The 57,671-nt window shown below is 62.1% G+C and carries 51 protein-coding genes and 1 tRNA gene (1 of these 52 cut by a window edge); 28 read left to right on the forward strand and 24 right to left on the reverse strand.

Annotation, left to right across the window (positions count from 1 at the left end; translation table 11 throughout):
• Positions 1–23: 23 nt before the first annotated feature.
• On the reverse strand, positions 24–881 hold the full coding sequence (locus BLR35_RS14150) for a hypothetical protein (RefSeq protein ID WP_090383248.1): 858 nt from the start codon (positions 879–881) through the stop codon (positions 24–26).
• A gap of 141 nt (positions 882–1,022) precedes the next feature.
• Here BLR35_RS14150 and BLR35_RS14155 point away from each other — a divergent pair, with 141 nt between their 5' ends.
• Positions 1,023–3,152 (forward strand): PKD domain-containing protein, encoded by a 2,130-nt coding sequence (locus BLR35_RS14155; protein WP_090383250.1) that lies wholly within the window; start codon positions 1,023–1,025, stop codon positions 3,150–3,152.
• Between the two features lie 36 nt (positions 3,153–3,188).
• On the opposite strand, the gene uvrB is transcribed toward BLR35_RS14155, so the two are convergent.
• Positions 3,189–5,246: an excinuclease ABC subunit UvrB gene (gene uvrB / locus BLR35_RS14160; protein WP_090383253.1), complete on the reverse strand. Its 2,058-nt coding sequence runs from the start codon at positions 5,244–5,246 to the stop codon at positions 3,189–3,191.
• A 177-nt stretch (positions 5,247–5,423) separates the two neighbouring features.
• Positions 5,424–6,518: a DUF4397 domain-containing protein gene (locus BLR35_RS14165; RefSeq protein WP_090383256.1), complete on the reverse strand. Its 1,095-nt coding sequence runs from the start codon at positions 6,516–6,518 to the stop codon at positions 5,424–5,426.
• Between the two features lie 300 nt (positions 6,519–6,818).
• Between BLR35_RS14165 and BLR35_RS14170 the strand changes: the two genes are divergently transcribed.
• Complete coding sequence (locus BLR35_RS14170; protein WP_170831038.1) at positions 6,819–7,085, forward strand: DUF7553 family protein; 267 nt, start codon at positions 6,819–6,821, stop codon at positions 7,083–7,085.
• Between the two features lie 44 nt (positions 7,086–7,129).
• Here the strand turns inward: BLR35_RS14170 and BLR35_RS14175 are convergent, their stop codons facing one another.
• From BLR35_RS14175 to BLR35_RS14180, 3 genes are all read right to left on the reverse strand, one after another.
• Complete coding sequence (locus tag BLR35_RS14175; RefSeq protein WP_090383264.1) at positions 7,130–8,260, reverse strand: ORC1-type DNA replication protein; 1,131 nt, start codon at positions 8,258–8,260, stop codon at positions 7,130–7,132.
• 257 nt (positions 8,261–8,517) lie between these two features.
• The gene (locus BLR35_RS20355) at positions 8,518–8,685 is read right to left on the reverse strand and encodes a DUF1059 domain-containing protein (protein ID WP_139169302.1); all 168 of its coding nucleotides are present in this window, start codon (positions 8,683–8,685) and stop codon (positions 8,518–8,520) included.
• 82 nt (positions 8,686–8,767) lie between these two features.
• A complete protein-coding gene (locus tag BLR35_RS14180; RefSeq protein ID WP_090383267.1) occupies positions 8,768–10,192 on the reverse strand; it encodes an amidohydrolase family protein in 1,425 nt (474 codons plus the stop codon).
• A gap of 103 nt (positions 10,193–10,295) precedes the next feature.
• On the opposite strand from BLR35_RS14180, the gene BLR35_RS14185 reads away from it, so the two are divergent.
• Positions 10,296–10,607 carry an ASCH domain-containing protein gene (locus BLR35_RS14185; RefSeq protein ID WP_090383269.1) on the forward strand — a complete coding sequence of 104 codons (312 nt, stop codon included), beginning with the start codon at positions 10,296–10,298 and terminating at the stop codon, positions 10,605–10,607.
• Between the two features lie 196 nt (positions 10,608–10,803).
• Complete coding sequence (locus BLR35_RS14190; protein WP_090383271.1) at positions 10,804–11,136, forward strand: ArsR/SmtB family transcription factor; 333 nt, start codon at positions 10,804–10,806, stop codon at positions 11,134–11,136.
• Between the two features lie 14 nt (positions 11,137–11,150).
• On the opposite strand, the gene BLR35_RS14195 is transcribed toward BLR35_RS14190, so the two are convergent.
• Positions 11,151–11,672 (reverse strand): hypothetical protein, encoded by a 522-nt coding sequence (locus BLR35_RS14195; RefSeq protein WP_090383274.1) that lies wholly within the window; start codon positions 11,670–11,672, stop codon positions 11,151–11,153.
• A 74-nt stretch (positions 11,673–11,746) separates the two neighbouring features.
• Positions 11,747–13,780: a MutS-related protein gene (locus tag BLR35_RS14200; protein WP_090383277.1), complete on the reverse strand. Its 2,034-nt coding sequence runs from the start codon at positions 13,778–13,780 to the stop codon at positions 11,747–11,749.
• A 138-nt stretch (positions 13,781–13,918) separates the two neighbouring features.
• On the opposite strand from BLR35_RS14200, the gene BLR35_RS14205 reads away from it, so the two are divergent.
• Positions 13,919–14,149, forward strand: coding sequence for a hypothetical protein (locus BLR35_RS14205; RefSeq protein ID WP_090383279.1), 231 nt, complete (start codon positions 13,919–13,921; stop codon positions 14,147–14,149).
• Between the two features lie 69 nt (positions 14,150–14,218).
• Positions 14,219–14,947: a Yip1 family protein gene (locus tag BLR35_RS14210; protein WP_090383281.1), complete on the forward strand. Its 729-nt coding sequence runs from the start codon at positions 14,219–14,221 to the stop codon at positions 14,945–14,947.
• Positions 14,948–14,950: 3 nt separating this feature from the next.
• Here BLR35_RS14210 and BLR35_RS14215 read toward each other — a convergent pair whose 3' ends face one another.
• The 3 genes from BLR35_RS14215 to BLR35_RS14225 form a co-directional block, all read right to left on the reverse strand.
• The gene (locus tag BLR35_RS14215; protein ID WP_090383283.1) at positions 14,951–16,459 is read right to left on the reverse strand and encodes an amidase; all 1,509 of its coding nucleotides are present in this window, start codon (positions 16,457–16,459) and stop codon (positions 14,951–14,953) included.
• A 151-nt stretch (positions 16,460–16,610) separates the two neighbouring features.
• Positions 16,611–17,522 (reverse strand): ABC transporter permease, encoded by a 912-nt coding sequence (locus tag BLR35_RS14220; RefSeq protein ID WP_090383288.1) that lies wholly within the window; start codon positions 17,520–17,522, stop codon positions 16,611–16,613.
• 128 nt (positions 17,523–17,650) lie between these two features.
• Positions 17,651–18,220 (reverse strand): DUF6789 family protein, encoded by a 570-nt coding sequence (locus tag BLR35_RS14225; RefSeq protein WP_394328367.1) that lies wholly within the window; start codon positions 18,218–18,220, stop codon positions 17,651–17,653.
• A 299-nt stretch (positions 18,221–18,519) separates the two neighbouring features.
• On the opposite strand from BLR35_RS14225, the gene BLR35_RS14230 reads away from it, so the two are divergent.
• A complete protein-coding gene (locus BLR35_RS14230; protein WP_090383293.1) occupies positions 18,520–18,876 on the forward strand; it encodes a hypothetical protein in 357 nt (118 codons plus the stop codon).
• Between the two features lie 38 nt (positions 18,877–18,914).
• Here the strand turns inward: BLR35_RS14230 and BLR35_RS14235 are convergent, their stop codons facing one another.
• Both BLR35_RS14235 and tatC read right to left on the reverse strand, forming a co-directional pair.
• Positions 18,915–19,361 carry a hypothetical protein gene (locus BLR35_RS14235; RefSeq protein WP_090383295.1) on the reverse strand — a complete coding sequence of 149 codons (447 nt, stop codon included), beginning with the start codon at positions 19,359–19,361 and terminating at the stop codon, positions 18,915–18,917.
• A 60-nt stretch (positions 19,362–19,421) separates the two neighbouring features.
• A complete protein-coding gene (gene tatC / locus BLR35_RS14240) occupies positions 19,422–20,447 on the reverse strand; it encodes a twin-arginine translocase subunit TatC (protein ID WP_090383298.1) in 1,026 nt (341 codons plus the stop codon).
• A gap of 142 nt (positions 20,448–20,589) precedes the next feature.
• Between tatC and BLR35_RS14245 the strand changes: the two genes are divergently transcribed.
• The 3 genes from BLR35_RS14245 to BLR35_RS14255 all read left to right on the forward strand — a co-directional run bounded on the left by BLR35_RS14245 (position 20,590) and on the right by BLR35_RS14255 (position 23,668).
• Positions 20,590–22,926: a twin-arginine translocase subunit TatC gene (locus BLR35_RS14245; protein ID WP_090383300.1), complete on the forward strand. Its 2,337-nt coding sequence runs from the start codon at positions 20,590–20,592 to the stop codon at positions 22,924–22,926.
• A 66-nt stretch (positions 22,927–22,992) separates the two neighbouring features.
• Complete coding sequence (locus BLR35_RS14250; RefSeq protein ID WP_090383303.1) at positions 22,993–23,421, forward strand: hypothetical protein; 429 nt, start codon at positions 22,993–22,995, stop codon at positions 23,419–23,421.
• A gap of 70 nt (positions 23,422–23,491) precedes the next feature.
• Positions 23,492–23,668, forward strand: coding sequence for a ribbon-helix-helix domain-containing protein (locus tag BLR35_RS14255; protein WP_090383305.1), 177 nt, complete (start codon positions 23,492–23,494; stop codon positions 23,666–23,668).
• A 60-nt stretch (positions 23,669–23,728) separates the two neighbouring features.
• On the opposite strand, the gene BLR35_RS14260 is transcribed toward BLR35_RS14255, so the two are convergent.
• A complete protein-coding gene (locus tag BLR35_RS14260) occupies positions 23,729–24,505 on the reverse strand; it encodes a 23S rRNA (uridine(2552)-2'-O)-methyltransferase (protein ID WP_090383308.1) in 777 nt (258 codons plus the stop codon).
• A 146-nt stretch (positions 24,506–24,651) separates the two neighbouring features.
• Between BLR35_RS14260 and BLR35_RS14265 the strand changes: the two genes are divergently transcribed.
• The 3 genes from BLR35_RS14265 to BLR35_RS14275 all read left to right on the forward strand — a co-directional run bounded on the left by BLR35_RS14265 (position 24,652) and on the right by BLR35_RS14275 (position 25,824).
• Positions 24,652–24,945, forward strand: a complete 294-nt coding sequence (locus BLR35_RS14265) for a UPF0175 family protein (protein WP_090383310.1) — start codon at positions 24,652–24,654, stop codon at positions 24,943–24,945.
• A complete protein-coding gene (locus BLR35_RS14270) occupies positions 24,945–25,433 on the forward strand; it encodes a PIN domain-containing protein (RefSeq protein ID WP_090383312.1) in 489 nt (162 codons plus the stop codon). The genes BLR35_RS14265 and BLR35_RS14270 overlap by 1 nt, the downstream gene beginning before the upstream one ends.
• Before the next feature lie 139 nt (positions 25,434–25,572).
• Complete coding sequence (locus tag BLR35_RS14275) at positions 25,573–25,824, forward strand: DUF7127 family protein (protein ID WP_090383315.1); 252 nt, start codon at positions 25,573–25,575, stop codon at positions 25,822–25,824.
• A 22-nt stretch (positions 25,825–25,846) separates the two neighbouring features.
• Here BLR35_RS14275 and BLR35_RS14280 read toward each other — a convergent pair whose 3' ends face one another.
• Positions 25,847–26,647: a hypothetical protein gene (locus BLR35_RS14280; protein ID WP_090383317.1), complete on the reverse strand. Its 801-nt coding sequence runs from the start codon at positions 26,645–26,647 to the stop codon at positions 25,847–25,849.
• A 189-nt stretch (positions 26,648–26,836) separates the two neighbouring features.
• Between BLR35_RS14280 and BLR35_RS14285 the strand changes: the two genes are divergently transcribed.
• The 6 genes from BLR35_RS14285 to BLR35_RS14310 all read left to right on the forward strand — a co-directional run bounded on the left by BLR35_RS14285 (position 26,837) and on the right by BLR35_RS14310 (position 39,899).
• Positions 26,837–28,129, forward strand: coding sequence for a S8 family peptidase (locus BLR35_RS14285; protein ID WP_090383320.1), 1,293 nt, complete (start codon positions 26,837–26,839; stop codon positions 28,127–28,129).
• Positions 28,130–28,385: 256 nt separating this feature from the next.
• Positions 28,386–29,129 (forward strand): DNA polymerase sliding clamp, encoded by a 744-nt coding sequence (locus tag BLR35_RS14290; RefSeq protein ID WP_090383322.1) that lies wholly within the window; start codon positions 28,386–28,388, stop codon positions 29,127–29,129.
• A 747-nt stretch (positions 29,130–29,876) separates the two neighbouring features.
• Entirely contained in the window at positions 29,877–36,800 is a 6,924-nt protein-coding gene (locus BLR35_RS14295) for a S8 family serine peptidase (RefSeq protein ID WP_170831039.1), read from the forward strand.
• Between the two features lie 71 nt (positions 36,801–36,871).
• Positions 36,872–38,287 (forward strand): CARDB domain-containing protein, encoded by a 1,416-nt coding sequence (locus BLR35_RS14300; protein WP_090383328.1) that lies wholly within the window; start codon positions 36,872–36,874, stop codon positions 38,285–38,287.
• Positions 38,288–38,804: 517 nt separating this feature from the next.
• Positions 38,805–39,497 carry a helix-turn-helix domain-containing protein gene (locus tag BLR35_RS14305; protein ID WP_090383331.1) on the forward strand — a complete coding sequence of 231 codons (693 nt, stop codon included), beginning with the start codon at positions 38,805–38,807 and terminating at the stop codon, positions 39,495–39,497.
• Positions 39,498–39,578: 81 nt separating this feature from the next.
• Complete coding sequence (locus tag BLR35_RS14310) at positions 39,579–39,899, forward strand: DdfA family disk-determining factor (protein WP_090383333.1); 321 nt, start codon at positions 39,579–39,581, stop codon at positions 39,897–39,899.
• A gap of 7 nt (positions 39,900–39,906) precedes the next feature.
• Here BLR35_RS14310 and BLR35_RS14315 read toward each other — a convergent pair whose 3' ends face one another.
• Positions 39,907–40,764: an alpha/beta fold hydrolase gene (locus BLR35_RS14315; RefSeq protein WP_090383335.1), complete on the reverse strand. Its 858-nt coding sequence runs from the start codon at positions 40,762–40,764 to the stop codon at positions 39,907–39,909.
• A gap of 137 nt (positions 40,765–40,901) precedes the next feature.
• Between BLR35_RS14315 and priL the strand changes: the two genes are divergently transcribed.
• The gene (gene priL / locus BLR35_RS14320; protein ID WP_090383337.1) at positions 40,902–41,984 is read left to right on the forward strand and encodes a DNA primase regulatory subunit PriL; all 1,083 of its coding nucleotides are present in this window, start codon (positions 40,902–40,904) and stop codon (positions 41,982–41,984) included.
• Positions 41,985–41,987: 3 nt separating this feature from the next.
• On the opposite strand, the gene BLR35_RS14325 is transcribed toward priL, so the two are convergent.
• The 4 genes from BLR35_RS14325 to htpX form a co-directional block, all read right to left on the reverse strand.
• Positions 41,988–42,215 carry a hypothetical protein gene (locus BLR35_RS14325; protein WP_170831032.1) on the reverse strand — a complete coding sequence of 76 codons (228 nt, stop codon included), beginning with the start codon at positions 42,213–42,215 and terminating at the stop codon, positions 41,988–41,990.
• Positions 42,216–42,282: 67 nt separating this feature from the next.
• Positions 42,283–42,435: a hypothetical protein gene (locus BLR35_RS20745; RefSeq protein ID WP_170831040.1), complete on the reverse strand. Its 153-nt coding sequence runs from the start codon at positions 42,433–42,435 to the stop codon at positions 42,283–42,285.
• A gap of 48 nt (positions 42,436–42,483) precedes the next feature.
• Complete coding sequence (locus tag BLR35_RS14330) at positions 42,484–42,744, reverse strand: DUF7472 family protein (RefSeq protein ID WP_090383342.1); 261 nt, start codon at positions 42,742–42,744, stop codon at positions 42,484–42,486.
• Between the two features lie 47 nt (positions 42,745–42,791).
• Positions 42,792–43,685, reverse strand: a complete 894-nt coding sequence (gene htpX / locus BLR35_RS14335) for a zinc metalloprotease HtpX (RefSeq protein ID WP_090383344.1) — start codon at positions 43,683–43,685, stop codon at positions 42,792–42,794.
• Positions 43,686–44,046: 361 nt separating this feature from the next.
• Between htpX and BLR35_RS14340 the strand changes: the two genes are divergently transcribed.
• The 4 genes from BLR35_RS14340 (at position 44,047) to BLR35_RS14355 (ending at position 50,798) form a co-directional block, all read left to right on the forward strand.
• Complete coding sequence (locus tag BLR35_RS14340) at positions 44,047–45,225, forward strand: 60S ribosomal export protein NMD3 (protein ID WP_090383346.1); 1,179 nt, start codon at positions 44,047–44,049, stop codon at positions 45,223–45,225.
• Positions 45,218–46,336, forward strand: a complete 1,119-nt coding sequence (locus tag BLR35_RS14345) for a class I SAM-dependent methyltransferase (protein WP_090383348.1) — start codon at positions 45,218–45,220, stop codon at positions 46,334–46,336. Before BLR35_RS14340 ends, BLR35_RS14345 begins: the two co-directional genes overlap by 8 nt.
• A gap of 275 nt (positions 46,337–46,611) precedes the next feature.
• Positions 46,612–49,911: a S8 family serine peptidase gene (locus tag BLR35_RS14350; RefSeq protein WP_090384123.1), complete on the forward strand. Its 3,300-nt coding sequence runs from the start codon at positions 46,612–46,614 to the stop codon at positions 49,909–49,911.
• Between the two features lie 89 nt (positions 49,912–50,000).
• Complete coding sequence (locus tag BLR35_RS14355; RefSeq protein WP_090383350.1) at positions 50,001–50,798, forward strand: cohesin domain-containing protein; 798 nt, start codon at positions 50,001–50,003, stop codon at positions 50,796–50,798.
• A gap of 198 nt (positions 50,799–50,996) precedes the next feature.
• Here the strand turns inward: BLR35_RS14355 and BLR35_RS14360 are convergent, their stop codons facing one another.
• Positions 50,997–52,796 (reverse strand): helicase C-terminal domain-containing protein, encoded by a 1,800-nt coding sequence (locus tag BLR35_RS14360; RefSeq protein ID WP_090383353.1) that lies wholly within the window; start codon positions 52,794–52,796, stop codon positions 50,997–50,999.
• 70 nt (positions 52,797–52,866) lie between these two features.
• Positions 52,867–53,313, reverse strand: a complete 447-nt coding sequence (locus BLR35_RS14365; RefSeq protein ID WP_090383355.1) for a GNAT family N-acetyltransferase — start codon at positions 53,311–53,313, stop codon at positions 52,867–52,869.
• A 121-nt stretch (positions 53,314–53,434) separates the two neighbouring features.
• Between BLR35_RS14365 and BLR35_RS14370 the strand changes: the two genes are divergently transcribed.
• Positions 53,435–53,521: transfer RNA gene (locus BLR35_RS14370), tRNA-OTHER, on the forward strand.
• 129 nt (positions 53,522–53,650) lie between these two features.
• On the opposite strand, the gene BLR35_RS14375 is transcribed toward BLR35_RS14370, so the two are convergent.
• A complete protein-coding gene (locus BLR35_RS14375) occupies positions 53,651–53,896 on the reverse strand; it encodes a DUF7561 family protein (protein ID WP_090383358.1) in 246 nt (81 codons plus the stop codon).
• Between the two features lie 83 nt (positions 53,897–53,979).
• Between BLR35_RS14375 and BLR35_RS14380 the strand changes: the two genes are divergently transcribed.
• Positions 53,980–54,945: a YkgJ family cysteine cluster protein gene (locus BLR35_RS14380; RefSeq protein WP_090384125.1), complete on the forward strand. Its 966-nt coding sequence runs from the start codon at positions 53,980–53,982 to the stop codon at positions 54,943–54,945.
• 111 nt (positions 54,946–55,056) lie between these two features.
• On the opposite strand, the gene BLR35_RS20750 is transcribed toward BLR35_RS14380, so the two are convergent.
• Complete coding sequence (locus tag BLR35_RS20750) at positions 55,057–55,230, reverse strand: DUF5786 family protein (RefSeq protein ID WP_170831041.1); 174 nt, start codon at positions 55,228–55,230, stop codon at positions 55,057–55,059.
• A gap of 100 nt (positions 55,231–55,330) precedes the next feature.
• Here BLR35_RS20750 and BLR35_RS14385 point away from each other — a divergent pair, with 100 nt between their 5' ends.
• Together BLR35_RS14385 and BLR35_RS14390 are read left to right on the forward strand one after the other, a co-directional pair.
• Positions 55,331–56,338: a DUF5784 family protein gene (locus BLR35_RS14385; protein WP_090383360.1), complete on the forward strand. Its 1,008-nt coding sequence runs from the start codon at positions 55,331–55,333 to the stop codon at positions 56,336–56,338.
• Positions 56,339–56,604: 266 nt separating this feature from the next.
• A protein-coding gene (locus BLR35_RS14390; protein WP_090383362.1) for a chemotaxis protein CheC crosses the window boundary here: on the forward strand, positions 56,605–57,671 show its 5' portion. The gene runs 130 nt beyond the window's last position; only the first 1,067 of its 1,197 coding nucleotides appear in the window; the start codon lies at positions 56,605–56,607; its stop codon lies beyond the right edge, outside the window.

Raw genomic sequence — 57,671 nt, forward strand, 5'->3', positions numbered from 1 at the left:
AACTGTCTACGAACAGCAAGAGCTCAAGAATCGTCGGCTGATTCCTCGAGATCGATTTCGATCACCGCTTCGCCATCGTCGCGTGACGGAACCAACGCTTCGTCGATCGTCTCTTCGTCGGTGCGGGCTTCGACCGTCGTCTCGTTCTCGAGGAGCGAGTAGCCGTGTAGCTCGAGCGTATCGGCACGGTAGAACGCTTCGTGATCGAGAAAGAGGAGGTCGGTCCGTCGATCGTCGGTGCCGAGCCAGCGACCTCGCTCCCCGTCGAACTCCTCGAGTCGGTCGTCCTCGATCGACTGTGCCGGATACGCGCCGGCGTCGAATTCGACGTCCTCGTCGGAGCCAACGTCGTACGTCGCAATGACGTCGTCCCCGTCTCGCAATCGCAGTTCGAAACAGGCAAAGGCAAGGTTTCGGGTGTCGGCCGACGTATCGGCGTGGTCGGCGGGCACGAACGTCTCTTCCCACTCGAGGGTCAGTGGCTGGCCAACGACGGCGAACGTCCCGGCCCACTCGTCGAACGATTCGTGATATCGGAGTTCGACGGAGAGCCGTCGTTCGCCCGGTTCGAACAGCGTTATCGCGGTCTCGAACTGCCTCGTCGAGCCCGGCTCGAGCGTCACTTCTTCGATACTGGCGAGTCGGTCGTCGACGTCGACGGCAACCCGAACGTCCTGCTCTTCGTCACCTTCGTAGGCGATCTGCATGTCGACGGGAACCGGTTCGCGAGCACGCGTCTCTTCGGGGACCGTGACGTCTTCGATCGTCGGCACGAGCGGGCCATCGTCCGCGGCGAATCGCATACAGCCACCCGTTCCGACCGCGAGCAGCGGGGCACCGACGACGAAACGCCGTCTGGACCAGGCGTCTCGATCGTCCATACGAGAAGGTTAGATTCCCAACACATATATCCGACGGCTTTCAGGACAGTATGGCGATCGAGCGATCGGCGCTCGATCGCGCGAAATCCTGTACCGCGCGTCGAAAACATTCTTCATGTCCGTAATCTAACTACTGAGTGAATGTACGGGTCCCCAACACCGACGAGGTGGTGTCTCGTCGTTGCCCTCCTCACAGTCATCGCCGTACCGCTACTCGCGGGAACAGGCCTCGCCTCGGCGACAACCGACGCAGAGCAACGAGTAGACGCCGGCCAGGAGCAACAGGCGTCCGTCCTCGCGAACGAGGGGAACGAATCGTCGGAGAACGAAACCGCGGTCGACCCGACCGCCTCGTTCGATGCACCCTCCTCGATCGAAGCCGGGACGTCCGCGACGTTCGACGCCTCGAGTTCCGATCCCGGAGACGACGAGATAGCGGGATACGTCTGGCGGGTCGACGAGGGCGACGGCGAACACATGGAGATCACCTCGAGTCCGACCTACGAGTACACGTTCGAGGAACCCGGATCGACGGAGGTTCACCTCGAAGTGATAACTGACGACGACCGACGCGACGAAACCACCGAGACGGTTCGCGTCGCCGTACCGACCGTCGAAGGGACGGTCGTCCACGCCGGCGACGAGGTCGGCGACCACGACGTCGTCCAGTTGCTGGACGGTGACGAAGAGGTCGCCACGACCGAAACCGGCGACGACGGCTCGTTCACCCTGTCTCCGGACGATCCCGGAACGTACGACCTCGTCTACGTCGACGAACGCGTGCTCGAGGGCGACGAACTCGTGCGAAACGACCTGGTCGACTTCTACGCGATCGAGTCGGTCACCATCGAGGACGCTGAAACACCCGTCGACGTCGGGACGGTCACCCTCCCGGAGTCGAACCGGCTCCACTGGTACGTCCGCGATTCGGAGTCGGAAACCGGAATCGAGAACGCGACGGTAACCTACACGCACAGCAACGGCGGTGCAACGGTCAGCCACACGACGACGACCGGTCCGGACGGTAACGCGGGGCTGATCGGGATCGGCGACGAAATCGAAGTCGAGACGCACGGTCCGGAGGGATACCACGACGTGGAGTCGCCCGAGCGAGTAGACCTCGACAGAAACGAAAGGAAGACCGTCTACCTCGACGGGGCGATCACCGGATCGTTCGACGTCGATCCAGAACCGGTTCCGATCGGCGAAAACGCGAGCGTGACCCTCGAAGCGGAGACGGGGACCGCCGAATCGATAACCTGGTTCGTCGACGGAGCGCAAGTGGCGACGGACAACCAGTCGATCGAAGTCTCGGCGACGGATCCGGATCCGATCGACGTTTCCGCGAGTCTCGAGGGCGAAAACGACGGTACAACCACCGTCACGAGGTCGATTCCTGTAGACACACTGGACCGAGAACTACGCCTCGAGGTGCCAGACCGGACCAACACGCACGAACCGTTCGCCGCGACCGCGATCCACGAGGTCGAACAGCGAAACGTCAGCGTCGAATCCTACAACTGGCAACTGCACGACGAGAGTGGGGAACGACTCGAGATAACACGGTCCTCCTCGCCGACCACGGAGTTTGCAGTCGAATCGCTGGGCGACTACACCGTCTCGGTCGTGGTTCGAGACGAGTTCGACGTCACGAAATCGACGAACGCGACGATCGAAGCCGACGCGATACCCTCCTGGGCCGAATCCGGCGCGTCGCACGTCGAGATCGGCGACGTCGAGATGCCACTCTCGCTCGAGGGAGGTTCGACGACCTCGATCGACGTTACGGCGACGAACACCGGCGATGTACCGGATCTGGTCGACGTCACCGCCGAAAACGAGACCTCGACCGTCGACCGGACGACCCTCGAACTCGGCAGCAACGAGACGGGGTCGGTCACACTCGAGTACACGCCACCGAACCGACCCGGGAACTACACGCTAACCGTCTCGACGGCTCACGATCGGGTCCAGGAGTCCTACACCGTCACCGCGAGTTCGAACGAAACGGACGACGGCCAGGCTGCGAACGCGACCGACGGCGATCCACAGGAACTCGACCTGTTGCCGACGCCGTCCGTCGGTGCTGACATCAGCGCGGTTTCGGTCTCGCGGGATCGACTGGGGAGTGTCGTACTCGGGACTGCGACGACAACTGTTCTCGGCGGGTTCGGTCTCCTTGGATACGTCGTCTACACACGACCGAAGGAGAGCGGAGTGGATTGGTTGGCGTCGAAGAGAGAGCCTCCGAAGGCGGACGAGTCACAGTGACTACACCAGAAGCGTCGATACCGAACGCTACGACGCTCAGAACTCCTCGGTCGGCGGCGCGATCCCTTCGTCTTCCTCACTCTCGAGGTCGAACTCCTCACGCACTTCCCGAATTCGATCCCGAATATCGGCCGCGAGTTCGAACTCGAGGTTGCTCGCGGCTTCTTCCATCCGGTCCTCGAGTTCGGCGATGTAACGGGCAGCTTCCTCCTCGTCGTCGATCGAGCGGCCGGAGACCTGCGTGGTTTCGGTCTTGCTGCCGGGGAGGTTCGTCTCGCCGACTTCCTTCTCGATCGTGGTTGGTTCGAAGCCGTGTTCTTCGTTGTACTCCTGCTGAATGGTCCGGCGACGCCGGGTTTCCTCGATCGCGGATTCCATCGCGTTCGAGGGGTCGTCGGCGTAGAGGACGACCTTCCCGTTGACGTTTCGTGCGGCCCGACCCATCGTCTGGATCAGGGTCGTCTCCGAGCGCAGGAACCCTTCCTGGTCGGCGTCGAGAATCCCCACGAGCGAGACCTCGGGGATGTCCAGTCCCTCCCGCAGGAGGTTGATCCCCACGAGGACGTCGATCTCGCCGAGTCGCAGCGAGCGGATGATCTCGTGGCGCTCCAAGGTGTCGGTCTCGTCGTGCATGTACTCGACGTCGACGCCGGCCTCCTCGAGGTATTCCGTGAGGTCCTCGGCCATCCGTTTGGTGAGCGTCGTCACCAGCGTGCGCTCGTCGCGCTCGATGCGCTCGTCGATGCGGTCCATCAGGTCGTCGATCTGGCCGCTGGCCGGCGACACCTCGACCTCGGGGTCGACGAGGTGGGTGGGCCGAACGATCTGTTCGACGACCTGGTCGCTGTGCTCGGTCTCGTAGTCGGCTGGCGTCGCGCTGACGTAGAGGGTCTGGTTCGTCTTCTCCTGGAACTCCTCGAACGTGAGCGGTCGGTTGTCGTACGCAGTGGGGAGTCGAAACCCGTTCTCGACCAGCGAGTCCTTGCGGGACTTGTCGCCGGCGTACTGGCCACGAACCTGCGGAAGGGTCACGTGGGACTCGTCGACGACGGTGAGAAAGTCGTCCGGGAAGTAGTCCAGCAGAGTGTACGGCGCTTCTCCCGATTCCCGATCCGAGAGGTAGACGGAGTAGTTCTCGATCCCCGAACAGTAGCCCGTCTCCTGCATCATCTCGAGGTCGAACGTCGTCCGCTCCTCGATGCGCTGGGCGGCGATCATGTCACCCTTGCGCTCGAAGTACGAAATTCGCTTGTCGAGGTCCTCGCGAATCTCCTCCATCGCACGCTCGAGTTTCGTCTCCGGAATCGAGTAGTGCTCCGCCGGGTGGATGAGGACGGCCTGCTGGTCGCCCTGGGTGGTCCCCTCGAGGGGATCGACCTTCACCATGCGGTCGATCTCGTCGCCCCACAGTTCGACGCGTACCGCGTAGCGGCCGTACATCGGGTAGATCTCGATGGTATCGCCGCGCACTCTGAAGGTACCCTGCGTGAAGTCGACGTCGTTGCGCTCGTAGTTCAGGTCCACCAGCCGCGCCAGCAGTTCGTCGCGGCCAACCTCTTCGCCGACCTCGAGGCGCATCGACATGTCGACGTAGTTGCGCGGGTCACCGAGGCCGTAGATGGCGGAGACGGAGGCGACGACGATCACGTCCTCGCGCGTCAGGAGCGAGCGGGTCGCGCTGTGCCGCAGGCGGTCGATTTCGTCGTTGATCGAGGCGTCCTTGTCGATGTAGGTGTCGGTCTGTTCGACGTAGGCCTCGGGCTGGTAGTAGTCGTAGTAGGAGACGAAGTACTCGACGGCGTTCTCGGGGAAGAGGTTCCGGAACTCCTCGTACAACTGCGCCGCGAGCGTCTTGTTGTGGGCGATCACCAGCGTCGGCTTCTGTATCTCCTCGATCGTCCACGAGACGGTGTTGGTCTTGCCCGAGCCAGTCACGCCCAGCAGGGTTTGCTTGTCCATCCCCTGCCGGAAGCCCTCGGCCAACTGTTCGATCGCCTCGGGCTGGTCGCCCGCCGGTTCGAACGGTGCATCGACCTCGAACGGACGGTCGACGTCGGGACGGTCCGGCTGTAGCGGCCCTCGAGAGTCACTCATTATCGGGTTCAGGGACTCGAGACACTTGACGCGCTCGCATGACGAACGTGGCCGACTTGCCGATTCGCTCCGTTCTTCGGAGACCTCATTCACCGTCTGCTGGTGACCGGCGTTGGACTCCGAAAAGAGGATTCGTCGAGTGGCGTTCACTCCGGTGACAATCCGACGCTACCGCGACTAATACTGCTTCTCGGTCGGTGCTGCCTTCTCTTTGCCGTCGGCAACCTGCTTCTCGTCCGCTTTCGGCTCGGCTTCCTTCTTCGCTACCGGTTCGTCACGTTTCTTCTCGTCCGGTTCGACGTCTTTCGGTTCGTCAGCTGGTTCCTTCTTTTCGTCGACAGGCTCGTCTTTCTTCGGTTCGTCGGCTGGTTCCTCCTTTTCGTCGACAGGCTCGTCTTTCTTCGGTTCGTCGGCTGGTTCCTCCTTCTCGTCGACAGGCTCGTCCTTCTTCGGTTCGTCCGCTGGTTCCTCCTTCTCGTCCGTCGGGTTGTCGCCCCCTTCGGCATCCAGCGGGCCGTCGACCGCCAGTTCGACCGTGAAGTCCCGATCGGTCACGTCTTCGGGCGGCTCGAGGTACCCAATCGCGTAGCCGGTGTAGACACCGCCGGCATCGAGGTCGACGTCGAACGTCGCCACGTCGGTCTCGGGGTCACCGGCGGGTCGAATCGAGAGGGTGTAGGAACCGGCGGGAACCGCGAGGTACTCCGAGACGTCCTCGAACGAGACGTTCTCGACCAGCGGCGCGTCGTCGGCCCAGATGTCGACCGCGGGGGCATCGGGCGAGAAGTGTGCGGCCCGGACGAACGCCGCATCCTCGCCATCCTCGGGGAGCGGATCGGCGTCGACGAGAATCTCCGGTCGGAACGTCTCGGCCTCGAGTTCGCCGATCGCCGCGACCGTGTAGTAAGCCGCCTCAACTGCGACCTCGTCCTCGAAGACGACGGCGTCGGGATCGCCAGCGGCCGTGATTGCAACCGTGTACGTCCCGGGTTCGAGCTCGAGGTACGGCGAAATCTCACCGTACGCGAAGTCCTCGAGCACCGGCGCGCCGTCGACGTAGACGTCCACGTTCGGCGCGTCCGGCGAGAAGTGTGCGACCCGGACGAACGCCGCGTCGACGGGTGCTACCGGCTTCTCGTCGTCTTCAACTGGTTCCTTCGGCTCCTCTTTCGGACCGTCGTCGTGTTCTTTGGCGAACGCAGTGCCACTGGCGACCGTGAGGCCACCCGCGAAACCGATCGTCTTGAGCGCCGAACGTCGTGATACGGGCATGATACGTGAGAGTAGGAGGACCGTGTTCTGAAAAAGCCGGTAGTCAGTATCAGGAGTTGTTTCACCGTTTCCGGCGATATCGGATCGGAAATGTCGGAATGAAACGCTGTACCGGCCCATTGACACGATACCAACAGCGTCCAGAATTCGGGCTCGGAGACATCCGTCGGTCGTCGACGACCGGTAACTCCTGCGTACACCGGTGTAGGATGACGTTTCTCCGGCCTCGAGTACGTACGCCGACGGTACGTGGCCCGTGCTCGGCCAACGATTATGGGACCGGTCGTGGAAGCGGCGTCCATGTCCGAACAACTGAAACGAGCCCGCGACGACCTCGAGCAGGCGGCGAAATCGGCCGACGACGACGTTCGAGGGGAGATCCACGAAACCGCGGACGCGTTCCGCGACTACGTCGTCGGCGACCACAAACCGGACCACGCAGTTCTCGACCAACACCTAAACGACATTCGACAGCTCAGCGAGCGGGCGGACGGGAACACCGAGGATCAGCTCGAGAGCGCGCTCGAGGCGGCCGAAGAGTACCGGGAAGGAGTGGATCAAGCGTAACTGGCTCTCACCTTTCGGGCGGCAACTGACGGGCCCACGGCCTCTTACTCGAGTCGGTCCAATACGGCGTCTTTTTCGTAGGCCAAGGACAGCGACCGGGAACGTCCGCGACCGTCGACCTCCGTGTACTCGGCCTCGATCAGCCCGAGCTGGTCGAGTTTGTTGACGATTTCGGAGTATCTGGTGTAGCCGAGGTTGGTGCGTTCGTGGAACGCCTCGTAGACGTCGCCGGCCTGGTCGCCGTCGTTGTGGGCGATCACCTCGAGCAGCGCTCGTTCGTTGTCGGTCAGCCCCGAGAGGCTTCGCGAGAGGTTGACGTACTTCGAGGTCTGGTAGGCATCCTCGACGTCTTCGCGTTCGACGGTTCGGCTGGCGCGCATCTCGGCGTTCAGCCCCGCCCGCCGCAGGAGGTCGATCCCAACCCGCAGGTCGCCGCTCTCGGCGGTGAGTTCAGCGACGTACTCGAGGGTCTGGCGGCCGATGACGCCGTCGTTGAAGCCGCGTTCGACTCGTTCGTCGAGGATGTCGACGATCTCGGGAGCGTCGTAGACCGGGAAGTAGACGTCTTCGGGCCGGAAGACGCTCTGGACGCGGGAGTCGAGTTCGTCGATGACGTCCAGGGCGGGGTCGGAGGAGACGACGATGACGCCGATCTTCGCGCCGGGGTGTTCCTCGTGGGCCCGCAATAGCGAGTACAGCGCGTCACTGGCTTCGTTTTCGTAGAACAGGTAGTTGACGTCGTCCAGCGCGACGACGAGGGTTCGGTCTTCCTCGACGAGTTTCTCCGCGATCTGGCCGAACAGTTTCTTGAACGAGATGCCCGACGACGGTGGTTCGTAGTCGAAGGTTCCCTCGAACAGCCGGGAGAACACCGAGTACCGCGTCGAGTTGACCTGACAGTTGACGCGGATGGTCCAGACGTCGCTGGTCTGGGTGCCGATCTCGTCGAACAGCTTCTGGATGGCCGTCGTCTTCCCCGTCCCGGGCGGGCCACGGACCATCACGTTCAGCGGACGTGATCCCCGAACCGCCGGGCGCAGGGCGTACGTGAGCGTCTCCATCTGGCCCTCGCGGTGTTTGAACGTCTCGGGGACGTAGTCGATTTCGAAGACGTGCTCGTCTCTAAAGACGGATTCGTCCCACGACAACATCCCCTCTTCGGGGTCGTCTGCCATTACTTTCACCACGCTCACGAAACCACTTAGTTGTTCGTAGAGCGACGGAAGATCGACCACAGCCCGAACGCAGCGAACACACGAACGAGGGCGTCGAGGAGCGTGGTCTCCACGTGAGAGACGTCCTCCTCGAGAGCGATTGCGACCGTTCGGCGTCGCTCCCACAGGGACCAGACATACGGTTTACTGTAAGTCATTTCCGGCGCAGCCGCCGCATGGGTCGCGGTTGCGCCGGTAAACCGTTACAGCAATCCGTATCAGGCCAGTTCGATCCGCTCCACGTCTCGCTCGAGGTCCGCCGTCTCGATCCGGCCCCTGTGGACCATGCGGGCGTGTGCTCGTGCCAGTCGTTTCACCTCGTCGGCACTGCCCGAGCGGATCAGGAACTCACAGCGCCCCTCCGAACACTCGAATTGGTACACCATACCATAGAGGAATTTTCGCCAGCAGGAAGGGCTACGCCTTGCAGACGACGGGCACTACGCACCCGAGGAATCGTCGGCGACCTCAGAGCCAGCCGTTCTCGGCGCGGTCGACGAGCACCGAATCGGCACTTTGCCAGTCGTCGCTCGCCCGCTCGAAGACGACCGTCGCTCGCTCGGTAGCGGTCTCGAGAATCTCGTCTTCGTCGGCTGTCTGGAGTCGTCCGTCCTCGAGAACCACCTCGCCGTCGACGACGACCGTCTCGACGACGCTTCCCGAACCGCCGTAGACGAGGTTCGGTACCGCGGTGTGTAGCGGCTCCGAGACGGTCGGCGCGACCGAGGGATGCTCGAGGTCACAGACCACGAGATCCGCGCGTTTGCCCTCCTCGAGGGAACCGACGCGGTCGACGATGCCGAGCGTGCGAGCGCCCTCGATCGTCCCGACGCGAAGCGCCGCCCACGCGGGGAACGCGGTCGGATCGGTGCGTTTCGTCTTCGCGAGCAAGGCCATCGTCCGGAGTTCTCGCAGGAAGTCGTGTCCGCCCGGCCCTGGTGCCTGATCGGTCCCGATGCCCGCGACGCCGCCGCGGTTGCGGTAGTCGACTATCGGCGGCGTAATTCCGTCGATGGCGGCGATCGAACTCGGGTTCGCGGCCATCCGAACGCCCGCCTCCGCGAGTCGACGGCGCTCCTCCTGGGTCGCCCCGTGGAGGTGGGCCGCGAGCAGCCGGTCGGAGACCAGCCCGAGGTCCTCGAGGACGCTCACGGTCGTCTCGTCCTCGCCGTAGCGGGCCTCTATCTGGCGCTGTTCGCGCTCGCCCTGTGCGACGTGCATGTGGATGCCGCGGTCGCGGTCCTCGGCGCGGTCGCGGATCTCCTCTAACAGTTCCGGCGGCACCATATCGAGCGCCTGCGGCCCGTACAGACAGGAGACCCGGTCGTGGTCGACGTAGGCGTCGAACAGGTCCTCGTTGCGCTCGAGTCCCGCTCGTCCCTGTGTCTCGTCCAGCGGATACGGGTCGTCGGGTCCGAGGTCAGCAGCTGCGTCGTCGACGGCGTTGATCGTCTCCGCGGCGACGACACGAGCGCCGAGGGGGTCGTGGGCCGCGTCGACGATCCGGCGTGCATCCTGCGTGTACTCGCCGACCGTCGTCACGCCCGACCGGAGCGCCTCGAGGACGCCCAGCCGTGCGCCGGCGATGCGGTCCTCGTGTTCCATCGCTTCCGAGAGCGGGCCGAGCGCGCGGTTCATCCACTCGATTTCGGGGACGTCCTGTGCGCCGCCGCGCAGCAGCGTCAGGTCGGTGTGGGCGTGGACGTTCACCAGTCCGGGCATCGTCACCCGACCCGAGCCGTCGATCGTCCGGTCGGCGTCGCCCTCGAACTCATTCGCCGGTCCGACGAACGCGATTTCGCCGTCCTCGATTGCAATCGTCGCGTCCTCGAGAATACCGAGTCGGTCGTCGGCCATCGTGAGCGCGAGCGTGTCGGTGATCGCGAGGTCCATACCGACCCGTCGGCAGAGGGATACGTAAAGTCACCTCGAGCGTGCAGCAGCCATTGTTAATCCAACCAGTAGAGTTACTAACCCCGGTCCGTTCGTCTCGAGTATGGAAACGATCGATGCGAGCGACCTGCTTCCCGCCGAACGGCTCCGAGATAGCGTCCTCGAGGGCGAAATCACGCAGATCCATCGCGGTGATCCACACGCCGAGGAAGGCGACACGTTCGAAATCGACGGAACGACGTTCGAGGTCCTCGAGGTGACCGAACGTCGACTCGGTGATCTCACCGACGAGGACGCCCAGGCCGAAGGATCGGACGACCTCGAAGCGTACAAACGGCGGATCGAACGAACTCACGACACCGAGTGGGACGACGAGAGTACCGCGTTCCTGCACCGATTCGAACCCGTGGCGTAGCTCGAGTTGCCAATGTGAGAGAATCAAGGCTGAATCGTCGGTTCGGGAGTTACTTGGAGTCGATGCTGTTCCGGTTCGACTCGACGAGAGTGAGCAGATAGAGCTCTGTACCGATAGTATCTGTAGTATCGATAGTATCGTTAGTTACGTTATTATCATCACAGTACTGACAATAGGTCGGAAAGTACGGGAAGATATGCCACGACACATGGTTCCTCCAGTGGAGCAGTCGCTCGATACAGAAACCGTGCTCTCGCTGCTCAGTGACGAATACGTCAGCGAAATTCTCGAGGCGCTTACCGACGGTCCAGCCACGGCAACAGAGCTGACGGAACACTGCAGTGGCTCGAAAGTGACGGTCTACCGGCGATTGAACAGTCTCGAGGAGAACGACCTGGTCGAGGTAACGACCGACATCAAGTGCGACGGCCACCACTGCAAGGTGTATCGCAACGCAATCAACGAGATAACGGTCGCAGTAACGGACGATGGGCCCGAGTTAGAGGTCGTACGGACGAGTGCTCGGTAGTTGTCGCGTCGGTACTACTCCTCGACGTACTCTCCGATGTCGGTGAACTCCTGAATCACGACGACCTCGATCGGGCCGTTTGCACCGTCCGCCCCGAGCAGGACCGCGATGTGATCCTCCTCCGTGTCGGTAATCTCGACCGTCGCCTCTGCGGTCGTTTCCCCATCAATCGCACTGTCCTCGTCGAGCGTGATCGAAACGACGTACTCCCCGTCGTCGGTGAACACGTCCGCGTAGACCTGACCGGAGTCCTCGTCGACGTCGTCGTCCTCCTCGTCCTCTTCGGGGACGACCTCGAACTCCTCGTCCAGGACGAGCGTCTCGCTTGGGTCGGTCACCTCGATCGAGCCGGACAGCTCCTGATCCGTGCCGTTGAATACGTTTACGTCGTCGAGAACAAGGTCTCCAAGGAAGTTAGCGACCGAAGCACAGCCGGCGAGTGCGACTGTCCCGGCCCCGGCTCCGAGGGCCAGAACGGTTCGACGAGTGTACGATCGATCGGCAGATGCGGGGGTGACATTCGGGGTGTTCGTCATCGACCAGGAGTTGGCGGACGATCCATATAGCCCCCGCAGTGCAGTTTCTGAGTCGGAAAACAGACCGGACCAGGTCACTCGAACTTCTCGAGCAACCGATCGTAGAAGGCGGGGGCGGCAACCGTCTCGGAACCGCCGTTTGTCGCCGCCTCGCCGGCGTCCGTCGCCAGTTTCTCCACGATCAGTTCCGGCGTCGACCGCGCGAGATGGTCTTTGACCGGCGAGCGGTTCACCTCGAGTTCGCCGTCGACCAGTCCGACCGCTTCGATCCCGTCGACGGTGACGTCGAAGTCGGCCATCTCCTGAATCTCACCCGCGAGGTGGGAAACGAACACCGCAGTCGCGTCGTTCTCGGAGAGCGCCTCCAGGATGCCGGCGATGATCTTCGCGCTCGCACCGGGTTCGGTGATACTCTCGAGTTCGTCGACGAGGACGAGTGATCCCTCGCCGCTCTGGGCGAGGTCAGCGAACTCCCGGACGGTCGACTCGAACGCGCCGGCGTCCAGCGTCCCCTGGGTTTTGGCGTGATAGTGGAGGTCGTCGAACCGCCGCAGGCGGGCGTCGTCAGCCGGCACCGGTAGCCCCATGTGTGCCAGCACGACGACGCTCGCGACGAGATCCAGCAGCGAGGTCTTCCCACCGCTGTTGACCCCCGACAGTAGAGTGACGCCCGAAACTCCGTAGTCGACGGGGTCGATCTCCTCGAGTGGTTCCTCCAGTACTGGGGACTGTCCGTTCTCGATCTCAAATCCGGTGTCGGCGTCCCACTCGAACTCGGGCATCGTACACGCGAAGTCCGCGGCGAACCGGGCGATCGCGAGTTCGACGTCGAGTTCGAGTGCTTCCCGGACGAGCGTGCGAGCGGTCTCGCGCTGATCGGCGAGGTCGGCCGCGAGGTCACGTTTGAGCCGGCCGGCGCGTCGTTCCTTCGCTGCAGTGAGTTCCTCCCGCAGTCTACTCACGACGTTCTCGTCGCGCTCGACCGGGAACGTCGGCTCGTCGACGAACGCGCGGCGAGCGATCTCGGCCTCGCCAGGGCCGAGGTCGAGCGCCTCGACCAGGTGATCGCGGGCGTCCTCGACTGCTGCAGCGTACTCGTCGGCGAGTTCCCGCGAGAGCAGGGAGTCGACGCCCGCGCCGCGTTCGACCAGCGAGAGCAGGTCCGCGCCCTCGATAGTGACGTCCTCCTCGCGAATCGCCTCGCGGAGCCGATCGTTGGCGATGCTCTCTGCCGTGCTCGCGGCCGTCTCGAGGTCGTCGATCGCGATCGTCAGGCGGTCGAGTTCCTCGTCGCCCGCGACGGCGCCGTCCTCGCCGAGTTGCTCGAGTCCCTCCTCGAGCGCATCGAGATCGGCGTCAGCGTCGGCGTCGATCTCGAGGTCGGCGGCGCGGTGGACCTCGATCGCCGCCCGGATGCGATCCCGGTTGCGCGCGAAGAAGGCGAGCGGGCGCTCGGGGACGATCTCCGCGGGGTTTTCGAGGGCGTCGGGCCTGACCTGGACGTCGCCTTCGATCGTGACGCCCGAGAACGACTCGTCGATCGCGACCACCGTCGAGTAGCCACGGGCGAGTTCCGCGAGTCCCTGGGCGTCGTCGACGATTTCGACGGAGAGTTCCGGGATCGCCTCTCGAGCCTCGCTGTAGCGTTCGGCGTCGGCCGTCGCCAGACACCGCTCGCGGACCCGGACGTCGCCGGGCTGGACGAGCGGGGAGACGCCGTCCAGAGCCTCGAGAAGGGCAGGGTCGGGATCACGTTCGACGGCGTCGCTCGTGAACTCCCGGACCTCCTCGATGCGCGAGCGGCGCGGACTCGGGTAGAACGTCTCGACGCGCTGGGCGGCGTAGTCGGTGACCGTTCGTTCCTTGAGTAGTCCGAGGACCTCCCGGTAGATCTCGCGCGCGCGGTCGGTCGCGAGAAAGCCACCCGGATCGTCGTGTTTGGCTCGAATCGCTCCGCGGGCGACGCGGACGGCCCGCCCCTGGTTGATACCGGGCGCAGTCGCGATCGTCGCGACGTCCCCCTCCCGGAGCGCGCGCTCGGGTTCGTCGAGTTCCGACAGTGCCCTGGCGGTCTTCTCGCCGACGCCCGGGATCGACTCGAGATCCATAGTTCTCGAGGATCGTATCAAACCGAAGCGAGAAAAAGTTCCCGCCCTGCTCCCGTATTCGTGACACTTATCCCCACACTTCGGCCCCCTTGCGCGATCCGGGTCCGTCGTTATCCCGTCGCCGCGATAAGGACGAATATGCCACTCAAACGACTCCTCGGCTCGAGAGCGACCCGGTCGCTGACGGTCGTCTCGGTACTCAAGGAAGCCAAACGAGCGTTCGATCGGAACAAGCGGACCCGCGCACTCCTGTTGCTCGGCGTCGCCGTCCTCGCCTGGAAGTGGACGGTCGTCGGACTCGCCGCGCAGGGCGTCGTCAAACTGCTCCGCAGCGGGCGTTCGTCGACTTCGGGATCACAGCCCGCGTAACGAGACGATTCGGCGACCGCTAACCGTCGTGTCAACAAAGTATTTATTCTGACAGTCTGATGGTCGGGTATGCTCGACGCCGCCCGCCAGTCCCTCCCCGACTTGCTGGTCCGCCCCTCGGCGTTCTTCGAGGAGAACCGCCCCGCCGAGACGCTCCCGATAGCGATCGGACTCGTGGTCGTCCTGGCGATCGTCCTCGTCGTCGCCGTCTTTCTGCTCGGATCGATGCTCGCTGGTGCCGTCGAAGGGACGGTAACGGTCGACAACCCCGACCGTCCGCCGGAACCGTTCTGTAACGGAGTCGGAGCGGCAATGGAGACCGTCGACGGCTGTGACGAACCCGAAACGATCGAACGCGACGCCGGCGAACTCGTCCAGGACGCGGTGACGGATTACGTCGGATACGCGCTCCTCTCGCCGTTTTTCATGTGGGTGCTCGGCGGAATCGTCCTCTTCGGCGTGTCCCGACTGGCGAACGGAGACCCGTCGCTCTCGGGCACGTTCGCGCTCGCTGGCTGGGCGGCCCTGCCGGAACTCGTCAGGGTCCTCGTCGGTCTTGCGACCCTGCAGTACGTTCTCTCCGACCTGACGATCACCGACCACGAGAACGCGCCCGCCGTCCTCGAGTCGGCACTCGCGCCGGCCGAACCGATTCTCGTAGGCGCGACGCTTCTCGTCACCCTCTGGCAGTGGCACCTGCTCACCGGCGGCCTCGAGGTCGATGCCGATCTCTCGAGAGCCGCGGCAGCGGTCGCGACGGGCGTTCCGCTGGGGCTACTGCTCGTCTTCTCGCTGTAGAGATCACTTCGCCACGGCCGCCTCGAGCGCGGACGCCGCGTCGAGCACGGTCGCGTCGTCGAACCGCGAGCCCACCAGCATGAGACCGACCGGGAGGCCGTCGACCTCACCGACCGGGACGCTGATCGCGGGGTGGCCGGTTCGGTTGAACGGTGCGGTGTTAGCCGCGACCAGATCCTGCCGCATCCGGTCGTACTGGTCACGGTCGGAATCGTGCTCCGGCGCGGTCCGCAACGTCGTCGGCATCGCAAGCAAGTCGTGCTCCTCGAGCAGCGCGTCGTACCGCTCCGTGAGTTCGACCGCGAGGTTCATGCCCGCGGCGTAGTACCGCGAGTGGTAGGCGTCGTTGGCGTAGGCACCTACGAGCAAGGAGAGTTTCAACTGTGGCGGGAAGTCGTCGGCCTGCGCTCGGCGGAACTTTCCGAACGCGTCGACCCAGGAGGTGTTGTACCAGGCCTTCCAGCCGTGGCCCAGCCCTTCGCCGATCATCGCATCGAGGAGCCCTTCGGCCGTACAGACGGTGTGAATGGCGTCCGCGTCCAGGTGCATCGGCTCCGAGACCGTCTCGAGGACAGCACCCTCGTCCTCGAGTTCCTCGAGTCCGCTCCGGACCCGTTCGAGCACGCCCTCGTCCGCTCCGGGTCGGTCGAATCCCTCCTCGAGAACGCCGATAGAGAGGTCGTCGACGTCGCCTGCGAGAGTCTCGTGGTACTGTTCGACTGGGACCGGTGACGGCTTGCGGAGATCTCGCTCGTTGCTCCCCGCGATAGCCGAGAGGACGCGGGCGACGGTCTCGACGTCCGGTCCCATCGGTCCCGGGTGGTCGATCGCGTGCTCGAGGCCGATACACCCTGTGTACGGGACGAGTCCGTACGTCGGTTTGTGGCCGACGATCCCACAGAGTGCAGCGGGGATGCGGACGCTTCCACCCTGATCTGAGCCGATCGCGGCGTCGGCTTCACCGGTCGCGACGACGACCGCGCTGCCGCCGCTGGACCCGCCCGCGAGGTAGTCGTCGTCGCGGGGGTTGGTGATCACGCCGAAGGTGCTGTGGCCCGTGCGGGTGATAGCCATGTCGTCCATGTTCGTCTTCCCGACAACCGTCGCGCCGGCCTCGAGCAGCCGCGTGACGACCGTCGCGTCGACGTCGGGGACGTACCCCTCGACGACCTGGGAACCACAGGTGAGTTCGACGCCTGCAACGCAGACGTTGTCCTTGATCGCGACGTCCAGATCGGCGAGAAGACCGTCGTCGTCGCCAGCGACGTGACAGCGGGTCACCCAGGCGTTGTGAGGGTCCTCCTCGTCCGGCGGCCGCCTGCCTGCCGTCCGTTCGCGACGCTCGCGGCCGGCGAGTCGCGGCTCCGGGTCGTACGAACGGACCGTCTCGTAGGCCGCGAGTCGCTGCTCGGCCATCTCCCGAAAGAACTCGAGTTCCTCGTCGGTCAACTCGAGGTATAGATCGCTCCCGAGTTCGCGAAGGTCGTTCTTCGTCGGCGGTCGAATCGGCATGTCCGGACAGTCACGACGGCGGGAAAAGTCGCTATTCGACGGGATCGTGACTGTTCCTCGCAGACGAATGTCGCTCGTGGAGACGAGGTCGGCAGTCAGAGCAGGTCGTCGATCCCGACGCAATCCCTGGACTCGAACGAGGAACGGACGATCAGACGAGTCCCACGATGAAGGCGAGTCCCATCGCAATCAGGACGACAGCCGTGATCGTCGGCAGGTACGGCGTGAGTTTCTCGACCCGCTCGCGGTGGTGTTCGTAGCCCGCGATCAAAAGCAGCGTCGGGAGCACGATCGCGACGATCACCGCCAGCGAGTAGATCAACATCAACTCGAGACAGGCCTCCGTTCCGACACAGATCGCCAGGATCTGGATCGGTTCCTCGTGGGCAAAGCCGAGCAGGAGTGCCGTCGTTCCGAGTGCGGCCAGTCCGCGTTCGGCGTGTTCCTCGCTCAGGTGCTGGTGCCCACCGCCGCCGGGGAGGAAAGCGCGGATCCGCTCGAGGAGACCGTCTTCGCCGTCGTCGGAGTGGTCGTGTCCGTGGTGGACGTCGGCATCATTGGGGTGGCCGTGTTCGTGGCTGTGATCGGTGTGTTCGTGACCGGAGTGTCCGTGACTGTCGTGGCCGTGTTCGTGACCGGCGTGTCCGTGACCGTCGTGGCCGTGTTCGTGACCGGCGTGTCCGTGACCGTCGTGGCCGTGTTCGTGACCGGCGTGTCCGTGACCGTCGTGGCCGTGTTCGTGATCGTCGTGCTCGTGAACGTGTCCGTGACCCCCGTTCCGGTACTCGTGAATGCCGAGCAAAATCAACAGCGCACCCGCGACGTACCGCATCCACGGCCCCTCCGCGAACTCGGCGAACGCGCTGAACCAGAAGTACGCGAGCACGAGGACGACGCTGCTTATCAGATGCCCGACACCGAGGATCAGCGCCGCAAGCAGGCCGTACAGCAGCCGCCGATTCCGGTTCAGCGCGTACATCGCCGCGATCGGCCAGCCATGATCCGGCAACACGCCGTGGACAAACCCGATGACGATCACACCGACGACGACGCCGAGTTCCATACGTGCTCGAGACCGCTGGCGCAGTAAACAGGTTGTTATGTTCGAGGCGGGGGATCCGTAATACCGCTGTTAAGCGCTAGTAACAGGAACGGCTCTCGTACTAGAGCGAGTCGAACACTGACGGTCAGTCAGTTCCCGTCACTGTACTCGTACTCCGTCTCTGGATCTTCGACGCCTTCCGTCCGCGAGCCGACCCAGGCCCCGAGTGCGATCCCGTAGACGAGATGACCGGCGTGAAACAGCGCCAGTTCGTCGTTCTCGAGTCGAATGTCGAGCAATTCGCGGAGCATGATCTGCGAGCCGAACGCCGACAGCGCCATCCCGTACACCGATCCCCAGACGAGCCCACGCTGTTCGGGTTCGATGGATCGCTCGGCGTCTTGCAACGCGAACAGCCCACCGAAGACGGCTCCGGCCTGCATCCCGTAGACGAAGTGCAAGACGAGGCCGGCGACCGGATGCTCCTCGGGATCGTCACCGGAGACGTACTGCGCCCAGAAGTTTGCCGACGGCGGCAGCGACCGCAGGATCGGGAGCCGAAACGCCGTCATAATCAGCGTCGCGACGAACCCCGCCTGGAGCCCGCGAGCCGAAGCGTAGGCCGCGTGCTCGAGTCGGGATCGTTCGTCGGTCTCTTCGGTTCGATCGTCGGGGTCGCCGGCGGGTCGAAGCTGTCGTAACCGGTCAGGAACGGACACAGAAAGCGATGTGGACATGGATTCTCGAGGTCGTGGATACCACGGCGTCGGCCTTAACGGACGGGCACGCTGGTGACTGCAGTTCGAGTGTTACGAAAGTGCGATCGTTCGTCGACTCGAAACGGGGTTGCTCGAGCGGCCTTCGAAAGCAAAAATAATACTGCATTTATCGGACTATATCCAGTATGGGAGCCCATACAACCCCGTGAAACCAAATAATGTGGAAGAACGACCGCCCCACCACGGAGATATTGCACAATCCGATACGGACGTACTGGTGGTGGGAGTACCAGTGGCCGATGGACGCCGCCCTGCCGACGGACTGGACCGAAAAAACCCGCCGGAGCTACACGCCAGCCGACAGCGACCGGGAGATGGAGTACTGTACCTACCGCCACGAGTCGGGCGATCTCCGGGTGAAAGTCGCTCCGGCGTCGCTCGACGGCGACGATCACCCCGGCTACGCACTGACCACGACGAGCTATCCCGGCCTCGAGTTCGCGGAGACGACACAGGTCAGGACGGTCCTGACCTTCGATCGCTGCGAACGGATCGCCCGCAGGTTCATGGACCTCTTTTCGGCACGCTACGACGGACCGGGATCGCTCGAGGACGCACTCGAGTACGCAAGCGAGCGGACGCGGGATCACCAGTAACGCCGCATCCAGTTCGAAGAACGGTCGTGCCGATCAGGTCAGGACAGCCACGTCGATGGCGAGGATCGGCCGATCAGGAACAGTACCAGAAAGAGCACGATACCGGCGAGGTTCGAGTCGATCCTGCGCCTGAACTGTGGGGTGAGACAGACGGCAGAACCGACGACTACGACACCGCCGAGCCAGTAGCTCGCACCGATTCCGGCGAGACCGTAGCCGACGACCGCCAGGACGACGCCGTACGAGAGCAGGTCCAAGAGACTCGGAGACGAGAGCAGTCCGAGACCGCCCGCCACCGAAAACAGGAATATCGATCCATCGTCGGACTGGTCGACCGATTTCGGTTCGTCTCGAGCCTGCTCTCGAAGCTGAAGATAGGTGCGATAGGAGTCGATCTCACTGAAGGAGGTCAGTCGGGTGTTACAGTCGGGACACTGCGTTTGGTCGCCGTCGAACTCCGTTCCACAGGACTCACACAGTTTCATAGAAACCAGTGGTCGCTCGTTCGAGCCACTGTTTCGTCGCCGCTTAAATTACCTGGCCGCTCACTCCCGCCCGACCCACTTCAGGATCGCCAGCGTTCCCTCGAACAGCAGGATCATCGTGATAGCCACGAGGACGGGTGCCATCATCGTCGGGTCCATGGTGAACATGAAGGCAAGCCCGGCGAAGGCGGCCCAGAAGTAGAGTCGCTTCTGGGCGAGCCAGCGTCTGGTCGTCACGCCCATCATGATCGCGAGCATAATAAAGAGCGGAATCTGGAAGACGATCGCGAGGAAGCCGATCAACGTGATGATCAGGTCGAACGTATCGCCGAGAGCGTAGGCGATGTCCGCACTTCCCTCCGCGTAGAAGGTGAAGTACTCGAAGAGGATCGGGAGCACGAGCACGTAGGAAAACAGCATTCCCACGGCCGCGAGCACGACGCTCGTCGGAACCGCCGCGAGGTAGTACTTGCGTTCGTTGGGGTACAGCCCCGGTTTCATGAACAGGTAACACTCGTAGACGAACGCCGGCAACGCGACCATGATCCCAAGCAGTGCCGAGACCTTGATCCGGGTCAACCACAGCTCGAGCGGGTGGTAGACGTGCGGCGGCGGCACCTGCTCGATGTCGTAGGGGAAGATGTTGAACCAGATGTGCTCGATCGCCTGTGACGCCCAGAGCAGGCCGATCGCGGTCCCGGCCGCGCCGAACAGGAGGACGACCGCGAGCCGGAGCACCATCTCTTCGATGTGATCGGCCAGCGGCATCTCCTCGTCGTCCGGCGGCGTCGAGATACCGCCGACGTCGTCGTCGGGATCGGGATAGTCCGGATACTCCTCCGGACCGGCCCCCGGTTCGTGTCGGTCGCCGACGGCTCCCTCTCCGTCGGTTTCGACTGGAGGATCGTCCGCCGTATCGACGGACTCGTCGTCGGTCGTAGTGTCCGATTCGGGCGCTGACTCCGGTTCGGACTCGAGGTCGTCGTCGGCGTTCGAGTCCGCGTCGGCGTCTGACTCGTCGGACGGGCGAAGTCGCGACTCCTCGGACTCCCGAACCGCTTCGTCGTCTCCCGGCTCGTCCGCCATCTATCGAGATATAGATAGGCCGCCAGTTATAGGCCTTTTTCTTACGTCCACCGACCGAAACCGAGCCGCCGGAAATCCCGGCCAGAAATCGACACCCACTCGAAAGGTTGATAACCGGATGTAAGTTAGCCAAACCCAGCAAATGAGTTCTGCCGTCGACGAGGACACCGTCCAGGCAATCAACTCCGGACGCGAAACCCTCGGTGCGATGCTCTCGAGCGCTCAGACGCATCTTCAGAAGGTATTTATTGTCTTCGTCGTCGGCTTCATGGGCGCGTTCTGGGCCCTGCGGGTCTACATCTGGGACTTCCTGGAGGAGACCGCTAAAGCCGAGATGAGTCAGTTCGTCGCCGGTTCGACGGACATCATTACCCGGACGCCGTTCGAGGTGATCCTGTTACAGGCGAAGATCGGGATGCTGGTCGGGGTCCTCGTCGCGATTCCCGCCTTGCTCTACTTCGCCCGGGAGAAGCTCAAGGAACGCGGCTACGACAGCGTCGTTCCGATCTCGCGGCTCTACATCGCCGGTTTCGTCGTGAGTTCGTTCGCCCTGTTCTGGGGCGGCGTCGTCTACGCCTACGGCATCTTCTTCCCGTACGCGTTCGACTTCCTCGCGAGCAACGCCGTCCACACCGGCGTCAAACCCAGTTTCGGGATCACCGAGTTCACCGAGTTCATGGCGCTGCTGACGCTATCGTTCGGGCTCGCCGCCCAGCTCCCGCTCTTTATGGGCGTCCTCTCGTACACCGAGATCGTCCCCTACGAGACGTTCCGGGACAAGTGGCGCCACGCAATCGTCGGCGTCACCGTCTTCGGTGCCCTGTTCTCCCCGCCGGACCCCTTCACCCTGATCATGTGGGCGATGCCGATGGTCGTCCTCTACGTCTTCAGTCTCGGTCTCGCGAAGGTCGTCTCGAACACGCGTCGCCGCGGTGCGGCCGAAGCACCCGGCTCCGGGACCGAACACATCAAGCGACTCGTCCTGAAATTCCTCGGGGCGCTGGCGATCGTCGCCACCGCCACCGCCGCCGCCGTCAACCAGGGCGCATTCGACTACCTCCGGGAGCACGTCTACCCGGCACTTCCGGATTACCTCCAGCCCTCTGGTGACGACCCCGCCGGTCTCGAGTCGCTCGCCCTCGAGTACGGCCTGCTGGGTGAGGTCGCAGTCGGCCTGACCGCCGCCGTCCTCGTCGGCTTCCTCGTTCTCCTGGCGTACACGCTGAAAGTACTCCAGGGGCCGATCTACCCGCGCGAAGGCGACATCCGAAACGCCGACGACCCCGAAGACGTCGACTTCGAGACCCTCGCAGCCGAGGACATCGAGGACGTCCCGGCACAGGTCTTCCTCGCGATGTCCGAAGACGACGCCCTCGAGTACTCCCGGAAAGCGATGTACGACGACAACCGGGAGAAAGCCGAGGCGATCCTGAACCGGTTCGACTCGCTCGAGAAGGCAGAAAAGGAAGCCGCCGAGGGAGACGCGTCGGGTACCGAAAGCACCAGCAAGAGCGCCGTGAGTGCCGCCGACGAAGCGGAAGAGAGTGGCGGTGTCTTCTCGAGTACTGCCGCCGGCATGCTCGATCCGTTTACCGAGGAGGAGACGACCGAAGACGACATCGGTGGCTACGCCTACGACATCGCGTTCGTCTTCAACAGCCTCACGTCGAAGATGTTCCGGATCGTCGGCCTCCTGATGGTGGTCATGGGCGGGACTTTCTTCTGGCTCTACCAGGGCGGACTCCGGCAGGTCCTGACGACATTCCTCGGTCAAGTTCCGGAAGCGATCCTCCAGGAGGTCGCCGTCCGCAACGGCGTCGATCCGAGCGGGATGCCACTGGACGAACTCATCATGCAGATGGACATCGTCATCGCCCTACATCCCGTCGAGGTGCTGATCTTCAACGTGAAGGTGAGCGTGATCGCCTCGGTCATCGCGGTCCTTCCGCTGATCCTGTACTACGCCTGGCCCGCACTGAAAGAGCGCGGCATGGTGTACGGCGACCGACGCATCTTCATCGTCTGGGGTGGCTCGCTGCTGGGTGGGTTCGCCGCCGGTACCTACCTCGGGTTCTTCTGGATCGCACCCGCGGTCATCTCCTATCTGGTCTCGGACGCGATCACCAACCAGATGGTCGTCTCCTACCGGATCAGCAGCTTCTTCTGGCTGGTGATCTTCACGACCGTCGGCATCGGCTTCCTCTTCAACATCATCGTTACGATGGCGCTGTTCCACGTCGGCGGCATCGTCAGCTACCGGACGATGCTTCGCGGCTGGCGGCCTGTCGTCGTCGGTATCTTCGCGATCGCTGCGATCGCCAGCCCGAAGGGAATCCTCACGATGTTGCTCTTTGCGATCCCGATCGCCCTGACCTACGTGCTCGGACTCGGCGTCCTCTACCTGCTGACCGGCGGCGGACGACTGTTCGGCGGCGAAGGTGGCGGACCCGACCTCGAGACTGGACTGCTCGGTCGATAACGACCGTGGTGCCCGCGGCGTCAGTTGGCCAGTAGCGTTTTTCCGGTGTTGTCTAAACGCTCACATATGCGGAGACGAACGCTCATCGCCACTGGTGCCGTAGCGCTCGCAACACCGCTCGCTGGCTGTGAGGAGCCACCGGACGAGGACGTCCCCGATCCGGACACGTCCACCAGCGAACTCCTGACGAACAGCGAGGACTGGCCGCTCGACGAAGAGATCACACAGGACGAAGCGAGTATCGGGGCGAACGACGGCATCATGGGCCGATGGGACGGTCCCGACGGCGAGCATCGCTACACGATGGTGATCATGCGATTCGACGACGAGGAGGTCGCAGGGCGAATCGCCGACGACGAGTACGGTAACTGGGACCTCAGCCTCCAGCACGGCGTGTTCACGTTCGCCGTCAACGGCGAGAACGAAGAGCACGCTCGGGACCTGCTCTCGGACTCACCGGCTCTCGACGAAGATATCGTCGACGAGAAGTCCTGAGCCAAATCCCGGCGAATCGATCGGCGGCCAGTGCCAGAGTTAAGGGGAACCCGACGAAACAGCAAGCCAGATGCCAAAGATCAGCGTCGAAATTCCGGAAGAACTGCTCGAGGACCTCGACGATCACGTCGGCGACGACGGGAAGTTCGTCAACCGCAGCGACGCGATCCGCGCGTCGATCCGGAAAACACTCGACATTTTAGACGAGATCGACGAGCGACACGACCGACTCGAGACCGAAGAGTAGGGAGACGGATATCGAACGTCGTCGTCCGGTCGATGGCGGCCTCACTGTGGGTGATCCGTATCAGTCGCGCTCGAGCGGCTGTGCGAACCCGAAGTTCGGCTTCACGTCGTCGACTCGGACGGTGAGGACGTCGCCTTCCTCCGTCGACGGGACGAAGAGGCGATAGCCCTCGACGGAGGCGATACCGTCACCTTCGTTGCCGACGTCTTCGATCTCGACCTCGAGTTCGTCGCCCGGCCGGACTGGTGCAGTGAGCCGTCCCTTTCCGATGAAGTAGATCTCGGAGGACTCGTCGCGGGAGGCCTTCGGACTCGTCGCGCGGACGTACTGGAACTCCTCCTCGACGTCGGCACGGAAGTCGTCGACGTCGGGCCCCTCGAAGATCTTCACGACGAAGTCGCCGTCGGTATCGAGCAACTCGAGGGCCGTTTCGAACGCCTGTCGAGCGAGGTGCAGCGATCGGGCCTGATCGAGCGAGTACTCGCCGGACATGTTGGGAGCCATGTCCGAGACGACTGCATCGACTTTGCCGCCGGCGGCGTCGACGACTCGCTCTCGCGTTCGCTCTTCGGTCATGTCGCCACGGACCGTCTCGACGTTGTCGTGATCCTCGAGCGATTTGATCCGCTGGAGGTCGACGCCGATGACCTGCCCGTCGGGACCGACCCTCTCGGCGGCGACCTGCAGCCATCCGCCCGGTGCTGCGCCGAGGTCGACGACCGTATCGCCACGGTCGATCACGTTCTCGAGTTCGTCGAGCTGTTTGAGTTTGTACGCGGCTCTGCTGCGGTAGCCTTCCTGTTTCGCCTTGTTGTAGTAGTGGTCTTTTCGGGCCATCGAATTCGTCAGTTAACTGTCGTAGGGGATCGAGACGGTTAGGTGTCGCGACTCGTACGAGACGATATCGAACTAGCCTTCGGTTATTGGCGGAGGACCACTCCCCGTTACATCTATTGCGTATCGTAACGTAATGAATCGTAACGATGAAAACGGTCACCACACGCATCCCGGAGGACGACGAGGAGGCCCTCGCCGAACTCGAGGAAGCGATGAGCGCCGATCGGTCGGAGGTGCTTCGACGCCTGATCCGACAGGGTCTCTCCGACTGGCGGACGGAGCAGGCACTCGACCAGCTTCGTGATGACCGCATCACGCTACGGAAGGCAGCAGAGCTGGCGGACGTCCCGTACGTCGAGATGTTGACTCTCGCCTCCGAAGAAGGGATCGACGTCGGGTACACGACGGACGACCTCGAACGCGATCTCGATCGCATCTAATGGTCGTCGTCGATTCTTCCGCGCTGATTCCGCTCGCGTGGGTCGGACGACTCGACCTCGTCTCGGTCGTCTTCGACGATATTCGGACGACAGAAGACGTTCGGGAGGAAGTTCTCACCGAGGGGAAGCGTGGGACCGCGACGCTCGAGGAGTTTCTGGCGGACGTAGCCGTTCACGAAACGCCGGACGCAGCCGACGAAGTGGCGTCGATGGAAGGGATTGCGGTGGCCGACGCGTCGGTGATTCTGCTGGCAGACGCTGACGAGGAGATTCTTCTCGCTAACGACAAAGGGTTGATCGAGGTTGCCCGGAGTCACGCCGTCGAGTGCTGGTGGGTGACGACGCTGTTGCTCAGTTGTACGAAAGAAGGAGACGTGACGGCCGATGAAGCAACCGACGTCCTGTACGACCTCGTGAACGAGGGAATGAACCTGCACCCGAAAGTCTACACGCAGGTGCAAAAGAAGCTCCGAGAATTGGGAGATTGATACGTACTGCTGTAACTGAAGTGGTGGACCCATCCACCACGATAGCGTCCCTACCGAAATCGGGCCAGCGATCGGACGAACTCGACGGGCGGCAATTTCGTGCACACCCCTTACGGACAGTGCCCGCGACCAACCAAGCATGGAAACGCCACCCGAACTCGAGGACGCGGCCGGCGATCGAACGGACATAACGGTCACGAACCGCGAGTACGACGAAGAACAGGTCATCGCCGTCGACTTCGGCCGGGACGTCGGAGAGATATCGCTCGACGTGGTCGACGAGACGGCGATCGTCGTCGCCGGCGACGACCAGTTCGAGTTCGATATCCCTGGAGACGCGACCGACGTCACGGCCAACGACGGGATTCTGACGATTCGAAAAGAGCAGTAGACGGGTCGCCGTCTCGAGGCCGTTATCGACCTTCGTCGAGTTCGTGATCCTCGCTGCCCTCGGTCTCCGACGCCTCGTCGAGTTCCTGTTCGCGTTCGGACGCTGCCGGCATCTCGGAATCAATACTTCCCGCGTCCTCCGTCGTCTCTCCCGTCTCTTCGTCCGCCTTCTCGTCGGCTCGAGTGCTGCTCGCGTCCGACGTCGTTCGATTACCGACGTCCTCCGCGGGTGTGATCTCGGATTCGGGCTCCTGTTCGGTCAGTTCCGTCGGATCGACCTCGAGTTCCTGGCTCGCCTCGCTCTCGATCTCTTCTCGGTCCACGTCGATGGGTTCGTCCCGTTCCTCTATCCGGTCCGACGGGTCCACGCGAGCGCCCTCGGCCGGGTCGTCGTAAAATTCGTCGTCCGCCATCATCGGTTCCGACTCGTCGAATCCGCCCGTTCCGACGTCGCTTTCCGAGGGATCGACGCCGGTCTCAGTCTCCGTGACGGTCGTCTCTACCGGTTCGCCCGGTGAGTGGCTGGCTGGCTCGCCGTCGCGTTCCTCGCTTCTCTCGCCTTCGTCTCCCGTATCGAGACTCTCCTCGGGGAACTCGGCCTCGAGTCGGATCGCGTCGTCGGTGATCTTCCGGACGGCGTCGTCGGCCAGCGGGATGGCCTCTCCGCTGCCCTCCCAGTCGAGGGTGGCCTTGAGCGAGTCGGTGACGCCCGGATCGGGTTCGACGTACGCGGTTTCGTCATCGACGTCGACGACGGCGCCGAGGGGGTCGCCGGCCGCGCTCTCGACGGTCTTGTCCACGTCGTCGGGGGAGAAAGTCGTCATATCCCGGCGTAGCGTCGTCGCCGGGAAGCGCTCCGTGCCTGCAAAGCCCGGGTTTCCGTTCCCGTTCGAAACCGTCCGGAGCCGCCACCTTCCGGCCGATCGATTCGCTCGAAATGTAAACAGATATTGTTTTTCCAGTGACTTTCAGGCGAAGATTAATATTGTGGTATGTGATTTCATCCCGTTGTAATGCGCCACGATACCACTTCTCGACGGAGCGTGCTGAAGACGATCGGTGCTGCAGGCGTCGGAATCGCCTGCGTCGGAACGGTAAGCGGTGCCGACAGGGACCGATATCTGGTGACTGGGGACAACGACCGGAACCGACTCGAGACGTCGGAGTTTACCGTCCATACGGAGTTTTCGGACGCGAACGTCTATCTCGTCGAGGGACCGGAAGGGAGCAGCGAGGAGCTTCGATCAATCGACGGCGTACAGGGCGTGACACCGGACCTCTCGTACTCGGTCGACGTGCCGGATCTCGGCCCGGCCGACGACGAGTCCGGATCCGAGGCCGACCAGTGGGACAACGAACTCGTCGATTCGTTCGCGGCCAACGAGTACGCGACCGGCGAGGGAACGCAGGTCGGAATTATCGACACTGGGGTCGCGTACGGCCATCCCGATCTCGGGAACCTGAACACCGATCTCAGCCGTGCGTTCGTCGACGGCGAGGAACTGGACGACGCCGACGACGTCCACTACCACGGCACCCACGTCGCCGGCATCGCCGGTGCGACCGGCGAGGAGTACGTCGCCGGCATCGCACCCGAAACCGAACTCGTCTCACTTCGCGTGTTCCCCTCGGAAGGACCGCTGCTCGCGAGCGTCAGCGACACCTTCCTCGCACTCGAGTACGCCGCCGAGAACGGACTCGATGTCGTCAACATGAGCATCGGGAGCCCACCGTACCCGGCCTGGGAAAACGCCGACGCTGCCCGCGACGGGTTCCGCGTCGCCCGCGAACAGATGCTGCGAAGCGTCGTCCAGCGCGGGACGACTGTCGTCGTCGCCGCGGGCAACGAGGCGACGAACATCCAGCGAGGCAACGAGTGTCGGACCGTCGAGAACGAGGACGGCGAAGAAGAGGAGGTCTGTGCGCGTTGGTTCCAGCTATGGGGCAGCCTGCAACACTCGATCAGCGTGAGCGCGACGACCGCCGAAGACGAACTGGCATCGTTCTCGAACTACGGCGTCCCGCACGTCGACGTCGGTGCGCCGGGCGCGAACGTCCTGTCGACGCTCGATCCGGACAACGAGGCGCTTCCCGGCGCGGAGTACGCGAACCTGTCCGGAACCTCGATGGCGTCGCCGCAGGTCGCCGGCCTCACGGCGCTCGTCGCCGAACTCGCTCCGGACCAGCACCCGAACCAGGACGAGCGGGCGATCAAACACGGTGCCGATCTCGTCGAGGGGGAGAGCGACCCCGAGTTCGGTGCCGGTCGGATCAACGCACTCGAGACGGTCGAACGGCTCCGATAGCAGTCGCCGGACGCAGGTCGCGGTCCGAACGCAAACTCGCGTTTTTTGGGTTCCGTCGTCAGGTCCGCCTGAGACGCCCAGAGCAAATACCCACCTTCGCAACGACGCGATCGGAGAGATCACCGACGAGGAGATCCGACTTCGCGAGGAGTACTGATTCGACGCGGCCGAAACCGACCTGCTACCCTCTCCCTACCCCTCACCGCCCGCGCGTAAAGGGTGGCTTTTTATGTCGACCGTCCGTACCACGGCGTATATGTTCAAGGCCATCGTGAGCGCGGAAACGCTCACCAGCGCGCTCGACTCGGTGAGTGTGCTGGTCGACGAGTGCAAAATCCACCTCGAGGAAGACGGGCTCGAAATTCGGGCCGTCGACCCCGCTAACGTCGGGATGGTCGACCTCTCGCTCGACGCAGCCGCGTTCGAATCCTACGAGGCCGACGGCGGGCTGATCGGCGTCGACCTCACCCGCCTCGAGGACATCGCTGGCATGGCCGAATCCGGCCAGCTCATCCAGTTCGAACTCGACGAAGAGACCCGCAAACTCCAGATCCAGATCGACGGACTCGAGTACACACTCGCGCTGATCGACCCCGACAGCATCCGACAGGAGCCGGACATTCCGGACCTGGACCTGCCCGCCGAGGTCATTCTCGAGGGCAAGGACGTCAACCGCTCGGTGACCGCTGCCGACATGGTCTCCGACCACATCGCACTCGGCGTCGAGGAAGGCGACGAGTACTTCTACGTCGACGCGGAGGGCGACACCGACGACGTCCACCTCGAACTCACCGAGGAAGACCTCATCGACCTGCAGGTCGGTCCGGCCCACTCGCTGTTCTCGCTGGACTACCTCAAAGACATGAACAAGGCGATTCCCTCCGACACCGAGGTCACGCTGCACCTCGGCGAGGAGTTCCCCGTCAAGATGTACTTCGGCTTCGCCGAGGGACAGGGACAGGTCACCTACATGCTCGCGCCGCGGATCCAGAGCGAGTAGCCCGGTTCTCTTTCCTACCCTATCGAAAACAGGATAGTTGCTGCTCGAGCAGTAGAGGTAGGTTTTAGGTTCATCACGTAGAGCCGAACGTTTCACCAGTGGTTCGGAGCCCTATTCATAGCCATATCTGCTCCGAACACGTGGTAAATTACTCATTCTCCGTCTGTAATACCTAGTTGACTTTCGAAATGCATTCTTGTAGATTAGACATACTTTTTTGTTAGATCTTCCTTCAGTACGAAATATTCTAGTTAGAATAATTATAAGTAGGGGGCGCATCTGCCGATGGATGGAGTTGCATCAATGATAGACTCGCGCAGTCTTGTCGCTGTACTCGCGGTGTTCATGGCACTGATGATGGTGACATCACCAGTCGCGATGGCCGCGGGACCAGCGGTAAGTAATGGGACAGCACAATCCGTCGACGATATCGATATCGATGTCGACGAAATAGAAGCGCAATCAGGCGAGGACGTCGAGGTAGTGTCCGAGCTTGAAAAACAAGCAGCTGAGGGGGATACTGTTGAAGTATTTGTCAGGTTAGATGCCGCGAAGTCAGAGACCTTCGCGCAAGCAACTGGCAGTGTCCAACCGACGAGTAACTCCGAGGCTGCACTGAAACAGGAGGCTGAACTCTCACAGTATCATCTGACGGAGTTTGCCGAAACGAGCGAGGGACTCGAAGTACTCAACGACTTCTGGATTACGAACGCCGTACTTCTAGAGGTCGACACTCAACAGGTCGATGTGGATGACTTGACCCGGTTCGATGGCGTAACCGAACTTCACCCGAACTACGAGGTGGAACACGTCAACCCGGAGCCTGACTCGCTCGAGGACGAATACGGTGAGAGCACGTACGGCCTCGAACAGGTTAATGCGCCGAACGTGTGGGAAGACTTCGACACGAAGGGTGGCGGAGCGTCCGTCGCCGTTCTGGACACTGGTCTCGATGCTGATCATCCGGAGTTCGATGACTTCGATGCCGACGAGAACTGGAAACAGTTCGATGAAGACGGGAACGTAATGGATGTCGCTCCCAACGACCCCAACGGGCACGGAACGCACGTAGCCGGAACGGTCGTTGGAAGCGATGAATCCGGAACGAACATCGGTGTTGCGCCAGAAGCGGAACTCTACGCAGGAAAGGTGCTCGACAACGGGGGGACGTTAGCTCAAATCGTGGCCGGCGTCGAATGGGCTGTTGAGGAAGACGTCGACGTTGTCAACATGAGCCTCGGTGGTGGCGGATACGCTGCTGTCTACGCCGAGGTAATCGATAACGCGATGGACGAAGGGACACTCGTAGTCTCTTCGTCCGGTAACGACGGACCTGGAGCGGAAGGCACACCCGCGAACGTCTACAGCGCACTTGCAGTCGGGGCAAGTGATGTGAATGAAGACATCGCTGATTTCTCGACCGGGACCGAAATTGACACGGAAGAGGAATGGGGCTACATTGGCACCCAATACGACTGGCCGGAAGAGTTCACGACGCCCGACGTCGCTGCGCCAGGCGTGGGTATTTACAGTTCGGTTCCCGGTGACGGGTATAGTGACACCTACAGTGGAACCAGTATGGCCGCGCCGCATGCGAGCGGGGTTGCTGCCCTCCTGTACGCCCAGGGCGCTGACGACGCATGGGACGTGAAAGACTACATGCAGGATTCAGCTGAGAAACCAGACGAGCCTGGTTTCCAGGCATCCCACGATGCGAATGTGTACGATCAGGAGTACGACTCCAACCAAACCGCTCTCCTGACCGACGACGAAGAGCGAGACATCCGGTATGGATACGGGCTCGTCGATGCATACGCCGCTTCGCTCGAAATGAAAGAGTCGGGTACGGTCGAAGGGACCGTTACTGACGCAGATGGAGAACCCGCCGGGGTCGACGTCTGGGTTGGTGCAGCAGAGGCGGTAACCGACGGAGATGGCGAGTTCTCCATTGAGGTCGAAGCAGGCGTAGAACACGATATCGTCGCCAGCGAGTTCGGTGAACGCGCCGAAGAGACCGTTGAAGTCGATGACGGAGAAAAGGAAACTGTCGATCTCACGCTCGAGCCGGCGCTGGACGCCGATCTGATCGACGACCAGGCCGAAGAGATCGTAAAAGGCGATGAAACCGATATCAGTGTAAACGTTTCCGAGCTTGAAACTCTAACAGTCGAACTCGGGAGTGTCGCTGAAAACGCTGACGTTGAAGAAGACAATATCGCCGTCGAATACGAGGGTGAAGAGCTATCTCTCGGTGAAGAAACAGATATCACCGAAGGTGGCGAGCCGATCTCGAATGAGATCGATCTTACGGTCGAAATCGATGCAGCCGTCGGTGCAGCTGTCGATCTCGACCTCACGTTCGACAACGAAGGCGACGACCCGATTACGGTAACGACCGGTCCGACGGCAGTTTTGGAAGAGGATGCTGAATCCGAGGACATCCAGGTCACCGAGTTCGATCCGCCGGAGGAAGCCGAATACGGTGACACCGACGAAGTAGTTGCGACGTTCGAAAACCCCGGTGACTTCACCGAAACGGAAGAGGTGTATCTGTTCGTTGACGACGAACACGATACACTGCTCCCGACAGGGGTCGAAATCGATTCAGGTGAAGAAGAGACCGTCCCACTCGGACTGATGGGATGGTGGTCCGACCTGCGTGGGGATGCAGTCCCTGGTGATCTCGACATGCAGGTGTCGGTCCAAGAACCACCGACACTCCAGGACGAATCGAACGATCCCGTCGACGAAAGTGACGTAGAAACGATTACTGTCAAAGAAACTGAGGAAGCCGAGGAAGAAAGCATTATTACCGGTCAAGTCACCGACAGCGAAAGCGACGACCCAGTGTCCGGAGCCCAGGTAACGGTTACTGGCCCTGACGAGGCTGAGACGAGAACCGATATCGACGGTGAGTTCACCGCCTCCATCGCTGGAGAGGGTAATTACACCGTTGCGGTTCATGCGCCACAGTACGGCGTCACGCAGGAACACATCAGCGTTGATGCAGGTGGGGAAACCGAAGTCGACGTTGCGATCACCCAGAATCCGAACTACCACTTCGCGATGCAGGAGGATAGAGTGTACTCGTTCGGGTTCCCCGGTCCAGTCGAAGGTGAGACGCTCGGAGACGTACTGAGTGGCACTAACGAAGAAGAACCGATAGGTACGGTCTGGACGTTCGACAACGAGGAGAACGAGTGGAGTACTGGATCGCTTGACACCGAAATCGGTGCCCTCGACGCAGTAGTAGTCGTTCCCGAAGAAGAGATAGTGGGAGAAGTGACGTTCGAAGGTGATCCGACAGCAGGCACACCTGGAAGCCCCGTCAGCAGTGACGTTGACGAGGGTTGGAACTTCGTCGCACCGGCACAGTTCAACGATCCGGAAGAGGCCTTCACGACGACCAGCGAAGAACTCCAGGTTCAGGAAGCAGGTGACGAGCCACACTCGAACGTGCTTCCAGACGGTGGCTTCGGTGGCGTTGGCGTCCTCGACGAGGGCGATAACGACCTCAACCCGTTCGCTGGATACTTCCTCGCTGTCGACGATGACGGCGAACAGCTCGGTACCACGACGGACGGTCTCAACCTCGAAGAGGCAAACGACCGGCTGAACGTCGACGCAGACGACCTCGAGCTGACGGTCGTGAAGGCGGGAAGTGACGGTGAACCGATCGAAGGTGCAGATGTAACTATCGAAGCGGACGGAACTGGCTGGGACCTCGTGACCGCAGAAGATGGCTCGGTCTCGGTTCCGCAACTTCCGGCTGAAGTCGAACAGGACGTCGTAGTCGAAGCGAACGGCTTCGAGACGAAGGAAACCCAACTCACGCCCGGTGACAAGACGCTCGAACTCACAGCCGATGAGACGATGTTCCTCGTCGATGACCTCGAAGTCGACGGTGACGAAGGAAACATCGGTGACGCGGATCAGAACGAATTCGCTCCGGGTGACGAGATCCAGATCGACTACGAAGTGACCAATATCGGTCCGGAAGCGGACGAACTGCAGGTGCAGACCGAAATCGGTCCGAACCCAGGCGAAGCGCGTATGGATTCGGACACTAACGTCGTCCATACGGAAAGCCTGACAATTGAGAACGGGACAACTGAACGGATCTCGGTGACCGAGGACATCCTCGATTCACAGGTCGCTGGTGATCAGTACGCAGCCGGTCTCTCCATGGATATGGCGACGGTCCCCATGGACATAGAGACCGAAGAGATCACCGTCCTTGCTGACGAGGAATACCAGCTCTCGAACCTCAACCCCGAAACTACGACGGTCCATCAAGAGGATGATCCGTTCGACGTTTCAGTTGACGTCGAAAACGTCGGCGATATCGCCGAAGAACCACAGAATATCGAACTTGAAATCCTCGATTCGAACGAAGAGATCGCATACAATGAGACCGCAGAAGCGGTCGAAGTCGACGCCGGTGAGAGCACCACGGTCGAGTTCGAAGCTATCGATCCATCCGAATTCGATGGTGGAGAGTACACGCTCGTCGTGTCCTCTGGAGACGACGAAATCACCGGCGAGCTAACGGTCGAGACGCCGGCGATGTCGGAACTCGATACCCTCGATATCGCTGACGAAGATGAGAACGCAACGATCGTCGAAGGAGATGACGAAAACATCTCGGTCGCAGTCGAAAACGTTGGTGACGAAGCCGGCGAGTTCGACGTCGACCTCGAAATCAACGAGAGCGACGTCGAAGAGGAAACCACGACCGGAGAACTCGAGCCCGGTGAGACCGAAACCGTCACGTTCGAGGCAGTCACTGGTAATCTCAGTAATGGCTCCTACGACATCGATGTCTCGACGGAAGACGACAGCGTCGAAGGTGACCTTACTGTTCAGGAACTCACTGACGATTTCCAGGTCGAGATCAACGACACCCACGATCCGATAACCGAAGGTGAGAACCTCGACGTAAACGTCACCGTCGAGAACCTCGGTACTGACGACGGCGAACAGACCATCGAACTCGAAGACTTCGGTGGAGAAAACGTCGATGAGGAAAACGTCAGCCTCAGTGCTAGCGATGAAACGGATATCTCCCTAACCTGGGAAACTGAAGAGGGTGACGCTGGTGTCGACAACATTACTGTCACCAGTGATAATGACTCCGTCAGCACGGAAGTCGAGATCGAACAAGTTGCTACGGGTACTCTCTCCGAACTCGACATCGCCGAAGAGGGCACTGACGCGATGATCGTCGAAGGCGATAACGAAAACATCTCGGTCGCAGTCGAAAACGTGGGTGACGAAGCCGGCGAGTTCGACGTCAACCTCGAAATCAACGAGAGCGATGTCGAAGAAGAAACCACGACCGACGAACTCGAGCCCGATGAGAACGAAACCGTCACGTTCGAAGCAGTCACTGGTAACCTCAGTGATGGCTCCTACGACGTCGACGTCTCGACGGAAGACGACAGCGTCGAAGGTGACCTTACTGTCCAGGAACTCACTGACGACTTCCAGGTCGAGATCAGCGACACCTCCGACCCGGTAACCGAAGGTGAGAACCTCGACGTAAACGTCACCGTCGAGAACCTCGGTACTGACGACGGCGAACAGACCATCGAACTCGAAGACTTCGGTGGCGAAAAGGTCGATGAGGAAAACGTCAGCCTCGATACTGGCGACGAAACGAATATTACCCTAACTTGGGAGACCGAGGAGGGTGACGCTGGTGTCGACGACATTACTGTCACCAGTGATAATGACTCCGTCAGCGCGGGAGTCGAGATCGAACAAGTTGCTACGGGTACTCTCTCCGACCTCAACATCGCCGAAAAGAGCGATAACGCAACGATCGTCGAGGGAGATGACGAAAACATCTCGGTCGTAGTCGAAAACGTTGGTGACGAAGCCGGCGAGTTCGACGTCACCCTCGAAATCAACGAGAGTGACATTGAAGAAGAGAGTTCGATCGACGAACTCGAGCCCGATGAGAACGAAACCATCACGTTCGAAGCAGTCACTGGTAACCTCAGTGATGGCTCCTACGACGTCGACGTCTCGACGGAAGATGACACCGTCGAAGGTTACCTTACTGTCCAGGAACTCACTGACGACTTCCAGATCGAGATCAGCGACACCCACGATCCGGTAACCGAAGGTGAGAACCTCGACGTAGATGCCACCGTCGAGAACGTCGGTACTGACGACGGCGAACAGACCATCGAACTCGAAGACTTCGGTGGAGAAAACGTCGATGAGGAAACCGTCAGCCTCGATACTGGCGACGAAACGAATATTACCCTAACCTGGGAGACCGAAGAAGGTGACGCTGGTGCCGACGATATTACGGTCACCAGTGATGATGACTCCGTCAGCACGGAAATCGAGATCGAACAAGTTGCTACGGCTGCGCTCTCCAACCTCGACATCGCCGGAGAGGGCGCTGATGCAACGATCGTTGAGGACGATAACGAAAATGTCTCGGTCGTAGTCGAAAACGTGGGTGACGAAGCCGGCGAGTTCGATGTAGACCTCGAGATCGGTAACGCTGACGTCGAAGAGGACGCTAAAACTGACGAACTCGAGCCCGGTGAGACAGAAACTGTCACATTCGAGGCTGTCACTGGGAACCTCAGTAATGGCTCCTACGACGTCGATGTCTCGACGGAAGACGACAGCATCGAAGGCACCCTCATTGTCGAACAGCCAGCAGTCGAGTCGGTCGAAATTGAACCAGCCGAAGATCAGATCGTCGAAGCTGGTGAAACCGTTGACTTCGACGCTACTGCCTTCGATGAAGATGGAGACGAACTCGAAACCGACGACAGTGAATTCGACTGGAACAATGCTGACGATAGCGGCGTATTCGACGAAACCGACGCCGGTAACTACGAGGTCACCGCCGAACTCGGTGGTGTGATCTCTGAAACGACGACGGTCACCGTCGAATCCAATGATATCAGTTCAGTCGAAATCGACCCAGCTGAAAACCAGACAGTCGCTCCTGACGAAGAACTCGAGTTCGACGCTACCGCTCTCGACGAATTCGATAACGTCGTCGAAGACAACGACACCGAGTTCACCTGGACTAACGCTGACGAGAGTGGTACGTTCCAGGAGTCTGACAAAGACGACTACACGGTCACCGCCGAACTCGGCGGCGTGACCTCTGAAGTGACGACGGTCACCGTCGAAGAGCCAGCAGTCGAGTCGGTCGAAATTGAACCAGCCGAAGAACGGACCGTCGAAGCCGGTGAAACCATTGACTTCGACGCCACTGCCTTCGACGAAGATGGAGACGAACTCGAAACTGACGACAGCGAATTCGACTGGAACAATGCTGACGAGAGCGGTGTATTCGACGAAACCGACGCCGGTAGCTACGATGTCACCGCCGAATTCGGTGGTGTGACCTCTGAGTCGACGACGGTCACTGTCGAAGCCAGTGATGTCGATTCAGTCGAAATCGACCCCGCTAATGACCGGACTGTCGCTCCTGACGAAGAACTCGAGTTCGGCGCTACCGCCCTCGACGAATTCGATAACGTCGTCGAAGACGACGACAGCGCGTTCACCTGGACCAACGCTGACGAGAGTGGTACGTTCCAGGAATCTGATGAAGGTGACTACGCGGTCAGTGCCGAACTCGGTGGTGTGGCCTCTGAGTCAACGACGGTCACCGTCGACTCTGGTGAATAATTACTGAATAAATAATCTCCCAATATTATCTTACAACCAATGAAGCAGAATACAACGGAGGTAACTGCGAGATGACCGGGGCACGTAGTCGCCTCGTTGCGCTCGCGCTCGCAGCGGTCATGCTGCTGTCGGCCGTCGCACTCGGTGTCGGGGCGGCTCCCGTCCTCGCGGACGACGATCCACCCGAGATCCCGGCAGGCTACTACGGCGACGTCGAAATCGACGGCGAGCCAGCACCCGAAGGAACAGTTATCGCAGCCGAAATCGACGGTGAGAAACGCGGGCTGATCACAGTCGAAAACGAAGGTGAATTCGGTGGCCCGTCGGTTGACGACGAGAAACTTGAGGTCCGCGGTAGTTCGACCGATACCGGGAAGGACGTCACCTTCCTCGTCAACGGGGAGGAAGTCGACGCCGAACCCGACGTCGAATGGGAGTCCGGTGACATCGAAGAAGTCTCCCTCGAGGGCGAAGACGTCGGCGATCCGCCGTACTTCGCCGTCGACATCATCGACGAATCGACGACGACGGTCGACGTCGGTGACGAGGCAACCGTCGTTGCCGACATCGAAAACACCGGCGACGTCTCGGGTCAGTCAGATATCGAGTTCGCGGTCGACGGTACCCTCGAAGAGAAGATCGAAGACCTCGAACTCGACGTCGGTGAAAGCAAAGCGCTCGAGTTCGACTACGAACTCGACGAAGAAGGCGAAGTCGACGCGACGGTCAGTACCGTCAACGACGAGGATACGGTGACGCTAGTTGCCGAAGACGACGATGATCCATCACCAGGCCCGTCGCCGTCACCAGGCCCGTCTCCGGACCCGGACCCAGACCCTGACCCCGACCCAATCGAGTTCGAAGTCACCGACGGCGAACTCGAGGTCAGCGTGATCGGTGTCGGCGAAACGGTGACCGTTACGGCCACGATCGAGCATATCGGTAGCGAGACTGGCGAAGCGTCCGTCAAGTTCGTCGTCGACGGAGACGTCGTCGACGAGAAGACGGTCGGTCTCGATCCCGACGAAGCCACCGACGTGACGTTCACAGAGGCGTTCGACGAACCGGGAGACTACGACGTTGCGGTCGGCGAATTCGACGTCGGAACGGTCGAAGTGACCGAACCCGAACCCGCCGCGTTCGACGTCTTCGACGTCGAGGTGTCCGACGATAAGATCGAGGCCGGCGACGAGATCGACGTCTCCGCCACGGTCGAGAACATCGGCGATGAAACCGGCACGTTTACTGCCGAGTTGCTCGTCGACGGCGAGGTCGTCGACGGACAGGATGTCACCGCCGACGGCGGCGATGCCGCGACCGTGACGTTCACAGAGGCGTTCGACGAACCGGGAGACTACGACGTTACCGTCAGCGATGCCGACGGCGTGACGATCACCGTCACGGAAGACGACGGCATCCCCGGCTTCGGCGCCACGGCAGCAGTCATCACGCTACTGGCGGTCGCGCTTCTCGCGCGTCGCCTGTAATACGAGGACAAATACCGGTCGGAGCGGGACGATACCCGTTCCCCTGATCCCGAATTTTGCCTTTTTTCATCCAACACCAGCCAGCGGAGCCGACACGCTCGTCTTGTGATCGATCACAACTATGACTACCATCGAGACGAACCTGTGCCGGCATCGACACCGTTCAGGATTCGGTTACGTTCCCACCGAATCGACGTTCGAACCATATTCAACTGGCCCGCACACGGTGGAGGGGGACGTATCAGTAAACTCTGCCTGCTTCGGACGGATCCCATCGCTCGTGTATCCACACTTCGGAAACCGCCGACTCGTGTTATTTCACACAGAAACCTTCCGCGTTGGCCTTGTACGCTACGAGGTCAACCTCACGGATTGCCGTGACTCCCGGCCGCTTATCTGCTGGATAGTGCGGTAAGTGGACTGCGAACCTGTAGTATACCGTCGTTATCGTCGAACGTTCGCCTGCAATGACGCGTACCCTCGAATTTATGCGACCGGCTCTCGTCACCGCGTGTCGATGGCAACGCTCGTCGAGTTTTCCGTCGAGGGGAACGCATTTCCGCTGGGAGAGCTGTTCGCGACGCTGCCGGGAGTCTCGGTCGAACTCGAGCGAATCGTGCCGACCAGCGACTCGCTGTTTCCCTACGTCTGGATCCAGGGAGCGAGTCGAGCGGCGGTAACGAACGCCCTCGAGACTGCGTGTGAACGAAGCGAGTTCACGCTGGTCGACGAACTGGAGAGTCGCGGGTTGCTCTATCGGGTAAACTGGGATCCCAATATCGATGGCATCGTCAGTGCTATCGTCGACTCCGACGTCACGCTGCTCTCTGCGACCGGAAAACGAAACGAGTGGACGTTTCGACTCCGCGTCGCGGACCACGACGAACTCGGGGCGTTCCAGGATCGGTGTCGAAACGTCGGCGTCAGAATCGACCTCTCCCGGCTACTGCCACTCGAGTACGACGACGGGAACGGTGACGAACGAATCACGCCGCCACAGCTCGAGGCACTCGAACTGGCCTTCCAGCGAGGATACTTCGACGATCCGCGGCGGGCGACCCTCGACGACCTCGCGACGGAGCTCGAGATTACGCGCCAGTCACTCGCCGGGCGACTCCGTCGCGGGCACCGAAATCTGCTGGCAGGGCTGTTCGGCTCCAGCGGGGGGCAGATCGAACGCGAGCGAGCGACGTCGCTCAGCGATCGGTGATGACCGACGTACGTAAACGCTCACTTAAAAGTACTACATAGTAAGGATAGTGCCTACTAGCGAGACGAGCGTAGGGGAGGTATGCCCTCCACAGACGATTCCGAACGGTCCTCGGACTCAGACGACGCTAAATTCGTGGCGACGTTCGACCCGAACGGCGGCGACAAACCGAGCGAGACGGTCGTCGACGCCGTCTCCTCGGTCACCGACGAGGATCCGCTCGAGATCACGCCGCTGTACGAGGCCATCGATCCGGACGCACTCGACGCGCTATTCGACGACTCACGGTCCGGCGACGAGAACCACGAACTGTGGTTTACCTACGAGGGGTTCGACGTCGGCGTCCGCAGCGATGGCGAGGTCCGGATCCGGACGGCGACGGACGCAGCCTCGAGCGCCTGACCGAGCCCTAGTCTCGGTCCGCGAGAAAGGACAGCAACGCCTCGTTTACCTGTGTCGCGTTCTCGACGAACGCGAAGTGTGATCCTCCGTCGACGAGTTCGAGTCGGCTATCGGCGATCTTCTCGGCCAGCAGTCGCCCGTTCTGGACCGGCACCACGCGGTCGTCGGTCCCGTGGACGACCAGCGTCGGGACGCGAATCTCGTCCAGTCGGTCGCCGACGTCGAACGCGAGGAAGGCCGCGGCCTGTGCTTCGCGGGCAGGATCGTTCGCATCCTGTTCGCGTCGCCACTCGACGATACGGTCCATCAGGTGTGGGTTGCGGTTCGTGAACCGTTCGGTGAAGAGGGGACGCATCCGCTTTCGAATCCGTTCGCGGTCGGTTCCGGCGCTCGCAACGAGGTGTTCTCTCCCCTCGTCGGGGATCGGAACCGCGTCGCCGCCGCCGTGAGTCGTCCCACACAGCGTCAGCGTTTTCGCCCGCGAGAAGTCGATCGCGTACTGCTGGGCGACCATCCCGCCGAGGCCCGCGCCGACCAGATGCACCCTCGAGAGTCCGGCGTCCTCGAGGACGGCCTCGAGGTCGGCGGCCAGTCCCGCAACCGAGTAGCCAGCGGCGTTCAGAACGAGGGGTGTGCGCAGTTTTCCCGGGAGCCGGGACACGAGCGGCGGTAACCCGGCGTCGGACCGGCCGGTGCCGCGGCTGTCGGGGGCGAGCACCTCGTACTCGTCGGCGACGGCTTCGCGTTGCCAGCGCCACGTCCAGCGGCCGGCCCCCACGTCCTGGAGGAAAACTACTGGATCGCTGTCGTCGTTCTCGTCGCGTTCGTAGTAGATCGACACGCCGTCCCGCATCGCCCGTGGCATACCCGGAGTGACGTGTCGGATCCTCTTGAAATCGATCCTCTCGTTCGAGTAACGAAACCGACGACGACGGTAATACGGTGTTACCCTCGAGTCGTGGATCACGACGTTTATGCCGCCGCAGTAATATCCTCTTACCGATGCAGACGCTCCACGCCCGGTATCCGTTTCTCGAGGCCGCTCGCGAGACGGTCGCGACGGAGGCGGTCGATCTCGCCACCGTCGTCGAGCAGGACCGGGCGGTCGTCGAGCGCGCCGCCCAACGCGTGATTACTGCGATCGAGGACGGCGAAGTCGGCGACTCGCACCGCGATACCCGCACCGAATTGCTCTCCTACCCGGTCGCACGCGTCCTGGTCTCGATGGTCGAAGAACGCGTCCTCGTGCGCAAGTACGCCCGCGCCGAGGCCGCGACCGCCTACGAACGGTTCACCGAGGACATGGCCGACACGACCGAACTGAAAAGCGTCGAGTCGACCGGCCTCGACCTCGAGGAACTGCTGGCCGAGTTCGACCTCGCGGACGACGTCCGGGAGACGCCGGGCGGCTACCGGATGGACGTCGGGAGCTACGTCCCCCTGGCCGAGGACCTCTGGACCGACGAGTGGCGACTGGTCAACCGGCCCCTCTCGGCCGGCGAGGTCCCGCTTTCGGAGGAAGAACTGCTCACGCTCGTCCGCGAGGCGATCCGCACCCGTATCGACGAGGGACTCCCCTTCGACGTGCCGGACGCGATCGCGGGCGAACTCGAGGCGGAAGCCGCCGAGATCCGGGACGTGCTCGCGGACCTCGATCTCACGCGCGAGATCGACACCGTCGTGCCGGACCTGTTCCCGCCGTGTATGAAGGCCTTGCTCGACGACGTCCAGAAGGGCGAACACCTACCACATCACTCTCGGTTCGCGATCACTGCCTTCCTGACGAGCATCGGGATGAAAACCGACGAGATCGTCGATCTCTACCGCGTGAACTCCTCCTTTGGCGAGGAGATGACTCGCTACCAGACCGACCACATCCGCGGGGACACCTCGCCGACGGAGTACTCGCCACCCTCGTGTGCGACGATGCAGTCCTACGGCGACTGCGTGAACAAGGACGACCTCTGCGAGCGGATTCCACACCCGATGGCCTACTACGAAGAGCGGATCGACGACGCCGACGACGACGAAATCGAGGACTGGCGGGAAGCGCAGGGTGAAGAAGAAGCGGCGAGTGCCGAGTGACGATCACTCGTTTTCGGATTGCTTCGATAGCTCGTCTGCCTGTTCCTGGATGTCCGCGAGCGCTCGTTCCTGTTCGCCGCGTGCGAGCCCGCCGGACTCGACGTGACGACCGTCGTACTGGCGGGATGGAATGGCGTTCCAGACGCTCGAGTCCGAGTCGTCGTCACCGCTGTCGGATCGTCGCCACAGGAGGGCGATCGCGAGCACAGCGAGAACGGCTATAGTAGCCACTGCAAGTCAGTGCACACCTGATCGCACGACAGCTGTGCGATCAGTGTGTAAATAGTTGCAGTTGTTACTATAGTACGGCGACGGCGCTGGTCGACTCGAGGATCGACGACCGGACGAACAGCGACGAACCGAGCAGTACGAGCCCGATAGCCACGGCGACGAGCCACAGGGAGGACGATCGAGAGGAATCCTCGTCGGAAGGGGAGCGGGAACCGACCATGCGTCGTGTAAGTCGGCCAACTACAAAGAACTGATGACGAAACGGACGTCAGACCGCACTCTGTGCGTCCGTGTTCTCGTCCTCGAGTCCCTCGCCCGGCTCGTTCAGGAGGAATGCCAGTCCGATGCCGACGATGGTAAGCAGGAGGACGAAGCCGACGATGGCCCAGACGAGCAGTTCCGCACCCTCTGGGGTGAGGATGCTGTCGTCTCCGCCGTGCATCATCCCGATGCCGATCATGGCGCCGATCATCAGCAGGACCGAGGAGACGGCGACGGCGATTTCGATTATTTGCTTGCGCTCGAGCATTATACGACGGGTTTCGTCGGACGGATGAAAAGCGCTTCGAAGCCCTCTTAGACGGTCATCTCGCGCTCGAGTTCCCGGAGCTGTTCGATCCGGTCGTCGGTCGGTGGGTGGGTGCTGAACAGACGGCCGACGACGCCGGACTTGATCGGGATAATGAAGAAGGCGTTCATCTCGGCCTCCTCGCGCATGTCGTCTTTGGGCACCTTGTCCATCCGTCCCGAGATCTTCATCAGCGCGGAGGCGAGCGCCGAGGGGTTTCCGGTGATGGCCGCCGCACCGCGGTCGGCGGCGTACTCGCGGTATCGCGAGAGCGCCCGGATCAGCAGGTAGCTAATGATCCAGACGAGCAGCGAGACGAGGATGGCGACCATGACCCCACCGCCGCCGCGACCGCCACCACGACCGCGACCGCCCCCGAAGAACGCGCCCCAGCGGACGATCATGAACGCGATCGTCGAGAGGAACGAGGCGATCGTCATCACCATCATGTCCCGGTTCTTGACGTGGGCGAGTTCGTGAGCGAGAACGCCGTCGAGTTCCTCGCGGTCGAGCGTGCTCATGAGGCCCGTCGTCACCGCGACGGCCGCGTTCTTCTGGTTGCGGCCGGTCGCGAAAGCATTGGGTACCTGCGAGTCGATCACTGCGACTTTCGGTTTGGGGAGGTCGGCCTGCTGGGAGAGCCGTTCGATAGAGCTGTGGAGCTGTGGGTACTCGTCGGCCGAGACCGTCTTCGCACCCATGCTCTTGAGCGTGAGCGTATCGCTGTAGTAGTATTGGACGAGGGACATCCCGCCGAACAGCATCCCGAAGATGAAGAGGCTCCCCGCCCCGTCTGTAAGATACAATGTGAGCACGCCCGCGAAGACGATGTACAGCGCAAACAGCAGGAACATCGTCAGGAACATTCGGAATCGAAGACCCCAGTCCGCCTGCCAGTTCATACTCGTATGTAGGGCTCAGGACGAATAAGTGTCACCGCCCGGACGTGCCGCCAAGTCCAGTAATTTTACACACATCAGACAGGTAGCAACCCCTTCGTTTCGCATGGAGATAGCACACCATGACGACGTCTGACGTGTCAGTTGCCAGCAGTGTCTGACGTGCGGCCGACATTGTTTGTTGGGAATTTAACTCGACCCATAGTAACGATAGAACGGCTGTATCGATACCCGACGATCCCGAACCCCCTCGTTTCGGGTGGAATTGTCAACTTCTGAAATTGGAACCGCACGACTCGAGGGTTGGACTCGAGACCACATCCGGAGCGCGTTCCTTAACATCGTCAGTACGCAAGTACGAGTAATGAGTAAGTCACGTGCGTTCTGTCCTCGCTGTGGGGATCCGGTACCCGATCGATCCGATCGTGAGGGGGAGGCGGCCGATCCCCTTCGACCGGGCACAGAGGTCGACCTCTGCGATTCGTGTTACTTCGACGACTTCGACTTCGTCGACGCCCCCGACCGGATCGACGTCATGGTCTGTTCGCAGTGTGGGGCGGTCCATCGTGGCAACCGGTGGGTCGACGTCGGCGCGAGGGACTACACCGACATCGCGATCGAGGAGGTAAGCGAGGCGCTGGCCGTCCACGTCGACGTCGAAGACGTCGCCTGGCAGGTCGAACCCGAACAGGTCGACCAGAACACGATCCGGATGCACGCCTACTTCACGGGCGTGGTCCGGGGAACGCCGGTCGACGAAGAGGTGATGGTGCCGGTCAAGATCTCCCGACAGACCTGTGAACGGTGCGGACGGATCGCCGGCGACTACTACGCTAGCATCGTCCAAATCCGTGCCGAGCGACGAACTCCGACGAGCGAGGAGACCGACCGCGCAGAGGAGATCGCCCATCAGGTCGTCGCCGACATGGAGGCGACTGGCGACCGCAACGCCTTCGTCACCGAGATCGGCGAGGTCGACGACGGACTGAACATGAAAGTCTCGACCAACAAGATCGGCAAGAAGATCGCGAACAAGATGGTCGAGGAGTTCGGCGGCACGGTCAACGATGCCGAGACGCTCGTCACGGAGGACGAAGATGGTAACGAGGTCTACCGGGTCACCTTCGCAGTCCGCCTGCCACCCTACACCCCCGGCGACGTTATCGACCTGAAAGACGACGACGAGGGACCGGTGCTGGTCCGCAGCGCCCACGGCAATCTCAAGGGCACGCGCCTGACGACCGGCGAACGGTACGAAGCCAGCCACGAAGAAGGTGCCTCCCCCGAGGCGCGCAAACTCGGCGAAGCGGAGGACGCCGAACGGACGACGGTTGTCGCCGTCGAGGACGAGAACGCCGTCCAGGTTCTCGATCCCGAGACCTACCAGGCCAAGACCGTCGCGCGGCCGGACTACTTCGATCCCGACGCCGAGACGGTGCCGGTGCTGAAGAGCCGTGCCGGACTGCACGTCCTCCCCGATCCGGATCCGGACGCCGACGAGGACGACGAGGGGTACTACGATCCCTACGAGGACGATGGCTGAGGAGCCCGACGCCGAGGGAGAACGGAGCGCCGCCGACGCCATCGCCCGCGCGGACGCGCCGCTGGCCGCAATCGTCGAGAAACCGCGAACCGAAACCGCGATCGAATCCCTGCGAGCGGAAGGCGTCTACGACGACTCCCGACAGGTACTCGAGGACGGCCCCGACAGAGTCGCACTTCCCGTCACCGAAGCGCCGACCGAAACGCGCGTCCTCGAGGTCGTCCGCCAGCTCGAGCCCGAGTTCCGGACGACGGATCTCGCCGGCTTGCTCGCCGAACGCGGCTGGAGCGACGCGGACCTCGAGTCGGCACCGGGGTCGTGGGCCGTGATCGGCTCGATCGTCCTCGTCTCCATCCCCGACGACTGTCCCGACGAGAAAGCGGTTGCCGACGCCCTGCTCGAGTTACACGGCGAAGCCGACAGCGTGCTGGCGGACGAAGGGATCGAAAACGACGGCGAGGCGGGCACCTACAGGGAGCCGAAGACGCGACTGCTCGCGGGCGAGTCGGACACGGAGACGATCCACACCGAGCACGGCACCCGGTACGGACTCGACCCTGCGAGCGTGATGTTCTCGCCCGGCAATCAGGCCGAACGCGCACGCATGGGCGATGTCTGTTCTGAGGGCGAGCGCGTCTTCGACATGTTCGCCGGAATCGGCTACTTCACGCTCCCAATGGCCAGAAGCGGCGCGCAGGTGACCGCGACCGAGATCAACCCGACCGCGTTTCGCTATCTGCTCGAGAACGCCGTTCTCAACGACGTCTCGGACCGCGTCGACGCCTACATGACCGACTGTCGGGACCTCGCAGACGGCCTCGAGGCCGATCGCGTAGTGATGGGCTACTACGGTACCAGCGAGGACGACTCGAGCCAGCGCAGCGACGAAGCCCACGAGTTTCTCCCCGACGCACTCGAGGCGCTCGTCCCCGGCGGCGTCGTCCACTACCACGAGGCGACGCCGGAGTCGCGGCTCTGGGAGCGACCGGAACGCCGACTCGAGGACGCAGTCGACGAGGCCGGTCGCTCGCTCGAGTATCTCGACCGTCGTCGAGTGAAAAGTCACAGTGCGGGCGTCGAACACATCGTCGTAGACGTTCGAGTCGACTGATCGCGGGCGGTATTCTGGAAGAGTTCGATACTGAAATCGCCCTTTCAATATCCATGATTGTTAAACGTTGTGGCCAATTTCTTCCGTGAATAACGCTCGTAGTAACTAATCAATATAAGCATTGGATCAAGCTCCGGGTGCAATAGACGAATCCGTTGCACCTGAGTTGAGACATGAGCAGACAGACAACGAGGACACAATCGAAATCGAGAGCAGTATTCGTTCGGAGTATAGCTATCGTATTCACGCTTCTTATGATCACGTCGCTCCCCGCGATGGCAGCCGTGGGAGCAAGCGGGGGTCAGGCGGAAGCGACGACGAGCGACGAGCAAGTCGACGCGTCGTTGGCCGACGTCGACGGAGAAACGAAAGAGATAGTCCTTCGCTTCGGAAGCGCTGACGGCCTCTCCTCGATGAGCGAAGATGAAGCCATCGCGGAGATGCAACGACACGCCGAGGTGACGCAAGCAGAGGCGATCCAGCGAGCCGAGCAAACGGACGGAATCGAAGTCAAGAACGACTTCTGGATCGCGAACGCAGTTCTTCTCGAGGTCGACCCCGGCGAAGTCGATCTGAAGGCGTTCGTCGAGGGAACAGGTGCCGTAGACGTCCACGAGAACTTCGAGGTCGAACTAGTCGACGACACGAACGGTACCGAGACGACCAACTCGTCGGACGATGAGTCCGTAACGAACGAGTCGACCGACGAAACGGCGAACGAATCGGCCGACGAACCCGTATCGAACGAATCAGCCGACGAAACCACGAACGAAACAGTCGACTCCTCGGACGACGAGTCCGTATCGAACGAGTCAACCAGCGAAACGGCGAACGAAACCGCTGACGTCGGTGACGAACCCGCTGACGCGGACGAAGCGGCGACTGTCACCGCCGAGAACGTGACCTACGGACTCGAGATGATAAACGCCACCGACGTCTGGGACGAACACGGTACCCAGGGGACCGGAGCCGGCGTTGCAGTCCTCGACACAGGAATCGAAGACGCTCATCCGGACCTCGAGATTGCTCCGGACAACTGGCAGGAGTTCGACGCGTCGGGTGATCCGGTCGAAACCGAACCGAACGACGGGAACGGCCACGGAACCCACGTGAGCGGTACTGTCGTCGGACCGGACGACCCTGATGGCGACGTTCCTGCCTACGGTGTCGCCCCCGAAGCCGAACTCTATCACGGCAAAGTACTGGACGACGCCGGCGGCGGTTCGTTCGCTCAGATCGTCGCAGGGATGGAGTGGGCCGTCGACGACACCGACGCCGACGTCGTGACGATGAGCCTCGGGTTCGACAACTACGAAAGCGAGATGCTCGAACCATCCGAGAACGCACGCGAGGCGGGCGTCGTCCTCGTGGCTTCGATCGGCAACGACGGCCAGGGCGTCAGCGGCTCGCCCGGTAACGTGTACCCGAACTTCGCGAGCGGTGCCGTCGACGAAAACGCGGAGGTCGCGTCGTTCTCGAGCGGCGAAGTCGTCGAGACCGAGCACGCCTATCCCGACGCACCCGACTACTGGCCCGACGAGTACGTCGTGCCGAACGCAGGTGCGCCCGGCGTCAACGTACTGAGTGCAGTGCCTGACGGTGGCTACGACGACACCTACTCGGGAACGTCGATGTCCGCCCCACACAAGGCCGGGATGTTCGCACTGATGGTCTCGGCGTCCGACGGTGAGGCCGACCGAGAACAGCTGTACGAAATCGTGGAAGACACCGCCTGGCAGCCAGAGCACGCCGACGAGGACGTGAACACCGAGTACGGCCACGGAATCGTCGACGCCGCTGCCGCAACCGAGTTGGTTGTCCTCGACAGCGGCATCGATGGCACCGTTACCGACACCGACGGAACGGCAATCGAAGGTGCGACCGTCGAACTCGAAGACAGAACGACGAACACCGACGACACCGGCCAGTACAGTCACATCGCCGCACCAGGCGAGTACACCGTCACCGCCGATGCGTTCGGCTACGAGAGTGCGAGCGAAGGCGTGACGGTCGAAGAAAACGAGACGACGACTCAGGACTTCGAACTGAGTGACGCACTTGACGGAGAGGTCGCCGAGTACCAACCTGACGGTATCGAAGCCGGTGACGAACTCGAGACGACCGTCACCGTCGCGAACGCCGAAACGGTGACCGTCGACTTCGAGGGTGACTACGACGAATCGGACGCAACCCTCTACGTCGACGGCGAGCAAGCCGAGTTCGGCGAAGCGGTCGATCTCGACGGTCCCGTCTCCGACGACGTCACGATCAGCGTCGAGACGACCGAAGACACCGAGGGCGAACTCGAACTCGAGAACACGTTCGCCGGCATGGGCGACGAGATTACGGTTCGGACCGGCTCGACGACGGTCTTCGAGGAGTTCGTCCCGGTCGCCGTCGTCGACGACGACGGCTTCCACGGAGACGACGTCGTGAGCGCTCTGGACGAGGAACTCCCAGCGATGTACGATCCCGGTGTGACCACCTCCGGAGAAGCGATGGAGGACTACGAGGTAATCGTCGTACAGAGCATAGATGACACCGCTGCCGGTGATTTCATCGAAGAAACTGACGGAAGCGACACCGGCGTCGTCTACCTCGACCAGTGGGGTGCCGATAGCAACGGGATTCCCGTTCACTCCGACGTGATGGACGATCCGGAAGCAACGTTCCAGGACGATTTCGTCGTACCGCCGATCACCTACGAACTGAACGCGGATCACGAAATCTTCGAGGGCGTCGGTGAGGCCGGTGACTCGGTCGATATCCACAACGCGGCTTTCGGCGACCACACCTGGTTCGAGGGAACCGACGCCGACGTGCTCGCTGAAACCGGCGTTCAGGGAGCTCCCGTCGGAGACGGCTTCGCCGTCGACGACGAGAGCGCGACGGTGTACGCCTCGAGTCTGGGCTACACGACGTTCGTCGGAAGTGCTGACTACACGGAAAACGCCGACGCGATCCTCGGAAACTCGGTCGAGTACGTCGCTTCGACTGAGGAAACGGAGTCCGAAGAAGTGCTCACGTTCGGCGACGGCGAACACGTCGGTCCAACGAACGGCACGGTCGACGTCGAACTCAACACGACTGCCGACGGCGTCGCTGGCTACGAGACGCAGGTCCACTTCGACGCAGACGTGCTTCAGGTCGAAGACGTCGAAGGCGTCGACATGGATGATCCAATAACTTCCATCGACAACGATGAGGGGACGGTTTCGCTCGCGCAGGCACAGGCCAACGACGTGTCCGAGCCAACGTTCGCCGAAATCGAGTTCGCTATCACTGCCGAGACCAACGGAACCGATTTGGTCTTCGACGAGGAGGAAACCTACCTCAACGACGCTCACGGCGACCTCGAGATCGAACTGGTCAACGGGACAGTCGAGTCGGCCTGGCTGGGTGACGTCAACGCAGACGGCGACGTCAACACCTACGACGTCACGCTGACCCAGCAGTACCTCGCCGGCGAAGAACCGACCGACACGTTCCACGAGGACCTCGCCGACATGAACGGCAACGGCGAAATCGGCCCCGGCGACGTCACGATGATGCTCGAGCAGATCGTCGAGGCCTAACCGAGCTGTACAGCCGCTCAAAATCGCCATACAGCGATTTTTCGACGACTGCGAACTGACTATTTCCGAACTTATAACATTCGAACATCATGACAACGAAATCGAATCGAACCAGATTGCTCGTCATCGCTGCGATCATCGGTCTCGCAGTGGCGACGATGGCAGTAGGTGTACAGGCGGCCGGGGAGTTACCGACTACCACGGACGACGAGACGGTCACACTCGAGTTGCTAGACGAAGACGACGAGACCGTCACGCTCGCGGTGACTTCGAATAAAGCGGACGTCGCCGGCTTCCAGGCGAACGTGAGCTACGCCTCAGACGACACTACAGTAAAGCACTTCGAATTCGGCGATATAGGTGGGTGGAGCAACAACAACACTAATCAGGATGGATACGTGTACCTCACCGAATCGACGACCGGCGACAACAGCGTCGACGAACCGACGCTCGCGACGATCACGTTCGCCGTCGACGGCGACGCCGACTTCGATCTGGTCGAGGACGACACGTCGGTCTCCGACGGTGACGGACAACCGATCACGGGGAGTGACGATGGCGACGACGGTGGCGGCGGAGCAGCGCCGGGCGGTGGCGGTGTCGGCGGTGCCAGCGGTGACGACTCGAGTAGTGACGACGGCGAAGACGGAACCGACGACAGCGACGAGAACGACGACTCGGAAGCCAGTGACGACGAAGACGAGAGCGACGACGACTCGAGTGACACCGACAGCGACGATGAAACTGAGACCCAGACAGAAGAAACGACCACGAGTGAGGAATCGGACTCCGACGACGACGGCATTCCAGGCTTCACCGTCGTCGGAGCGGTCGTAGCAGGGGTGATCGGGCTCCTCTGTCTCGTCACAGTGCGCCGCCATCGCTGACGATGGCTCGGTCGACGTGATCGGCCAGTCGGAACCTCGAGTTCCGATCCCGACAGTTGGCTCGAGGGCACTGACGGTCGTGACATTCATGGCAGCGGCGCGAGTACTGGCTCGTATGGACAGAAATCAGATCATCGCAGTACTGTTCGCGACCCTCATGGCGACGTCGATGATCGCCTGGGGAGGGCTCGCTGCGTTCTAGCCGTCTGTATCCCAGACGTCCGCGAGCGGGCTCGACTTCGAGCCCGAAGATCGAGACGACGAGCGACGCGACCGACCGGACTGGGACGTATTCGCGTCCGAAGTAGTCGAGCGGTCGTTCGTACCCGGGTCCGTGTTACTCATCGCTGTCTGGGGCTCGAAGGCCGGTAGCTCCGGCCTGGACATCCGGTCGACCTGCTGCTCGAACCAGTCCGGCATATCGGTCCGGGCGCGGTCGAACAGATCGAGCAGACTCGAGTCCGCCAGATACGTCGCGCCGTGGTCGTCGGGTGCCCGAATCACGCGCCCACAGGCCTGGATGACCGTCCGAAGCGCGGTTCGGTAGTACCAGGCCCACTGTCCCTCTTCGAGTCGGTGGGCGACCCTCGAGTCGCCAGTGTTGAGGAAGGGGGCCTTGCAGAGGACCTGGAACCGACAGAGGTCACCCTTCAGGTCCAGTGCTTCCTCCATCTTCACCGAGAGGAAGACGTCAGAGCCGTCGCTTGCCTTCCACGCCTCGAGGTCGGCGTCGCGGTTGTCCCGGTCGTGGGTTCGGATGCGGTCGCCGACGCCGAAGTCACGGAGGAGGTCCGCGAGTCGCTCCTGAATGGCATAAGAGTGGGCGTGGACCAGTCCCTTCTCGTCGGGATGGTTCTGCATGATTCGGACGATGGTGCGAGCGATTTTCGGGATCGTTTCGTCGCGGTGCTCGTAGGTCATCTTCCCCTGGGTGACGTCGTACAGCGGCCGGTTCTCGACGGGGAAAGTGTGGCCGACGTCGACCAGCGCGACGTTGTCGGGGTTCAGGCCGACCTGCCGACAGAAGGCGTCCTTGTTGAGGATAGTCGCCGACAGCAGCGCGAACTTGTTGCCCCGATCCCAGACGGTGTGCTGGAGGTACTTCTCGGGGTTCATCGGCTTGATCGTCAGCGAGCCACCTTCCTTCTTCTCGTCGTCGCTCGAGGGCTCGGACTGGTCGACCAGCCACGTCGTCGGGCTCTGGGGGTCGCGATAGTCGGAGACGAACCAGTCGAGTTCACCGATCAGTTCCTGGAGTCGATCCCGTTCGCGGACCTCCGCGGGCGAGAGTGACTCCTGGGAGAGCAGGTCGTCCTTCCGGCGGGTGCAAGTCTGTTCGAGGTTCTCGGCGTAGCGGACGGCTCGCTCGAGGTCGTCGATTTCGGGAACTCGGAGGTCGTCCCAGAACGGCACCGTCCGGGGGCCAAGCTGGATGGTGGCGTACATTTCGGCCCACTCAGCGAGGCCGTGGGCTTCGTCGACGACGACGACGTCGCGTGTCCGGAAGACCTCGCTGCCGGCAGTCTGCATGAAGTAGGCGAGCGTCATCGCCGCGATTTCACGATTCGATGCGATCGCCCGGTCGGAAAAGTACGGACAGCGGTGTTTCACCGAGCAGTCGTACCCGCGCTCGCGGACGCAGGGGGCCTGGTTCACTGGCGTGTTCCGCTCGTCCGGCAGGATGCAGGTGTAGTTCGATTTCCCGCGGATCACGTTGAGGTCGGCGAGCAGGTCGTCAGACGCGACGTCGTCGAGTTGCGAGACCTGTGGGGTCGTGTAGTAGGCACCCGAGCCCTCGCTGGGTTCGGCCTCGTCGACGGTGCGGGCACAGCCGGCGACGGCCCGCGCGAGCAGGGACTTGCCGCTGCCGGTCGGCGCACGCACGAGGACGACGTCGTTACCGGCCGCGAACGCGTCCCGAATGTCCTGGAGGGCCGACTCCTGGTTCCCGCGGTAACTGGGCGCGGGAAACGCCTCGAAGATCCGGTCGGGGTTCACCGTTCGACTCACGGACCGGGGCGATCCTAAAGGCTACGGACCGTCGCTCGTGCTGTGAATTCCGTTCAGTTTAGGAATCGTCTCGAGGATACACCATCCATTGCAACTCCTCTGTACTACCCTCCACGTCCGGAACGTCGACTGTCTGGTCGAAGACCTCGAAGCCGACCGACTCGTAGAACGGCACCAGACCGCTCCGGGCGAACAGGGTGAGTCGGGGGACGGACTGGAGATCCGGGTGATCCACGACCGCGTTCATGAGAACGTCACCGAGCCCCTCTCCTCGGCGGTCGGCCGCGACGATGACATCGTATACGGTCGTATAGTAGGTGTAGTCAGTCACCACTCGAGCGGCGGCGACGAGGTCGCCGTCGTCTTCGACGCCGATCGCGACCTCGGTCTCTGCGAGCGCCGAGCGAACGTCGGCGACCTCGCGGTCTTCCCACCACTCGTAGTCCTCGTAGAGGGCGGTCAGTTCCGGCGCGTCTGCGGGCGAAAGCTCTCGAGCGGTCGTCATCCGGCGGATCCTCTCACCGAGAGCCAAAAACGCCACCGATCCGAAAACGGTTCGTAGGTGGGAGCTACCTGCGGGTAACTGCCCGATTACAAATACGAAATCCGTCCTCGAATCGACGTGCGGAAGGGTCGCTCAGCGGTAGAGCACCGCGGTGCCTTCTGGCCCGCGGCGGCGTTAGCCTCGTGGCGTTCAAATCCCACCCCTTCCGCTTGCGGTGTGGTGCGGTTGCGGTACAGTCGATCGCGTCCCACCGGTGTCAGGGCCGGCTCCAGCGGTCGTCTCCGCTCGCGTCGATACCGCCATTTTTCGGACGAAAACTGAGTACCAGCGGACCGTATCAGGGCTCGGCGAGTCGCGACGTCTCCGCGTCGACTTCCTCGAGTCGCTCGACGTCCTCGGCGGTCGGGTTGTCCGGCAGGACCTCCATACAGGGATAACAGAGCAGGTGGTCCGTGCCGTCCTCGAACTCGAGGGTTATCGCCGACCCCTCGCTGCCGTCGTCCTGGCCGAACGTCCAGATGTTGGCGATGCCGCCGGCGACGGTCACGGTTCGGCCACAGCCGTCACAGGAGTCCTTTGCCATACGCAGGCGTGGTCGCCGAACAGTGAAAATCGTTCCCCTCGATGGTGGGTACGATTATTCACGTCGAGTCCGTATTCGCGGGTATGGAGGTGAACTGCGAGGGTTGCGCGGGCTGTTGTCTCGACTGGCAGCCGCTGCTCGCGGAGTTGACCGACGAACGCACCGTAAGCGACTCGAGCCGTGGACCCCTTCATAGCGGCGAGAAGGGGCGGCCGCCGCTGGACGACGATCCGAACTTCGTCGCGCTGACTCGCGACGAGGTCAGGGGGTTTCTCGAGGCAGGAATGGCGGCCGCGCTGACGCCGCGGTTCTGGTACGCCCGCGACGATGCCGAAGGTGTCTCGATCGACGGTTACGAGGTCGCCGCCGTTTCCGGCCGGCCGGTCTTTTTCGTCGGCCTGCGAAAGCCGCCGAAGCCGGTCGCCCCGTTCGGTCGCGAGGAACCGACGTGGCTGCCGGCCTGCGTCTTCCTCGACCCCGAAACCTTGCAGTGTCGGATCCACGAGGACGACCTGTTTCCCGCGGAGTGTGGGGCCTATCCCGCTCACAATCTCGCGCTCGAGCACGAGACCGAGTGCGAACGCGTCGAAGCGGCCGTCGGCGGGGAACGGTTGCTCGAGGACGACGTCGAGACGACGCCGGAGGATCTCCTGCTTGGCTCGCAGGCGATCGGCGAGAAACTGTTCTGTCATCCCCGGCCAGAGGGCCTCGAGGGGACGATCGGTCGGGTCGCCCAGGGGGAACTCGCGACGGCCGACCGCGCGGAGTGTCTGGCCGTCGCCGCCGCCTCGAGTCCCGGCACGCTCGCGATTTCGGAGTATCACTACGAGTGGGGGAAAGAACGGGCGCTCGACGACGAGAGCGAGTCGTGGGTCGGACCGGCAATCGGGGAGTGGAACGAGCGAGCGGAGGCCGGAGTGGAGCCGACGCCCGAACTGGGTGACGCCGTCGAGGAAGCGCGTGGAGCACCGACGACGCCAGGGTGGGAACTCACCAGTGACGAGTACGGTAGTGACACAATCGAGGAGACCGGCAGCGACGAGCAGTAGTGACGCGCTCGAGAGAGGATTCTATCGGAGTCAGTTGTCACCGCCAAACAGTCGCGACGCTTTCGGTCTCCGTTATCGGGGACGAAGTGAGGAAGAGAATTCCGCCACTCGTCAGTTGGACTTGATCTTCTCGAACTGGTCGAGGAGTTCCTCGGCAGAGTCGCCGGAATCGTACTCTACTTCGCCGTGATAGATAGTCCGCTCGTCGTCGAAGTCCGCATCAACGCGCGAAGACTGATGTTCACGTCGCTCGTGCTCGTCTTCGTCATAGGCACCCATTGACATGGTAGGTATACACACATAGGTGGCAATCATACATCAATGTAACGGTCGTTCAGGTCGATCGTCTCGTAAAAGGTATGCACGCGCGAGCCGAAATCACGGTGTGGCACAGCCGTTGCGCTTTCGCTACTCGCCCGAGAGTTGGAGCGAGCAGCGAGTCAGACGAGAGATTTTACAGCCGCTCCGGTCGAACATCGGAGCCCGTGCAGTTTCGCCGGAGTACGAAATCGGTGCCGACTGGACGACCCATCGTTTCGAGATGAAAAACGGCGACGTCGCCCTGTTCGCCCACAGCGGCGACGACGCCTACTGGATGGGGAACACCGAAACACCCTCCTCGCTGTGGCGAACCGACAAGTTCGGCTGGGACGAAGTCCCCTATCACGTCTCGCGGTGGGCCCAGCGGGAACTGCTCGCGACCCTCTACGAGAACGACCCGTGGCTCGCCGACTACCCGTACATCTCGTGGTTCTTCCTCCCCGTATTCATGTCCAAGGACGGCCGCGAGTCGACGCGTGCGTTCTTCCGGGAACACGCCGCCGGCTTCCCCGACGCCGGTCGACGCGAGACGACCCGCTTCTTCGAGGAGTTTCTCCAGACCGGCGTCTTAGACGAGTACCGACACGTCATGTCCGGCAAACTCGGGACCAGCGACCACGTCGATCGGGTCCGGATGAGCGCCGCCATGGGCGAGTTTATCGCGGCGAAGATCCTGACCGACGCCGACTACGAGATCGTTCCCGAAATCGAGGTGACGACCGGCCACTCGCTGGACTTCCGGGCCAAAGACGGGGAGACGAACAGGTTAGTCGAGGTGACCCGACCTCAGCCGCCGCAAAACCGCAGCGCGGCAGGCCCCGTCGCCGCTGTCCGGGACACCGCCGAGACGAAGACGAACGGACAACTCGCCAAACACGGCGGCGGTGCGACGCTGTTCGTCGACTGCTCGAGTTTCCGTGACGATAACTGGGCGGCGGTCAGGGGCGAACAGCCCGACGTCCGTCACCGGCCGGCCGTCGTCTACCGTGCCCGACCGAACGGCCACGTCGAAGGCTACCGGAAGGGATCGGTGCCGATCGAACTCGATGACGCGATCGACTTTTTCGACTGAGACCGTCGCCACCCCTCGATGAAGCGCATTCGCCGAAGGGGAGCGGTGAGTTCTCACGCTATAGTAACAACTGAAACTGTTTGCACACCGATCGCACCGCTGTCGTGCGATCGGGTGCGCACTGACTTTCAGTGGCTACTATAGTTCTGTCCGGTAGTACGAATCGCCGCGTTGGCGGGAGTGGCATCCGCCCGAAAGATAGATGAGCCAATTACTCTAGATACGGAACGTGTCTCGAGCAACCGGCGTGTCCGGAGGATAGGACAATGGAAATCGACATCCACTCCCTGAAGACGTACAACGAACTCGCGAAAGAGGGCGCGGAATCAGCCGCGAGCGCACTCTCGGAACTGACGGACATCGAAACCCGCGTCGAAGTGACTGACGTGTCGTTGCTGTCGGCGGCCGACCTCCAGTACGAGTTCGACGGACGGGAGTTCGCTGGCGTCAAAGTCGGCTCGGGCGAGCCGCTCTCCGGGGAGACCGTACTGGTCTTCGATGGCGAAGGTCGAGAGACGATCACGAACAATCTCGTCCCCAGCGCCGACCGAGAGATGACCGAAAGCGCGATCCTCGAGGTCGGCAACATCATGGTCAACGGCTTCGTCAGCGGGTGGGCCAACCACCTCGACGCGAGTGTCGACATCTCGCCGCCCGACTACGTCGAGGGGACGGGGATCGGCGTCCTCCCCGAGACTCGGCCCGAATCGAACGAGTACGCCTTCGTCTTCCGGAATCGCGTCGAAGCCGTCGACGACAGCGTCGGCTTCTACATGCTCCTGTTTCCCGAAATCGCTTCGCTCGAGCGGATCCTCGAGAACCGGACGAACGGCGGCATCCCACGCGAGAAACTCGAGGTGTTCACCGAGATGACCGAGCGAGGTGCGACGAAAGCCGCCAACAACGTCACGGCCATGACGGACCTCTCGACGGGCGTCGAGGTAAACCGGCTGAGTTTCGTCCCGATCGCGGATATTCCCGCCCACGTCAGCGACGACCGGCGGGTCGGTACCGCCGTCGAGTACACCGGGACGCCCAGCGGCTATCTCGGAATTCTGTTCGATCCGGCGGCCGCCCGGACCGCCGTCGACGCGTTGCTGTCGGTCGAAAGCGAAGGCGAGTGGACCGACAAGGAACGAAGCGCACTCGAGGAACTCTGTAACGTGATCGCCAGCGGCTTCATCGACGGCTGGGCGAACGTCCTCGAGACGTCGATCAGACACTCGCCGCCGGAGTTCATCGCGGACATGGGCTCGTCGATCATGAGTCCGATCATCGCCGATATCGCACGGACCGAGGAGTACGCGTTCATGCTCGACTCGACGATTCGAAC

This window comes from Natronobacterium texcoconense, assembly GCF_900104065.1.
GTDB lineage: Archaea > Halobacteriota > Halobacteria > Halobacteriales > Natrialbaceae > Natronobacterium > Natronobacterium texcoconense.

Excerpts from the sequence above, each read along its gene's own strand:
- BLR35_RS14150 (WP_090383248.1), bottom strand. The coding sequence starts at position 881 with ATGGACGATCGAGACGCCTGGTCCAGACGGCGTTTCGTCGTCGGTGCC.
- BLR35_RS14155 (WP_090383250.1), top strand. The coding sequence starts at position 1,023 with ATGTACGGGTCCCCAACACCGACGAGGTGGTGTCTCGTCGTTGCCCTC.
- uvrB (WP_090383253.1), bottom strand. The coding sequence starts at position 5,246 with ATGAGTGACTCTCGAGGGCCGCTACAGCCGGACCGTCCCGACGTCGAC.
- BLR35_RS14165 (WP_090383256.1), bottom strand. The coding sequence starts at position 6,518 with ATGCCCGTATCACGACGTTCGGCGCTCAAGACGATCGGTTTCGCGGGT.
- BLR35_RS14170 (WP_170831038.1), top strand. The coding sequence starts at position 6,819 with ATGTCCGAACAACTGAAACGAGCCCGCGACGACCTCGAGCAGGCGGCG.
- BLR35_RS14175 (WP_090383264.1), bottom strand. The coding sequence starts at position 8,260 with ATGGCAGACGACCCCGAAGAGGGGATGTTGTCGTGGGACGAATCCGTC.
- BLR35_RS20355 (WP_139169302.1), bottom strand. The coding sequence starts at position 8,685 with ATGGTGTACCAATTCGAGTGTTCGGAGGGGCGCTGTGAGTTCCTGATC.
- BLR35_RS14180 (WP_090383267.1), bottom strand. The coding sequence starts at position 10,192 with ATGGACCTCGCGATCACCGACACGCTCGCGCTCACGATGGCCGACGAC.
- BLR35_RS14185 (WP_090383269.1), top strand. The coding sequence starts at position 10,296 with ATGGAAACGATCGATGCGAGCGACCTGCTTCCCGCCGAACGGCTCCGA.
- BLR35_RS14190 (WP_090383271.1), top strand. The coding sequence starts at position 10,804 with ATGCCACGACACATGGTTCCTCCAGTGGAGCAGTCGCTCGATACAGAA.
- BLR35_RS14195 (WP_090383274.1), bottom strand. The coding sequence starts at position 11,672 with ATGACGAACACCCCGAATGTCACCCCCGCATCTGCCGATCGATCGTAC.
- BLR35_RS14200 (WP_090383277.1), bottom strand. The coding sequence starts at position 13,780 with ATGGATCTCGAGTCGATCCCGGGCGTCGGCGAGAAGACCGCCAGGGCA.
- BLR35_RS14205 (WP_090383279.1), top strand. The coding sequence starts at position 13,919 with ATGCCACTCAAACGACTCCTCGGCTCGAGAGCGACCCGGTCGCTGACG.
- BLR35_RS14210 (WP_090383281.1), top strand. The coding sequence starts at position 14,219 with ATGCTCGACGCCGCCCGCCAGTCCCTCCCCGACTTGCTGGTCCGCCCC.
- BLR35_RS14215 (WP_090383283.1), bottom strand. The coding sequence starts at position 16,459 with ATGCCGATTCGACCGCCGACGAAGAACGACCTTCGCGAACTCGGGAGC.
- BLR35_RS14220 (WP_090383288.1), bottom strand. The coding sequence starts at position 17,522 with ATGGAACTCGGCGTCGTCGTCGGTGTGATCGTCATCGGGTTTGTCCAC.
- BLR35_RS14230 (WP_090383293.1), top strand. The coding sequence starts at position 18,520 with ATGGACGCCGCCCTGCCGACGGACTGGACCGAAAAAACCCGCCGGAGC.
- BLR35_RS14235 (WP_090383295.1), bottom strand. The coding sequence starts at position 19,361 with ATGAAACTGTGTGAGTCCTGTGGAACGGAGTTCGACGGCGACCAAACG.
- tatC (WP_090383298.1), bottom strand. The coding sequence starts at position 20,447 with ATGGCGGACGAGCCGGGAGACGACGAAGCGGTTCGGGAGTCCGAGGAG.
- BLR35_RS14245 (WP_090383300.1), top strand. The coding sequence starts at position 20,590 with ATGAGTTCTGCCGTCGACGAGGACACCGTCCAGGCAATCAACTCCGGA.
- BLR35_RS14250 (WP_090383303.1), top strand. The coding sequence starts at position 22,993 with ATGCGGAGACGAACGCTCATCGCCACTGGTGCCGTAGCGCTCGCAACA.
- BLR35_RS14255 (WP_090383305.1), top strand. The coding sequence starts at position 23,492 with ATGCCAAAGATCAGCGTCGAAATTCCGGAAGAACTGCTCGAGGACCTC.
- BLR35_RS14260 (WP_090383308.1), bottom strand. The coding sequence starts at position 24,505 with ATGGCCCGAAAAGACCACTACTACAACAAGGCGAAACAGGAAGGCTAC.
- BLR35_RS14265 (WP_090383310.1), top strand. The coding sequence starts at position 24,652 with ATGAAAACGGTCACCACACGCATCCCGGAGGACGACGAGGAGGCCCTC.
- BLR35_RS14270 (WP_090383312.1), top strand. The coding sequence starts at position 24,945 with ATGGTCGTCGTCGATTCTTCCGCGCTGATTCCGCTCGCGTGGGTCGGA.
- BLR35_RS14275 (WP_090383315.1), top strand. The coding sequence starts at position 25,573 with ATGGAAACGCCACCCGAACTCGAGGACGCGGCCGGCGATCGAACGGAC.
- BLR35_RS14280 (WP_090383317.1), bottom strand. The coding sequence starts at position 26,647 with ATGACGACTTTCTCCCCCGACGACGTGGACAAGACCGTCGAGAGCGCG.
- BLR35_RS14285 (WP_090383320.1), top strand. The coding sequence starts at position 26,837 with ATGCGCCACGATACCACTTCTCGACGGAGCGTGCTGAAGACGATCGGT.
- BLR35_RS14290 (WP_090383322.1), top strand. The coding sequence starts at position 28,386 with ATGTTCAAGGCCATCGTGAGCGCGGAAACGCTCACCAGCGCGCTCGAC.
- BLR35_RS14300 (WP_090383328.1), top strand. The coding sequence starts at position 36,872 with ATGACCGGGGCACGTAGTCGCCTCGTTGCGCTCGCGCTCGCAGCGGTC.
- BLR35_RS14305 (WP_090383331.1), top strand. The coding sequence starts at position 38,805 with ATGGCAACGCTCGTCGAGTTTTCCGTCGAGGGGAACGCATTTCCGCTG.
- BLR35_RS14310 (WP_090383333.1), top strand. The coding sequence starts at position 39,579 with ATGCCCTCCACAGACGATTCCGAACGGTCCTCGGACTCAGACGACGCT.
- BLR35_RS14315 (WP_090383335.1), bottom strand. The coding sequence starts at position 40,764 with ATGCCACGGGCGATGCGGGACGGCGTGTCGATCTACTACGAACGCGAC.
- priL (WP_090383337.1), top strand. The coding sequence starts at position 40,902 with ATGCAGACGCTCCACGCCCGGTATCCGTTTCTCGAGGCCGCTCGCGAG.
- BLR35_RS20745 (WP_170831040.1), bottom strand. The coding sequence starts at position 42,435 with ATGGTCGGTTCCCGCTCCCCTTCCGACGAGGATTCCTCTCGATCGTCC.
- BLR35_RS14330 (WP_090383342.1), bottom strand. The coding sequence starts at position 42,744 with ATGCTCGAGCGCAAGCAAATAATCGAAATCGCCGTCGCCGTCTCCTCG.
- htpX (WP_090383344.1), bottom strand. The coding sequence starts at position 43,685 with ATGAACTGGCAGGCGGACTGGGGTCTTCGATTCCGAATGTTCCTGACG.
- BLR35_RS14340 (WP_090383346.1), top strand. The coding sequence starts at position 44,047 with ATGAGTAAGTCACGTGCGTTCTGTCCTCGCTGTGGGGATCCGGTACCC.
- BLR35_RS14345 (WP_090383348.1), top strand. The coding sequence starts at position 45,218 with ATGGCTGAGGAGCCCGACGCCGAGGGAGAACGGAGCGCCGCCGACGCC.
- BLR35_RS14350 (WP_090384123.1), top strand. The coding sequence starts at position 46,612 with ATGGCAGCCGTGGGAGCAAGCGGGGGTCAGGCGGAAGCGACGACGAGC.
- BLR35_RS14355 (WP_090383350.1), top strand. The coding sequence starts at position 50,001 with ATGACAACGAAATCGAATCGAACCAGATTGCTCGTCATCGCTGCGATC.
- BLR35_RS14365 (WP_090383355.1), bottom strand. The coding sequence starts at position 53,313 with ATGACGACCGCTCGAGAGCTTTCGCCCGCAGACGCGCCGGAACTGACC.
- BLR35_RS14375 (WP_090383358.1), bottom strand. The coding sequence starts at position 53,896 with ATGGCAAAGGACTCCTGTGACGGCTGTGGCCGAACCGTGACCGTCGCC.
- BLR35_RS14380 (WP_090384125.1), top strand. The coding sequence starts at position 53,980 with ATGGAGGTGAACTGCGAGGGTTGCGCGGGCTGTTGTCTCGACTGGCAG.
- BLR35_RS20750 (WP_170831041.1), bottom strand. The coding sequence starts at position 55,230 with ATGTCAATGGGTGCCTATGACGAAGACGAGCACGAGCGACGTGAACAT.